This is a genomic window from Ferrovibrio sp. (genome assembly GCF_002796975.1).
Classification (GTDB): Bacteria; Pseudomonadota; Alphaproteobacteria; order Ferrovibrionales; family Ferrovibrionaceae; genus Ferrovibrio.
In genome coordinates, this window is sequence record NZ_PEKV01000003.1 from 79,685 (window position 1) to 135,682 (window position 55,998).

A 55,998-nucleotide genomic window follows, 5' to 3' on the forward strand; every position below is an offset into this window, starting at 1 on the left:
GAGCGCGATGTCACGCCCGATACCATGCGCGCCCGCCTGTTGGCGCAGGCGACGTCGGAATCGGCCGCCACCTCGCAGTCGAGCGTCAATGCCGCGATGAGCCGCGCGCTCAACCGCGTGAAGGCGCTGGGGCTGGAGGTCGAGACCGGCGGCTACAACACCTATCAGGAAAGCCCGCAACGGCCGCAGAACCTGCCGGCCGGCGCCAAGCCGCCGGCGCCGCTGTGGCGCGCGCAACAGAGCCTGATCATCACGTCCAAGGACGACGCCAAGCTGCTCGAAGCGGTCGGCGCGCTGCAGACCGAAGGCCTGGCGTTGCAGGAACTCGGCTACATGTTGTCGCGCGAGCAGCAGCGCGGCCAGCAGGACGAAATGTTCAATGAGGCGCTGCAGCGTCTGGCGGCGCGCGCCGAGAAGGCGGCAGCTGCACTCGGCATGCGCTTCGAGGGCTGGGCCCGCGTCGGTCTGAATGGCGGCATGGTGGCGCGCCCGGTGATGATGAAGACGATGGCGATGTCGGCCCGTGCCGAAGCCGCGCCGCCGGTGGCCGCTGCCGGCGAACAGACCGTCACCGTCACGGTCGACGGCGAGGCGATTCTCCGTCGTCGTTAAGTCTGCACCGCTAGGTCAGTTCCTTCAGGCCATTCGCTGTCTCGATCAGTGCGCGATAGCGCAGCCGTGAACCGGATGTGACCACCGGTGGGTCGGCAATGCCGAGGTCGCGATACAGCGCGATGACGCGTTCGGGTTCTGGATGCTCCAGGATCACCCGTTGCAGCCGTGCACGGGCATCCGCCATTGCAGCAATCGACGGCGGCTTGCCGAGCCGGTCGATCACCGAGGGCGCCGCGCCGTCGAGCGGCAAAGATCCGTCCTCGGGAATCGCGAAGCAGAAGTCACCATTGGCGCTGGTGAATGCGACCTTCTTGCCAAGTATATCTGCATACCGCGCCAGCACGGCGTCGAGATCGTTGGTACGCGCGACCCAGCCGCGCAGGCGCCGGCCGCTGTCCCAGTCGGCGCGCACGACTGCTGCATTGTCGAGTCCGAACCAGCGCGGACGGCTCGGCTGCGGTGCCGCCGGGTTCACCGCGATGATCTCCAGGTAGACGCTCTCGCCCAGCCTGAGCAGATGATTATGTGTGCCCATATCTGGATGCCGGCGGCCGAACGGCACATCAATATCGAGACAGGCCTGCACATGCGCCACGCCCTCGGCAAGGGTGGGTGAGATGACCGTGATGTGGTCGAGTTCCAGCATCTGGCCTGTCATAACGCCCGGGTCCGCCGCCGGTCCAGAGCCCGGCGGGGCTATAAAGCGGGCGCGGGCCCGCATTTCTATTTCCGGTCTACGCAGCGGAGCGGCTAATCGCCGCAGCGCGGTTAACCATAAGGATCCGGGCACCTGGATGCATCGCCGCGCCGAACAATGCTTGCGATGCTCCGGCCCCGCCCCTAAATAGAGGCGCTTCAAAGCGAGACTGGACTTTGCCCGCCGCACCTCTTCCCGCAAACGAAGCTGCCCGTCTCGCCGACCTGCGCAGCTTCGGCATCCTCGACACGCCGTACGATCCGCGCTTCGATCGTCTGGCGCGGCTGGCGGCGCGCGTCTTCGGCACATCGGGTGCGGCGATCACGCTGCTCGATGCCGACCGCCTGTGGTTCAAGGCACATGTGGGTGTCGACCTGCGCGAACTGCCGCGCGAAACCGGCTTCTGCGCCTGGACGATTCTCAGCGACGAACTCTGTGTGGCCGAAGACATGCAAGCCGATGCACGCTTCGCCGACAATCCGCTGGTCATGGCGGCAGACGGCGGCCTGCGTTTCTATGCCGGTGCGCCGCTGATCAGCCGTGACGGCCACTGCATCGGCGCGCTGGGTATTTTCGATCCGGCCACCCGCAAGTTCGACGATGTACAGCGCGGCCATCTCAGGGAATTTGCCGCCCTGGTGCTCGATGCACTGGAACTGCACCGTTCGCTGGCCGAGACCGAGGCCGCCCGCGAAGAGGCGATGCTGGCCTCGCGTTCGAAGGGCGAGTTCCTCGCCTTCATGAGCCACGAGCTGCGCACGCCGCTGAATGCCGTGATCGGTTTCGCCGAGATGTTGCAAAGCGAGGCCTATGGCCCGCTCGGCGACGACCATTATAAGGATTATGCCGGACTGATCCGCCAGGCCGGCCAGCATCTGCTGGAAGTGATCAACTCGATCCTCGATCTCAGCCGCATCGAAGCCGGCAAGATGACGCTGACGCTCGACCGGCTGAAGGTGGTGGACGAGGCCGATGCGGTGATCTCGCTGCTGCTGACCCAGGCACGGCAGAAGGAACTGTCACTGGTGATGGATGCCAGCCTGCACGGCCTGCCGGCACTGCATGCCGATCGCAGCGCTTTCCGCCAGGTGCTGCTCAATCTGATTTCCAATGCCATCAAGTTCACGCCGGCCGAAGGCCGCATCGTTGTGAGCGGTGCGACCGAGAAAGACACCGTGCGCATCAGCATCAGCGACGACGGGCCGGGCATCGCGGCGGCCGATCTGGTGCGGCTGGGCGAGGCCTTCTACCAGGCCGGCCCGAAGAACCAGCGCCGCCAGGGCTCCGGCCTCGGCCTGGCGATCTCGCATCGCCTGATGGCGCTGCATGGCGGCAGGCTGAAGATCGCCAGCGAACTCGGCCGCGGTACGACGGCGACGATGATCTTTCCCTGCAAGCAGGGGTAATTAGAAGTCGTCGCTCCCGCGCGGCGGGAGCCCAGTATCTCCACAGCCTGAGCGCTTCAGTCTGGATTCCCGCTTTCGCGGAAATGACGATAGACTTGGAGTATTTCCGGAGGACACCCCCATGCTGCGCTCACTCTTCGCTGTCGCTCTTCTCGCCCTCAGCATCACCGCCTCCGCCCAGGCTGCCGATCTGGCGCAGCCGAAGGGCCCGGTGGTGCTGACCATCCATGGCAAGATCGCGAACACGAATCGCGGCGCGCTCAACGACTTCGAAGACGCCTTCTTCAAATTCGGCAGCGTGAGTTTCGACAAGGCGGCGCAGTTCGATCTTGCCATGCTGGAAAAGCTCGGCATGACGTCGCTCAGCGTGAAATACGACACCTGGCCCAAGGCCTATAAGTTCGAGGGCCCGCTGCTGGCCGATGTGCTCAAAGCGGCGGGAGCGACCGGGAAAACGATCAAGGTCTATGCGCTGGACGGCTATGGCGCGGAAATCCCGCTGGCCGAACTGCAGCAGTATCCGGTGCTGCTGGCGCTGAAGGCCGATGGCAGATATCTCGGCCTGGGCGGTCGCGGCCCGACCTGGGTGGTCTATCCGCGCGACGACAAGCATCCGGGGCTGAAAAGCCATGACGACGCCAAATGGGTCTGGTCGGCGCTGCGGATCGAGGTCGAGTGAGTGGCCCAGCTATAAGATGTTGATTTTATAAAGGAAAATCCGCCCGACGATGCCGGGATCGCATTCCCGGCCGCAATACCGGCCGAATCGAGCCATGCGCCTGACACTGCTTGATTTTCCGGGCCGTCGCGCGCATGTTCTCGCCCGCGCTTGCGAAGCGCAGTGAACCCGCGCCGCCCCGGCGCGCGATGACCGTATTTCAGAGGCTGAATGGCGAAGGAAGAATTGCTGGAATTCCCCGGCGTGGTGGACGAATTGCTGCCCAATGCCATGTTCCGGGTGAAGCTCGATAACGGCCACGAAGTGCTGGCCCATACCTCGGGCAAGATGCGCAAGAACCGCATCCGCGTGCTGGCGGGCGACAAGGTCATGGTGGAAATGACTCCCTACGACCTGACCAAGGGCCGCATCACCTTCCGCTTCAAGTAAGCCTGGCCAGTGACCGGAACTGGGGCCGGAACCGTGGCCAAGCTGCCTCTTGTTCTGGCCTCCGCATCGCCGCGCCGCCGCGACCTGCTCAGGCAGATCGGGATTGTGCCGGCCGAGATCCTTGCCGCCGATCTCGACGAAACCCCGCAAAAAACCGAATTGCCGCGCATGCTCGCGCTGCGGCTTTGCCAGGCCAAGGCCGCGGCGGTGGCGCAACTGCGCCCGGATGCCCTGGTGCTGGCCGCCGACACCGTGGTCGGCCTGGGCCGCCGCATCCTGCCCAAGGCGGAAACATCCGATGAAGTCGCCGGCTGTCTCAATCTGCTGTCGGGTCGTCGCCATACCGTCACCACCGGACTCTGCCTGATCCATCCCGACGGGCGGATGGTTGCCCGCGCGGTCGAAACCAAAGTGCGGCTGCGCCGGCTCGAAGCCGCCGAGATCGCCGCCTATGTCGCGGGTGGGGAAGGGCTGGGCAAGGCGGGGGGCTATGCCATCCAGGGCCGGGCCGAGGCCTTCATTCCCTGGATCGGCGGCTCGTATTCCAATGTGGTCGGCCTGCCGCTGGCCGAAACCGCCGGGCTCCTGCGGGGTCTGGGTTACGTGCCCTAGGGCTATCCGATTCTTTAACGAATTCAGCTATAAACAGGTCCGATGGCCAACGAACTGCTGATCGATGTCGGACTGATCGAAACGCGTGTCGCCCTGGTCGAGGACGACCGCCTGGTCCACCTCGATCTGGAGCGGCCCGAGCGCGATTCCGCGCTGGGCGCAATCTTCCTCGGCCGCGTGCGCCGGATCGAGAAGGGGCTGCAGGCCGCCTATGTCGATATCGGGCTGAGCCGCGACGGCTTCCTCGGCCGCGACGACCTGGTCGACAGCGGTGAAAAACCGATCGAGCAATGCATCCATGAAGGCGAGACCGTGCTGGTGCAGGTCACCCGCGACCCGGTCGGCGAGAAGGGCGTCAAGCTCAGCTGCCATATCGCGCTGCCCGGCCGCTTCCTGTCGCTGACGCCGTTCGATCCCGCCGTGCGCGTCACCAAGCGGATTAGCCAGGATGCCGAACGCATGCGGCTGGCCGCCGTGCTGCAGAGCCTGATGGCGCTGGCCGACCAGACACCGCTGGAAGTCACCGCGCGGCTTCAGCGTGAAGTCAACGTCCGCCTGCAGCACCGGACCGGCGATCGCCGCATTACCAAGTCGACGAAACACGATCCCGAACGCCGCAACGGCGACGAGCGTCGCCGCCGTATGGGCTGCATCGTCAACGCCAATGCCGATGGCGTGTCGAAGGAAGAATTGCTGGCCGACTTGCAGCGCCTGCGCTCGCGCTGGATCGCGGTCGAACAGCAGCGTGCCAAAGCTGTGGAAAGCAGCAACGTGCCGGCCGAATTGTGGCGCGAGATGGGCCCGGTGGGCCGCGCGCTGCGCGATTACGTCGGCGCCAAGCTGGATCGCATCCGCGTCAATGCCGCAGCAGGCTTCGCCGAGGCGCGCGCCTGGCTGTTCGAGCATGCGCCGAATTATGTCTCGAAGCTGGAACGGTTCGACGATCCAGCCGGGCTGTTTGAACTCTTCGAGATCGAGGCCGATATTGCGGCGGCGCTCGGCCGCCATGTCGCGCTGCCGTCCGGCGGGATGATCGTGTTCGGCGAAACCGAGGCGCTCACCGCCATCGATGTCGATTCCGGCCGCGCCTCTGCGCGCGGCCATGCCTTCGAGGAACAGGCGCTCAAGATCAACCTGGAAGCTGCCACTGCGATCGGGCGCCAGCTGCGTCTGCGCGGCATCGGCGGCATCGTGGTGATCGACTTCCTGCATATGGAAAACGCCGCCTATCGCGCCCAGACGGTGAATGCGCTGCGCGAGGCGCTCAAGCGCGACCCGGCGCCCACGAAAGTGCTCGGCATGTCGGCGCTCGGCCTGGTCGAGATGACCAGGAAAAGAGTGGGCGAGCCGCTGGCCGCCCGCCTGTTCGAGGATTGCCCGACCTGCGACGGCGATGGCCGGCTGCCCTCGCTGCCCTCGGTGCTGGCCGAACTGCTGCGCCGGACCTGGCGCGAAGCCCATGGCAGCCCGGGCGGCAAGCTGGAAATCGCCTGTGCGCCCGACGTGGCCGCCCTGTTCGACGATGGCGACCTGAAGGCCAAGTTGGAACGCCAGATCGGCGCCGTGGTGCTGGTGAAGCCGGAAGCGAATCGGCGCCGCGACTCCTTCTCGGTCGGCCGACTCGGCCGCTGATTCCGGCTGCTGACCTCGCCCCCTGAGGGCCTATAATCAGGCTATGACAGTTTCCGATGATAAATCTTCCCGGGCCTGCCCGATCTGCGGCAAGCCGTCCGACCCCGGCCGGCCGCCCTTCTGCTCGCCCCGCTGCGCCGATGTCGACCTGAATCGCTGGCTGAAAGGCGCCTATGCCATCCCGGCTGTCGAAATCGACGAGGAGGACGAGTCGGGGCAACCGGGGGATGCAGCCGGCGGCGACGACGGCACCCGTCACTGATCCCGGCTATCCCGGGGGACAGTCCCGGATAACCCTTCGGATAGCATCCGGCCGGGTTTCGGACAGCCTGTTGCAGAACTGCATCACCGGGCGAAAATCCGTTGTAACTCCCCCGGTTGCGAGTGCCGGCCGTCACGGTCGCCGGGATTGCACTTGCGCCGGAAAGGCGGATAACCGATAAGATAAGCCTCAGAATAATAAAGAAGGCTCCAGCACCATGTCCGTTGCCCCGCGCGAGTTTGGTCAGCGCATGCCCCAGTGGAAGACCCTCGCGGCAGTTGCACTCCTCTCCACCGGCCTGCTCACCGCTTGTGCCACACCGCCCTCCGATCCGCAGGCGCGTGCCGACTTCGACGCGGTGAACGATCCGCTTGAGCCGGTGAACCGCGCGCTGTTCGAATTCCATCAGGTGGTCGACCACTTCCTGCTGAAGCCGGTCGCTTTCCTTTATGCGAATTTAATCCCGCAGCCGATGCAGACCGGCATCCGCAGCGCGCTGATCAACCTGAAGTCGCCGGTGATCCTGGCGAACGACCTGCTGCAGGGTGAGACCGGTCGCGCTGGCGAAACACTGGAGCGTTTCGCCATCAACAGCACCGTCGGTGTGCTGGGCTTCTACGATGCCGCCGACAAGTGGTTCGGCATCGCGCCGCATACCGAAGACTTCGGCCAGACCCTGGCCGTCTGGGGCAATGGCGAAGGTCCGTATCTCTTCATCCCGATTCTCGGCCCGTCCAATCCGCGCGACCTGACCGGCGTGGTGGTCGATTCAGTCGCCGATCCGGTGAACTGGTATCTGAACAACACCGACCGCGAAGGCTGGATCTACGCCCGCACCGCGGCCACCGGCATCGATGCGCGCGCCCAGCTGCTTGAGACGCTCGACAATCTCGAGAAGACCTCGCTCGACTATTACGTCACGCTGCGCACGGTCTATCGCCAGCGTCGCGCCGACGAGATCGCCAACCGCGCCTCGAAGCAGCCGAATGTGTCGCCGACCTCGATCAGCCGTGCCGCCGATGCTGGCAGCGAGATCGAAACGCTGCCCATCAAGCAGTAAGCGATCGTACAGACTCAACGAACAACGGCGCGTCGCAAGACGCGCCGTTTTTGTTTGTGGCGATGGTGTGCAGCAAAGCCCCTCACCCTCCCGTCACCTTCGGTGTCGGGCCCCTCCCTCTCCCATTGCATGGGAGAGGGTAAAGCCAGTGTCTCCCTCTCCCGCTTGCGGGAGAGGGTTGGGGTGAGGGTCTTGCTTTGCTGGCGCTTAAGCCTGCGCCGGTTTCAGCACGCAGTTCGGCGGGAAGCTGACGGTGACGCGGGTGCCCTGCTGCGGCGCCGACGCAACGCCGATGCTGCCGCCATGCAGATCGATCAGCTTGCGGCAGATATTCAGGCCCAGCCCGCTGCCCTCGCTGCGCCGGATGCCGGCATCGGCCTGCCAGAAGGGTTCGAACACGCGCTCCAGATTCTCTTCCGCAATGCCGATGCCGGTATCGACCACGGTCAGCGTGACGCCACCGTCCTCGGTCAATTCGGCTTCCACCATCACACTGCCGCCGGCCGGCGTGAATTTCACCGCATTGCTCAGCAGGTTGATCAGGATCTGCTTCACCGCGCGGGCATCCACCAGCATCGGCGGCAGATCGTCGGGCAGCGCGTTCGCCAGCTGCAGCCTGGCTTCGCGCGCACGGCCGCGCACCAGGCGCAGGCTGTCGTCGACCAGATCCCGCGGATCGTGTTCCTGCAGCTCCAGTTCGAAACGGCCGCTTTCGATCTTTGACACATCGAGGATGTCGTTGATCACGCCCAGCAGGTGATGCGCACTGCCGCTGATATCCTCGGCGTATTCGAAATACTTGACCGATTGCGGTCCCAGCATGCGGCCGGCGATCATATCGGCAAAACCGATGATGGCATTCAGCGGCGTGCGCAGCTCGTGGCTCATATGCGCGAGGAATTCGCTTTTCGCCCGGTTGGCGGTTTCGGCCACTTCGCGCTGGCGCGCATAATTCTCAGCCAGCTTCTCGCGCATCTCGGCCTGTTCGCGCAAGGCCGCCTCCAGCCGTTTGCGCTCGGTGATCTCGGTGGCGATGCTGCCGACCGCCAGCAGCCTGCCATCCTGGTCGTAGATCGGAAAGCGCACCAGCATGTAGTCGCGCAGCTCGTCGTTGATGTCGGGGATGCGCATGTCGTACGTCTGCGGCCGGCCTGCGCGTACGGTTTCCTCGACCTGCTGGGTCAGCCGCGCCGCCAGCGGCGGCGGAAAGATTTCATTCGAGAAGCGACCGATGAGGTCGTCCTCGGTGCGCCGGAACTGTTTGGCGAAATGCTGGTTCACCATCAGATAGCGGCCCCGTGGATCCTGCAGCGTCATCACCAGCGGCGGATTGTCCATCAGGCCGCGCAGCAGCGATTCGGTGGCGATACGCCGTTTGAGCTGGCGCCAGGTGCCCCAGACGGCAGCGATGGCGCCCAGCATCACGATGCCGAACAGGATGCCGAAACCGATGGCGGCGCGGCGCCACGCAGTGTCGGAAGGCAGCGGTTCGAGCTGCAGCAGCAGGCTGACCGGCAATTCGTTCAGTTTGGCCCAGTAGAGCGGTTCGGCTTCGGTGGCGCTGTAGCCCTGGTTGCCGTTGGTAAAATCGAGCAGCCCGGCCAGCTGCACGGCGCGCTGCTGCGGCCAGCCGGTGATCAGCCGGCCGTCTTCATGCATCAGCGCCAGTGTCGACACCGGCAGCGGGAAATAAGCGGGATCGAGCAGTTCGCGCAGATCGATGTGCAGGGTGGCAATCAGCACGCCGGCAAAGGCGCCGTCGGCGCCGTCAATGCGCCGGCTGAGCCAGATGCGCGGGTCTCCCGGAATCTGCGCGGCAGAAATCTGCTGCACCACGCCGTCGCGATGCAGCTGGAAACCGGGATGCCAGCCGATGTCGAGCGGCATCGAACCTTTGCCGACGGCAAACCAGTACTGGCCGCGCGCATCGAAGGCGTGTACGGAATCGACCTGCGGCATGATCGAGATGCGGTCTGTCAGCAGCGCGACCACGGCATCGCTCGGCGTCAGGCCGCGGCTGATGCGGTCGCTGGCTTCGGCGGCGGCGAATTGCAGCAGCAGGTCGGCGACATCGATCTGGCGCTGCGCGGCATCGGCCAGCGTGCGCGCCAGCCCGGTGCCCTGCAGCACGATGCGATCCTGTTCGCTGTTGCGCAGGTTGAGCACCAGAGAGAGCGCAAGGCCGCCGGTGGCGAGCAGCAGCAGCACGACGGCGAGGATCAGGGCGACGAAGCCGCGCGGCAAGCTGCCACGCCAGCGTCGCGTGATCACGGTCTCTGTCGCAGCTTCGCGCTTCGTCATGCCGGGTCGTTTTTCTCCCCGGGCTCTGTGCCCGGAGATCAGTCTGTCACACTCCGGCGAAGAACGACAAAAGCTTTCCTTCGCGCTGAGGTTATTATCCGATTACCGCGCGCGTTAAGGTCGCAGGTTATGGTCTTTGGGGAAACCAGGCCCGGTCGGCCTGTTCGCCCAGGCGGGCGAGGTCGGGCTGCGTCATGCGATAGGGCAGCCACTCGGTTTTATGGTTGATGCCGAGACGATGATAGAACTCGCGCGTCGGATTCCAGTCCAGCACATTGAGATCGAGCCGCTTGCAGCCGCGCGCATCGGCAATCGCGGCCAGCGCGGTGATCAGCTGCCGGCCCAGGCCATGGCCGCGCGCACTTTCCAGCACGAACAGGTCTTCGACGAAGAGCCCGACGCGGCCTTCCCAGGTCGAGTAGTTGTGGAAATAGAGCGCGAAGCCGACCGGCTGGCCATCGAGTTCGGCAATCAAAACTTCAAAGCGTTTTTCCGCGCCGAAGCCGTCGCGACGGAAATCCTCCGCCGTCGCCTTCACGCTGCTCAGCGGCTCCTTCTCGTAGATCGCCAGCGCCTGCACCAGCGACAGGATCGTTTCGGCATCCGCAATCGTGGCAGGGCGGATCAGGGTCTTGGACATGCGTTACGCTTTCTGCTTCGTGGATTGTGAGGATGTCGACGAACTGCCGGGCTGCTTCAATGCCGCCACCAGCGCTTCGCCGAATAGGGAAAATTCCTTGGCGCGCTGCGTGCCGCGCCGCCAGGCGAGACCGATATGGCGCGCCGCATCGCCATCCTGCAGCGGGCGCGTCGTCACATCGGTACCGCGCAGGATGCCGGCATCCAGTGCCAGCCGCGGCAGCAGCGTGACGCCGAGTCCGCTATCGACCATCTGAACGAGGGTGTGCAGCGAGGTGGCGGCGAAACCGTCTCGGCGCGGCGAGGGCGGCAGGCGACAGGCCGCCAATGCATGGTCGCGCAGGCAGTGGCCGTCTTCGAGCAGCAGCAGCGGCGCCTCGCTCAGGTCGTCGAGTTTCACGCTGTTGCGCCGCGCCAGCTGATGATCCTCGCGGCAGGCGACCAGGAAGTCGTCGTCGAACAGCGTCATCGTATCCAGCGCCCCACCGTCATAGGGCAGGGCAATCAGCAGCAGATCCAGCTTGCCGGCCTGCAACTGCTCGACCAGCCGTGCAGTCAGGTCCTCGCGCAGGAACAGCCGCAGGTCGGGGAAGCGCTTGCGCAAACTCGGCAGCACACGCGGCAGCAGGAAGGGCGAGATGGTCGGGATCACGCCGAGCCGCAGCGGTCCGCTCAGCGGCACGGAGGCGGCGCGTGCCGCCAGCACCATATCCTCGGCCCGGGCGAGCAGTTCACGCGCCCGCCCGGCCAGATCCTCGCCGAGCGGCGTCAGCACGACTTTTCTTTTCGTGCGGTCGACCAAAGCGGCACCCAGCTGTGTTTCCAGTTCCTGGATGCCGGCCGACAGCGTCGACTGGGTGACGAAACAGGCTTCTGCAGCGCGGCCGAAATGGCGGTTTTCCGCGAGGGAAACCAGATATTGCCACTGCCGCAGCGAGGGTGAACTGAGCATGTTTGTTATATAATCGATAAAATCGATTATTTCTATCGGAATTATCTGTTTGAACGATATTTAGAAAGCATCTAATTATCAATCCTAGCGGGACATCAGGCCCAGGCGCCGTTGAAAAGCGGTCCCGGACGACCAGCCCGCCGCCCCCGGATCGGCCGCGCCAGATGACTTGGCAGGCCCGTAACCAAGACAAAGTTAGAGGAGCGATTACCTATGCTGACCATCGGCGACAAGTTTCCCGCTTTCAACCTGAAGGCCGTCGTTTCGACCGACCCGAAGAAGGCCTTCACCGACATCTCCAGCGCGTCCGACAAGGGCAAGTGGAAGGTCGTGTTCTTCTGGCCGAAGGACTTCACCTTCGTCTGCCCGACCGAGATCGCGGCCTTCGGCAAGCTGAACGGCGACTTCAACGATCGCGACACCGTCGTCTACGGCGTGTCGACCGACTCCGAGTTCGTCCACCTGGCCTGGCGCAACAACCATGGCGATCTGAAGGATCTGCCCTTCGCCATGCTGGCCGATATCAAGCGCGAGCTGAGCCAGGATCTCGGCATCCTCGACAAGGCCGAAGGCGTCTGCCTGCGCGCCACCTTCATCGTCGACCCGGAAGGCATCATCCGCTTCGTGTCGGTGAACGACCTCAGCGTCGGCCGCAACCCGGCTGAAGTGCTGCGCGTACTCGATGCGCTGCAGACCGACGAACTCTGCCCCTGCAACTGGCAGAAGGGCGAAGAGGTTCTGAAGCCGGCCGCCTAAGCCGCCTCCGGTAAAGGCATCGCCGCGCGCCCCGCTTCATCCCACGAAGATCAGCGGGCGCGCGGCGAAAGCCTCCCCAGATTTACAAGGATAAGAAAAGGAGCCCGCCATGAGCCTCGACAGCCTGAAGACCCGCCTGCCCGAATATGCCCGCGACCTCAAGCTCAACCTGGGTTCGCTGGCCACCGAACCTGGCCTGACCGAACAGCAGCGCGCCGGCACCTTCATCGCCACGGCGCTCGCTGCGCGCGAAGCCAGCGTGATCCAGGCCATCGTCGCCGAATTCGCGCCCAAGCTGTCGCCGGAAGCGCTGGAAGCCGCCAAGGCCGCTGCCGCGATCATGGGCATGAACAACATCTACTATCGCTTTGTCCATATGATGGCGCATGAACCGGGCGCCAACTACAAGTCGATGCCGGCCAAACTGCGCATGAACGTGATCGGCAAGCCTGGCGTCGACAAGGCCGATTTCGAACTCTGGTCGCTCGCCGTCTCTGCCGTGAACGGCTGCGGCATGTGTGTCGAAAGCCATGAGGCGCAGCTGCGCAAGCATGGCTTCAGCGAGGAACAGGTGCAGCAGGCGGTGCGCATCGCCGCCGTGGTGCATGCCGTCGCTGCCGTGATCGACGGTGAAAAGGCGCTGAGCAGCGATCTTGCCGCCGCGGCGGAGTAATCCGAACCAAATACCGTCCGGGCTCTTGCCCCTCCGTCCGGACGGCGTCCAGCGGCTGCCATCGCAAGATGGCAGCCGCTTTCTTTTGTGCCGTAATGGGTGGGACAAGGAGTTTTACGGGAAAGTTATGCGATGCGACGCGGGAGATTAAATCCCGGTAACTATCCACAATCTTCCTTGGTTGGGTGTGGCCGGCTGGGCATAAAGTCTTGCACAGGTTACCCGCCCCCCGATGTCAGGAGGACATCATGCGTATCCGTGCCAGTTTTCTGCTTTTCATCGGCCTCATGGCCGCCATCGTGCTCTTCGAATCCGGGCAGGTGATCTACGACGGTTATGGCGAACGCCAGAATGCCGTCACCGCACGCGGCCTTGCCGCCACGCAGGGCGAATTGCTGCGTATCGTCGAACTGCTCGGTATCGAGCGCGGCGCCTATAATGCCGCTTTGCGCGACGACAAGATCACCGATCCGAAGGGCGATTTCATCGCCAAGCCGCGCAAGGTGACCGACGACACCATCGCCGCCGCGCTCGCGGCAGCGCGCACCTCCGGCCATCCCGCCATCGAAATCCGCCGCATCGAAGCCATGAAGGCGACGTTGGACGACTGGCGCAGCCGTGCCGAGGCCGCCATCGCCAAACCGCTGGCCCAGCGCCCCGCCGATGTCATGAACGGCTATGTGCCGGCGATGACCAAGGTGGTGAGCGATATCCTGCCGATGCTCAACCACATCGGCGCGGCGATCAATCATGCCGACGGCGACATCTCTGCGCCGATGGAACTGGCAAGGCTGGCCGCCGACATGCGCGCTGAAGCCAGCGTGCGCGGCACCGCGACCGTGAATGTGGTCGCCTCGGGCAAGCCGATCCCGCCCAATACGGCGATCACGCTGGCCGAACAGAGCGGCAAGGTCGACGCAATCTGGGCCCGCATCGTGATGGGCATGCAGGCAATCGAGCCGTCGGCCGAGATGAAGGCGAAGGCGGAGGATACCCGCAAGGCCTTCTACGAGGTCCTGCCGCAGATCTATGCCTCGATCCGTGCCGCCAGCGACAAGGGCGAGGCCTATCCGTTCAGCATGGCCGATTTCCGTGCCAGGCAGAATCCCCAGCTCTATACAGCAGGTTATCTGCGCGACGTCGCCATCGCCGATACGATGAAGCTGGCCGACTCGATTATCGCCGAACGCACCCAGACGATGGTGATCGACATTATCATCGCCATCGTGTCCACCGTCCTGCTGCTGGCCGGCACGGTTTTCTTCCTGCGCCGCGTGATCTCACCGCTGGGTACAATGACGGTGACCATGACGCGGATCGCCGAAGGCCAGTCGGCCGAGATCGGCTATGCCGACCGCACGGACGAGGTCGGCGACATGGCCAAGGCGCTCACCGTCTTCCGCCGCAATGCGGACGAGAAGGCGCAGCTGGAAGCCGACGAGCGTAGTCGCGCCGATGTCGAGCGCGGCCGCTTGGCCGAACAGCGCGAAGCCGAAGCGGCGATCAGCCGCGAGATCGCGCAGTTCTGCATCGCGGTGGGCGACGGCGATTTCTCGCGCCGTATTGACATGGCCGGCAAGGACGGCGTGTTCCGCGACCTGTCGCAGCAGATGAACGGCCTGGCCGATACGCTGCAGAGCGTGCTGAACGATCTCGGCCGCGTGCTGCAGGGCCTCAGCCATGGCGACCTCACGGCCTCGGCCTCGGGGCAGTACAAGGGTGCCTTCGGCGATCTGGCCGGCGCGGCGCGCGAAACCGTGGCGCGCCTGCGCGACTTCGCCGGCAAGCTGGCGGAAAGCGCTGAGACGGTGCGTACGGCTTCGGCAGAAATCTCGAGCGGCAGCCAGGATCTGGCCAGCCGCACGGAATCGCAGGCCGCCTCCATCGAAGAAACCGCGGCGTCGATGCACGAGATCACGGCGACGGTGAAGCAGAATGCCGACAATGCCCAGGCAGCCAACCAGCTCGCCACGGTGGCGCGCGACACCGCCGAAAAGGGCGGCAGCGTGGTGGCGGAGGCGGTCACTGCCGTGACACAGATCGAGGCCAGCGCACAGAAGATCAGCGATATCGTCGGCCTGATCGACGAGATCGCCTTCCAGACCAACCTTCTTGCCCTCAACGCAAGCGTTGAGGCAGCGCGGGCAGGCGAGGCCGGCAAGGGCTTTGCCGTGGTGGCGCAGGAAGTGCGTGCGCTGGCGCAGCGTTCGGCCAATGCCTCGAAGGACATCAAGGCGCTGATCAACGAGTCCAATGCGCAGGTGAAGTCGGGTGCGGCGCTGGTGAACCAGACCGGCACCTCGCTGACCGATATCGTCGGCGCGATCAAGAAGGTGTCGGATATCGTCGCCGAGATCGCAGCCGCCAGCCGTGAGCAGGCCACCGGTCTCGAACAGGTCAATACCGCCGTCGGCAGCATGGACGAGATGACCCAGCGCAATGGCGCGCTGGTCGAGGAAACCTCGGCCTCGGCACAGTCGCTCGCCGATCAGGGCCGCCAGCTCGCCGAGTTGGTCGGCTTCTTCCGCACGGGTGGCGCAACTGGTGGCACCCCGGTGGCGCGGCCGGTGACCGCCGCGCCGGCTCCGGCTGCGAAGCCGGCGGCCCCGAGGCCGCTTGCCGCTGTGCCGAAGGCGGTGCCGGCAAAACCGGCGATGGCTGCCAGACCCGCGCCGCAGACCCAGTCTGCATCCCGGCCCGCGCCGGCCCCGCGTCCGGCTCCGGCCGCCAATGCTGACAACGACTGGCAGGAATTCTGATCCTCTTGCCTTTCGACCCGCCTTGCTTTTGAGCAGGTAGACGCCATATGGGAAAAAGCCGGGACGACCCGGCTTTTTCTTTGACCTATCGGGCGGGGACGACCCTGTCGTTGAGCGCCGCAGCGCGAAGGTGCTGAGCGCGTCTTAGAGCGAAAAGGAAATTCGCCATGGCATGGATCATTCTCGTCGTTGCCGGCCTCACCGAAATCGGCTGGGCGATCGGTCTGAAGTATACCGAAGGTTTCACCCGGCTGTGGCCGAGCGTCTTCACCGGCATCTCGATGGTGGTCAGCATACTGCTGCTCGGTCTGGCGCTGAAAACGCTGCCGATCGGCACGGCCTATGCGATCTGGACCGGCATCGGCACGGTCGGCACGGCGATCCTCGGCATCTATCTCTTCGGCGAAAGCGCCGCCGTGCTGAGGCTGGTCTGCATCGGGCTCATTGTCGCCGGCATCGTCGGGCTGAAAGTGGTGACGCCGGCATAATCAGCTCTGCTTCTGCATCACCGTCAAGATCACGCCGTCGCTGCCGGTGATGACGACTTCAGTGCCGGCTGGCAGGTCAGGACCACTGACTGGCCAGACGCTGTCGCCCAGTGCGATTTCGCCGCGACCGGCCTGCAGGGCGGTGGTGAGCAGTGCAGTGCGGCCGATGAAACGCGCGACGCCGGTATTTACTATCGGCACTGCAGCTGCTTTCCGGCGGCGCATGGTCAGGCTGACGGCCAGCGAAATCACGGCCAGCGCGCCATAGAGCCCGATCTGCATGGCCGGCGACAGATCGGGCTGCAGCAGCATGGCCGCGCCGACCAGCAAAGCGGGAATGCCGAGCCAGAGCAGGACATAACCCGACACCACCACTTCCAGCACGATCAGGACCAGACCGAGCGCGAGCCAATGCCAGGCGAGAAGGGTGAAAGACAGCATCTGTCAGCTCTTGACGCCGTCGCCCCATGGGCGCGGTGCTGTACCGGACTGGCTCCGCGTCTGTATTTCCTTCGCCAGTTCAGCGATACCGGCAAGGCTCGATACAACGCCAGTAGCCTCGAATGGCATCATGATCATCTTCTGGTTCGGGCTGTCGGCGAGTTTTCCAAAGGCCTCGATATATTTCTGTGCGACGAAGTAATTGATGGCGGCAATATTGCCGCCTGAGATAGCGTCGCTGACCACCTTCGTCGCCTTGGCCTCGGCATCCGCCAGACGCTCGCGTGCCTCTGCATCGCGCTGTGCGGCATCGCGGCGGCCCTCGGCTTCGAGTACAGCTGCCTGTTTCTGGCCTTCTGCACGCAGGATGGCAGCCTGCTTCTCGCCTTCCGCAGCCAGAATTTCAGCTCGCTTGCTGCGTTCCGCTGTCATCTGCTTTCCCATGGCATCCAGCAGATTCTGCGGCGGTTGGATATTGCGCAGTTCGATGCGAGTGACCTTGACACCCCAGGGTGACGTGGCCTGATCGATCACCGACAATAGCCGTCTGTTGATCTGGTCGCGCTGTGACAAAGCTTCGTCGAGGTCCATGGCACCGATCACCGCACGGACATTGGTCATGGCCAGCGTGCTGAGCGCGATGGTGAGATTCTGTACTTCATAGGCGGCCTTCATCGCCTCCAGAATCTGATAGAATACGATGCCGTCCGCCGTCACCGTGGCATTGTCCTTGGTGATGACCTCCTGCTCGGGGATATCGAGCACGGTTTCCATGACCGATAGCTTGTGGCCGATCTGTTCGATATACGGGATAATCAGATTGATGCCCGGCGACAGGGTTCGCGTGTAACGGCCGAACCGTTCTACTGTCCACTGCTGGCCCTGCGACACCGTCTTCACGCCGGCAAGTATTGTCACGACGACGAGAATAGCCAAGACGATCAGAATGACCGTCACCGGAGAGATGTTCATAGCCTGCCCCTTTTCTGAACCCCACCTTTAGTCTTATGTACGCGGCGGCAGTGGTGCAAGCCCATTTCACAAGCAGACCGTCAAACCTCCAGCCACTCCTTGCGGATGGCGGCGTTATCCTTGAGCTGCTGCGGCGTGCCCTCGAAGACCATGTGGCCGTGGCCCATCACATAGAGCCGCTGGCAGATCTTCAGCGCAATCGTCAGCTTCTGCTCGACCAGCAGGATGGCGATGCCGCGGCTGGCGATGCGCTCCAGAAGTTCGGCGACGCGCTCGACCATCATGGGGGAAAGGCCCTCGGTCGGCTCGTCGACCATGATCAGGTCGGGATCGCCCATCAGCGTGCGGCACATGGTGAGCATCTGCTGCTCGCCGCCCGACAGCACGCCGGCCTGGGTATCGGCGCGTTCCTCCAGGCGCGGGAAGATCTCGAACATATCCTGCATCGACCAGCGGCCGGTGACATTGGCCTTCTTCTGACCGAGATAGAGATTTTCGCGCACCGTTAATGCTGGGAAGATGTCGCGGTTCTCGGGCACGTAGCCCAAGCCCAGCCGGGCGATCTCATGCGGCTTCTTGCCGGCGATCTCGCCGCCCTTGAACAGGATCGACCCCTGTGGCGGCACATCGCCCATGATCGCCTTGATCGTGGTCGAGCGGCCGACACCGTTGCGGCCGAGCAGCGAGACGATCTCGCCGGCCTTCACCTCGAAACTCACGCCATGCAGGATATGGCTCTTGCCGTAATAGGCATGCAGGTCGCGGACTTGCAGCATCGACTCAGACATCAGTGTTCGGCCTCCCCATGAGACTCTAGGGCCTGGCCGAGATAGGCTTCCTGCACGGCCTTGCTGTTGCGGATGTTGGCCGGCGTGTCGGAGGCGATGATCTGGCCGTAGACCAGAACGGAAATGCGGTCGGCCAGATCGAACACCACGCCCATGTCGTGCTCCACCATCACCAGGGTGCGGCCCTCGGTCACCTTGCGGATCAGGCTGACGAAATGCGCGGTCTCCGAACGGCTCATGCCGGCGGTCGGCTCGTCCAGCATCACCACTTCGGCGCCGCCGGCAATGGTGATGCCGATTTCCAGCGCGCGCTGTTCAGCATAGGTGAGGAAGCTCGCCGGCAGCTGCGCGCGGTCGGCCAGGCCGATCTGCTGCAGGATCGCCATGGCGCGGTCGTTGGCATCCTTCAGCTTGCGGGTGTTGTGCCAGAAGGAATAGCGATAGCCGAGATGCCACAGCACGCCGCAGCGCACATTCTCGAACACCGTCATCTTCGGGAAGATATTGGTGACCTGGAAGGAGCGCGACAGGCCGCGGCGGTTGATCTGATACGGCTTCAGCCCGGTGATGTCCTCGCCATTCAGGCGGATGCTGCCCTCGGTAAGCGGGAAGCGGCCTGAGATCAGGTGGAACAGGGTCGACTTGCCGGCCCCATTCGGTCCGATGATGGCATGGCGTTCGCCCTTGCCGACTTCGAGCGAGACGCCGCGGATGATTGGCGTAATGCCGAAGCTTTTGTGAACGTCATGGAGACCCAGCGCAGTCATTTGCCGGCCTCCCGCTTATTGCTGTCCTGGCCATGGGCAGCGTCGGAATAAGCATCCGCCATCCGCGGCCCCCAGAGTTTGCCGAGATACAGCCCGCCGCCCATCAGCGCCAGCGCCACGATCCAGGGCAACAGGGAGTTGGAATTATAGGCGATGCCGAACAGCTTCATCGCCGGACCGTCGGTGGCCGCCTTCACCAGCTGGTGATGCGACGTCTCGATCAGCGTCACCAGTCCGGCCAGACCCATCAGCACCGGCACCAGCATCACGGCGTAGGACGGTACGATCTGCAGCAGCGTGCCGCGCCGCCACAGCGGCAGATGCAGCATGATCAGCCCGGCCATACCGCCCGGCGCGAACATCACCATGGTGATGAAGATCAGGCCGAAATACAGCATCCAGGCGCCGGTCAGATCGCTGAGGAAGACCTGCAGCAACACGACCAGCACGGCACCCAGGATCGGGCCGACGAAATGGCCGATGCCGCCGATATAGGCCATCAGCAGCACCACGCCAGACTGCGCGCCGGAAATGTTCACGGCATTCATCAGCTCGAAATTGATCGCGGCCAGGCCACCGGCCACGCCGGCGAAGAATCCCGAAATGCAGAAGGTGATGAAACGCACCATCTGCGTCGAATAGCCGACGAATTCGGCGCGCTCCGGATTGTCGCGCACCGCGTTGCACATGCGGCCGAGCGGCGTGCAGGTGAAGGCATACATCGCGATCATGCAGGCGAAGCACCAAGCGGCGATCAGGTAGTAGACCTCGATCTGCGGCCCGAAGCGCACCCCCCACAGCGTCAGCATCTTGGTGCGGTTGGCCGTGATGCCTTCCTCGCCGCCGAAGAAGCCGCGCAGGATCAGCGACAGCGATGCGATCAGTTCGCCCAGCCCCAGCGAGATCATGGCAAACACCGTGCCGGCGCGCCGCGTGCTGACCGCGCCGAAAATGAAGCCGAAAATCAGTCCCATCGCACCGCCGGCCAGCGGCACGACCGGCAGCGGGATCGCCAGCTTGCCGGCAGCGATGGTGTTCATCGCATGCACGGCGAGGAAGCCGCCCAGGCCGTAATACACCGCATGGCCGAAGCTGAGCATGCCGGTCTGGCCCAGCAGCATGTTATAGGCCAGTGAGAATACGATCATGATGCCCATCAGGCACATGGTGGTCAGCGCGGCACCCGAGGTGAAAATCTTCGGCAGCACGATCATCACGGCGGCCGCAATCACCCAGATGCCGTAGCGCCGCAGCAGGTCGAGCGCCGGATTGCCGCGCGCGGCGGTCATGGTTGCGTCGCTCATCTCAGTTCTCCCGCGTGCCCATCAGGCCCGTGGGCCGGAAGATCAGAATCAGCACCAGCATCAGATACGGCACCACCGGGCCGACCTGCGCCACCGTCACCTGCCACAGGTCGCTCAGCACGCCCTGCATCGGCCGCGCCATGCCGATGGCCGACAGCGCATCGCCGAGCGAGTAGTTGATCGCAATCGCAAAGGTCTGGATCAGGCCGATCAGCAGCGAGGCGATGAAGGCGCCGGGCAGCGAGCCGAGCCCGCCGAACACGACCACGACAAACAGAATGGGGCCCAGCACATGCGCCATGCTTGGCTGCGTCACCAGCGCCGGGCCGGCGATCACGCCGGCGAGACCGGCAAGGCCGGAGCCGAAGCCGAAGACCATCATGAAGACCTTGGGCACGTTATGGCCCAGCATTGCCACCATGTTCGGATGGGTCAGCGCGGCCTGGATGATCAGACCGATGCGCGAGCGCGTCAGGATCATCAGCAGCACCAGGAAGATCGCCACCGAGATCAGCAGCATGAACATGCGGAAGGCGGGATAGGTGGTGCCGAAGAGTTCAAAGGCGTGGAAGTCCAGCAGCGCCGGCACGCGGTAGTCCACCGGCAGCTTGCCCCAGACCATCTGCACCAGTTCCTCGACCACGAAGGCGAGGCCGAAGGTGAACAGCAGCTCGGGGACATGGCCCCATTTATGGACGGTGCGCAGGCCCCAGCGCTCGACCGCGGCGCCGACCAGGCCGACGCAGACGGGCGCGACGAACAGCGCAACCCAGAAATCCAGCCACTGGCTGAGCTGGAAACCGAAATAGGCGCCCAGCATGTAGAAGCTGGCATGGGCGAAATTCAGCACGCCCATCATCGAGAAGATCAGGGTCAGGCCGCTGGCCAGCAGGAACAGCAGCATACCGTACAGCACGCCGTTCAGCGTGGAAAAGATCACCAGTTCAAGCAATCGAAGCCCCCGTACGACACATGCAAGCCTGTTATATTTCTTTTCATCGTTCCCGCCAAAGCGGGAACCCAGTCTTTCTATGCGCTGGATCCCTGCTTTCGCGGGGATGACGATTGGGAGAAACGGCGGCGCCGGTCACCCGGCGCCGCCGCATCGTCACGCCGTCAGCTCGGCTTCGCCATCTTGCAGGTGGTGGGTACGTCGGTTTCGCTCATCGGCACGGTGGCCGTCAGCTTCCAGCCCCAGCCGGTGTTTTCCTCGTCGAACTTCATGTCGCCGGTCATCGGCGTGAGCGCGGAGATATACATGTCCTGGAAGAACTGGTGATCTTCCGCACGCATGTAGGTGTCCTTGCCGTAGATGTTCTTGTACTTCATGCCGCGCAGCTTCTCGGCGAACACCTTGGGGTCGTTCGACTTGGCCTCGTTCATCGCCCGGGCCAGCATTTCCATCTCGTTGCGCACGCGCGGATACCACCAGCCCTGGCCGGCCGACTTCTTGCGGAAGTCCGTCTCCCAGGCGTAGTTCTCCTTGGTGTTGATGTTGGCCAGGCCTTCCGTGATCTGGAAGACGCGGTCCTTCAGGCCGGTCTGCTTGATCGAGGTCGGGCCGCCGGCGCCGCCGGCATAGTAGGTGTACCAGTCAACCTGCAGGTTGGCGTCGGCCGCGGCCTTCAGCAGCAGCGAGATGTCGCTGCCCCAGTTGCCGGTGATGACGCTGTCTGCACCGCTGGCCTTGATCTTGGCCACATAGGGTGCGAAGTCGGTGATCTTGGCGAGCGGGTGCAGCTCGTCGCCGACGATCTGGATATCCGGCCGTTTGGCTTTCAGCATCGTGACCGCCGATTTGCGCACCGCCTGACCGAAGGAATAATCCTGATTGATCAGGTAGACCTTCTTGATCTTCGGATTGCTCTTCATATAGCCGGTGATCGCCGCCATCTTGATGTCAGCATGGGCATCCCAGCGGAAATGCCAGTAGCTGCACTTGTCGTTGGTGAAGGCCGGATCCACCGCGGCGTAGTTCAGGTAGATCACTTCCTTGCCGGGATTGCGGTCGTTGTGCTTGTTGACGAAGTCGATCATCGCCGCCGCAGCGCCCGAGCCGTTGCCCAGCGTGAGGATGCGCGCACCGGCATCGATCGCCTTCTGCGCCGCAATCACGGTTTCCTGCGGGCTCAGCTTGTTGTCATAGGTCAGAAGTTCCATCTTCTGGCCGTTGACGCCGCCCTTGGCGTTGATCTTGTCGATCATATACTGGAAATGCTTCACGCCGTGTTCGCCGATCGGCGCCATGGAACCCGACAGCGGATCCACGAACGCGATCTTCACCTGCGCCATGGCGGGTATTGCCAGGGCTGTGAGTCCGAGGCTGAGCGCGAGCGCGGTCAAGCCTGTCCGGTAACCATTGGACATCATTTCCTCCATCCTGTTTGTTGCGGCGGCTTCTGCTCCGCCGATCCGCCGTCGTTGCGGCGAATACCGTTGTCCTGCTGAGCCCTGCCGATGCGGCGGCTCAAGCGCGGCGATCCCGATGCGGGCGGGCAGCCATGACGGCGACCCAGCCCAGATTGCGCCGCAGTTCGGAAGCCGGCGTGCGGCCCGGATAGCGGCGATTATAGCTGCTGATGGGAATATGTGCGGCGCTGCGCATGGCTGGCGCCTGCGCCAGGGTCTGTGCCCAGGCAGATTCCAGCCATGCAAGCAGTCTCGCGAGAATACGGCGCATCATGCCTGTTTCGTCCCGCATCTACCTGGTCATGGCGGCATAGACCATGTCGCGCATCAGGGCGCGATAGGTCAGGCGCTGCTTGGGCGACTGCATCATGAAGACGGCGAACATCTTTTCTTTCGGATCGACCCAGAAGTAAGTCCCGCCGGCGCCGCCCCAGTAATAGTCGCCGGCACTGCCCGGATCGGCCGAGATGCCGTTGGCCAGCCGCACGCCGAAGCCNNTCGGGCTGAGGTACCGCTTGCCGTTCTGCGTGCCGCCATCCAGCAGCATCTGCAGGAAGCGCGCATAATCCATCGCCGTGCCGGTCAGACCGCCGCCGCCGCTCTCGAACTTGCCGGCCTTGCGCGGATCGAAGAATTCCACGCCGCCGCCCAGGCTGCGGTCATTGGCATAGGGTTCGGCGACGCGGCCCTGCTTCGCCGCATCGGTGACATAGAAGGCGGTGTCTTTCATGCCGAGCGGCTTGAGCAGGCGGTCGCTCAGCACATTATACAGCGACTTCTTGTCGACGATCTCAATCACGCGGCCGAGAATGTCGGTGGAATGGCTGTAATCCCACACGGTGCCGGGCTGGTAAGCCAGCGGCAGCCTGGCGACACGCTCGGCGAATTCCGCATTGTCCGGATCGCCATCCAGCACACCGGCATACATGCCTTTGACGACGCCGACGCCGAAGAAGCCGTAAGTGATACCGGAGCTGTGGCGCATCAGATCCTGGATGCTCATCGCGCGGCGTGGCGCCACCAGTTCCAGCGTCGGCTTGCCGCCGGGCTCGGCGGCCGGCTTCTCGACGCCGACCTGCACCTTGGCAAACGAGGGAATGAATTTCGCCACCGGATCGCCGATGTGATAGCGGCCTTCCTCGACCTGCATCATCGCAGCCGCCGTGACGATCGGCTTGGTCATCGAATAGATGCGGAAGATGCTGTCGCGCGACATCTTCGCCTTGGTCTGCGGGTCCTGCACACCGAAGGCGTCGAAATAGGCGATCTTGCCATGACGGGCGACCAGCACCACGGCGCCGGGAATCACGCCGGCCTCTGAATCGGCCTTCAGGCGGGTACCGATGCGGGCGAGCCGCTCCGCCGAAAAGCCGACGCTGGCCGGATCGGCCTTGGGCAGCAGCTCTGCTGCCAGCGACGGAAGGGGGGCCTGAAGCGCAAGGATGGTAATGCCGGCCGTCGCGGCCAGCCTCAGGGTCGTTCTCATCAGCGCGGCCTCCCTTGGCCATTTTTATTTGCTTGTGGACTATGATTGTCGGACAATCCGACCTAAGTCAAACATTGTTCGATCCTGTGAGCCGGGCTGGGCCGCTGGACCGGCGTATGGGTCGCCGGTAGAAATGCGGTCGCCGGAATACACGGCGTCTTTCAAGCGATTTGCCTCAGCCTGTGGCTCGGATTTTGAGGACGAACGTTCGTCGGGGGACTAAATGTCTGGGGTTGCCGAGAAATTTGCGCGGCTTACGCCGGTGCCGGCCTACCAGATGGTGGCCGAGGCCATCGAGCGCGAGATTCTGTCCGGCCGGCTGCGGCCGGGCGATCCGATCGGCACCGAGGCCCAGTTGGTGCGCCAGTTCGGCGTCAACCGGTCAACCGTGCGCGAAGGTATCCGCCTGCTGGAACAGGGCGGCATGGTGCAGCGCGATTCCAGCCGCCGCCTGGCCGTCGGCCTGCCGCATTACGACCAGCTCGCCACCCGCGCCAGCCGCGCGCTGATCCTGCACCAGGTCACCTTCCGCGAATTGTGGGAAGCGACCATGGCCTTGAGTCTGGCCACCATCGACTTCGCGGTCGAACGCGCCACCGAGGAAGAGATCGCCACGCTGGAAGCCAATATCGATGCAACCGAAGCGCGGATCGACGATCCGGCTGCGGTGGCGGCCTATGACAGCGAATTCCATCTGCTGCTGGAAAAGACCGCGCGCAACCGCGTGCTCGAACTGGCACGCGAGCCCTCCAACATGCTGATCTATCCGACCACGCATGTGGCAGTGCAGGGCACCGAACAGGGCGCGCGCCGTCTGGTCGAGGCGCATCGCATGCTGGTGCAGGCGCTGAAGCTGCGCGACAAGGAGCTTGGCCGGCTGTGGACCAAGCGCCATCTGATCGACTGGCGCAAGGGCTTCGAGCGCGGCGGCAACGACCTCGACCAGGCGGTCGACCTCGTCACCGCACCGGCGGCACTGGCGTAATAATCTCGAAAACTGAACTTGTCATGGCCGGGCTTGTCCCGGCCATCCACGCCTTGATTCTGTGGCATGCAAAGACGTGGATGCCCGGCACAAGGCCGGGCATGACAATTGAGAGGTACTGCGAGGGCTCTTAAAACGCCGCCATCTTGCACGTCGTCGGCAGTGCGGTGTCGGCTGCCTTGACCACGCCGGCCGTCTTCCAGCCCCAGCCGGTCTTCTCTTCGTCGAACTTCATGCCGCTTTCCAGCGGCCCGAAGGAAACGACATACAAATCCTGCAGCACCTGATGGTCGCTCGCACGCATGGTCGCCGTACTGCCATACATCGTGGCGCGTGTCGCACCGCTCAGCGCCGCCGCCAGCGCCTTCGGCTCGGCACTTTTGGTCTTCACCACGGCATCATGCAGCATGTCCATCAGCAGGCGGGCGCGCGGCACGTTGAAGCTGCCGCCGAAACGCGCGCGATAGTCGGCATCCAGGCTGTCACGCATCTGCATGTTGGAATGCCCTTCGATCACCGCAAACACTTTATGGGCAAGCCCGGTCTGGCGCACCGCCGTCGGACTGCCGATGCCGCTGGCGTAATAGGTATACCAGCCGGCCTGCAGGTTGGCGTCGGCCGCTGATCTGAGCAGCAGCGCGAGGTCATTGCCCCAGTTTCCCGTGATGACACTATCTGCTCCGCTGGCCTTGATCTTCGCCACGTATGGCGAAAAATCGTTGACCTTGGCGAGCGGATGCAGCTCGTCGCCGACGATCTCGATATCGGGGCGATGCTGCTTCAGCATGCCCAGCGCTGCGGCACGCACCGCCTGGCCGAAGGAGTAATCCTGGTTGATCAGGTAGACGCGCTTGATCTGCGGCTGCGTGGCGATGAATTTCACCAGCGCCAGCATCTTCATGTCGGCATGGGCATCGAAGCGGAAATGCGCCGGGCTGCATTTGTCGTTGGTCAGNNGAATTCGTTCAGCGCGCCGGCGGCAGCGGACGAATTTCCGGCAATGAAAATGCGAATGCCGGCATCGATCGCCTTCTGTGCCTGGATGATGGCCTCCTGCGCATTCAGCTTGTTGTCGAAGCCGGTGATCTCGTAGTGCGCCTCCCTGCCGTTCAGGCGCTCGCCCATGACACGCAGATGGTTCAGCGCATTCTCGGTGACGGCGGCGGCCGGGCCTGACAGCGGATCGATGAAGGCGATACGCACGGGGACTTGCGCCAAAGCCGGAGAAAGATGAGCAGCGGCAGCGGCGAAAAGCACAGCGGCAAAAGCGAGAATACGCATCATGCACTCCAGTGAAAGCGAGGCTGGGCGCAAGGTAAGAAAAACCTGTCGTGTTACAAGATGCAGCGCGGAAGAATACCGTCAGTACACGCTCAACCCAGAGCGGCGATTTCTCACATTGTCATGGCCGGAACAAGTCCGGCCATGACGCCGTGGGGTGGGGCAACTTAAGCCCCGCGCGGATCGAACCGGAACCACGACATCAGGTAAGGGCGACCTTCGGAGCAGAGCAGCCACCGCTCGTTGTCGTTGATGATCTTCAGCTCGGCGAAGGGCGACAGGTCGCGGGCACCGGTGACGAAGCGCAGCGCGGTATGTGTCGGCGCCGCCTGCTGCAGCAGGCGTTCGATCTTCTGCTGGATATCGGGATACCATTCATGGATCTCGATGATCACGGTGGATTTCGCAAAAGCCTGGAAAGTCTCAGCAGTGACGATATCGAATTCGGCGCCCTCGATATCAATCAGCAGCAGCGCATCTTCCAGATCCGCCGCGGCAATCTCCCGGAAGAAATCCGGCTTCGCCTCGCCCAGGACGGTGACGCGGTCCTGCAGGCCGTTTAGCGCCGTGTTGCGTGCAATCACCTCGCGGCCCTTCTCGGTGATCTCGAAACAGTAGGATTTCTCGAACAGCTCGCCGACCAGCACGCCGAGGCCGTAATAGCCGTCGGCCGCGCCGAGATCGATGAAGGTGCGGCGCTTGCGGTCCAGCCCGGTCAGCTGACTGAGGATTTCCTGCTCGTAGAGTCCGAGGATCATGCCGCCAAGATCGGCCGAACCCCAATGGGCGTCCTCGACCAGCTTAAGTCCTTTGAAGGGTCCATGGCCGATGGTGTTGCCATACTGCAGCCGGATCCGTTCCGACAGGTTGCGCCGGGCATGTGCAATGGCGATGCCGAGCAGCTCGGGATGCTGCTGCGCCATGTGGTTGAAGGTGACGCGCAGCGTATCGGCGTGGGTCGGAGCGGTGCTCATGGGGTCCTTCTGTATCACGGAATGGCGTATGACTAATCCTAAACTGTCATGGCCGGGCTTGTCCCGGCCATCCACGCCTTGCTTTTATGGGGATTGCCGGAGAAAAAGCGGCCGACCACTTCAAGGGTCGACCGCTTGCGGAATTTAAGACGTGGATGGCCGGGACAAGCCCGGCCATGACACATGGTCGTTGATCAGCGGGCGTTGTAAGCAGCCAAGGCCGCCAGATTGACGATGTCGCTGACGCTGGCGCCCATCTGTGCGATCTGCACCGGCTTTTCCAGGCCGATCAGCAGCGGACCGATCACGGTGCCGCCGCCGAGATCCTGCATCAGCTGCGTCGACAGCAGTGCCGAGTGAAGCCCCGGCATGATCAGCACATTGGCCGGACCCGACAGGCGGCAGAAGGGATAGAGCTTCATCAGCTCGGCATCCAGCGCGACGCGGGCATTCAGCTCGCCGTCATATTCGAAATCGACCTTGTGGCCGCCGGACTCGAGTGCATCGAGTTCCATCACCGCCTGGCGCACGGTTTCCACCACACCGCCCGGCGCGTTGCCGAAATTGGAATGCGACAGCAGCGCCACGCGCGGTTCGGCGCCGAGCTGACGCGCGGCGCGCGCGGCATGGATGGCGATCTGGCAGAGATCGTTCGCCGTCGGCGTTTCGGTCACCGAGGTATCGGCGACAAAAACAGTCCGTCCCTTGGCGACGATGATGCTGAGGCCCATCACGCGCTGGCCGCGCTGGGCATCGATCGCCATGCGGATGCCGTCGTAGGAGACCGAGTAGGTGCGGGTTACCCCGGTGATCATCGCGTCGGCATGGCCGCGCGCCACCATGCAGGCACCGAAGACATTGCGGTCGAGATTGACATAGCGCTGCGCATCGCGATGCAGCAGGCCGCGGCGCTGGTGCCGCCGGTAGACGAAGTCGGTATATTCCGCGTTATGCTCGCTGATGCGGGCATTGTGGATCTCGCAGCCGTCCAGGCTGGCCAGGCCAATCGCCTTCATGGTGGCTTCGATCCGCTCGCTGCGGCCGATCAGGATCGGCGTGCCGTAACCCGCCGCCCTGAACTCCAATGCAGCGCGAATGACGGTTTCTTCCTCGCCCTCGGCGAAGACGACGCGCCGCGGATTCTGCACCACCTGGTCGAAGAAGATCTGCAGCGAACCGACGGTGGGGTTGAGCCGCGCCCGCAGCCTGGCGGCATAGGCCGCCCAGTCGGTGATCGGCTTGCGTGCCACGCCGGATTTCACCGCGGCCTTGGCAACGGCCAGCGGCACGTCGACGATCAGGCGCGGATCGAAGGGCGAGGGGATGATATAGCCCGGACCGTATTTCGGCCGGTCGCCTTTATAGGCGGCCGCCACTTCATCGGGCACGTCCTGGCGCGCCAGCATGGCAATCGCCTCGGCGGCGGCGATCTTCATCTCGTCGTTGATCGTGCTGGCGCGGACGTCCAGCGCGCCGCGGAAGATGTAGGGGAAGCCCAGCACGTTGTTGACCTGGTTCGGGTAATCCGAACGGCCGGTGGCCATGATCACGTCGCCGCGTGTGGCCAGCGCGTCTTCCGGGGTGATTTCCGGATCCGGATTGGCCATCGCGAAGACGATCGGGTTGGCTGCCATCGAGCGCAGCATGTCCGGCGTCACCGCGCCCTTGGCCGACAGGCCGAAGAACACATCGGCGCCCCTCATGGCGTCTTCCAGCGTGCGCGCATCGGTTTTCACGGCATGCGCCGACTTCCACTGGTTCATGCCATCGGTGCGGCCCTGATAGACCACGCCCTTGGTGTCGCAGAGGATGACATTGTCATGCCGCATCCCCATCGCCTTCATCAGTTCGGTGCAGGCGATGCCGGCGGCGCCCGCGCCGTTCACCACCATTCTGGCATCCTTGATGTCGCGGCCGGTCAGCTGCAGCGCATTGATCATGCCGGCGGCGGCGATGATGGCCGTGCCATGCTGGTCGTCATGGAAGATCGGAATGTCCATCAGTTCGCGCAGGCGCTGCTCGATCACGAAGCATTCCGGCGCCTTGATGTCTTCCAGGTTGATGCCGCCGAACGTGGGCCCGAGATAACGCACGCAATTGACGAATTCGTCGACATTCTCGGTATCGACCTCAAGATCGACGCAGTCCACATCGGCGAAGCGCTTGAACAGCACCGCCTTGCCTTCCATCACCGGCTTGCCGGCGAGCGCGCCGAGATTCCCTAGGCCGAGCACCGCCGTGCCGTTCGAGATCACCGCCACCATGTTGCCGCGCGAGGTATAGTCGTAAGCGGTGTCGGGATTCTTCTGGATTTCCAGGCAGGGCGCGGCGACACCGGGGCTGTAGGCCAGGCTGAGGTCGCGGGTGGTCGCCATCGGTTTGGTCGGCACCACTTCCAGCTTGCCGGGCTGGCCCATCTTGTGGAATTCGAGGGCGTCGTCGTAGAGGGACGGGCTTTTCGAGTCGCTCATTTTTCTCTGCGGTTTTCCGGTTTTGATGCGCGAGGAATTTCGCTCCCGTCCGCATCATAAGGCCAAGGCCGGAGGGGTTAAAAGGGCCGTCGCCTGTGGTATGTCTGCGGCCTTCCCGATTTCACATCCGAGTCGCGCCTTAATCCTCGCCGGCATGAACAAACCCGAACTCAATTTACCGCCCGGTACCTCCCCCCTGATGGCTCAGTATCTGGGCATCAAGGCGGCTTATCCCGACTGCCTGCTGTTCTTCCGGATGGGCGATTTCTACGAGCTTTTCTTCGAGGACGCGGTCAAGGCGGCCCGGGCGCTGGATATCGCGCTGACCAAGCGCGGCGAGTATGACGGCCAGCCGGTTCCGCTCTGCGGCGTACCGTTCCACGCCGCCGACGCCTATCTCTCCCGCCTGATCCGCCAGGGTTTCAAGGTGGGCGTCTGCGAACAGGTCGAAGATCCCGCAGAAGCGAAGAAGCGCGGCTCCAAGACGGTGGTGAAGCGGGATGTCGTCCGTGTGGTGACGCCCGGCACCATCACCGAAGACAGCCTGCTCGATGCGCGCCGCAACAATTACCTTGCTGCACTTGCACAAAGCGGAGGCAGCGACGGCCAGCTCGCACTCGCCTGGCTTGATCTTTCCACCGGCGAATTCGGCCTGACCGAGACGACACAGGCCGGTCTCGGCGCCGATCTGGCGCGGGTCAGTCCGCGCGAACTGGTGCTGCCCGAAGGCATGCTGGCCAAGCCGGAGCTGCGCGTGATCTTCGAACAGCTCGACGTGGCGCTCTCGCCGCTGCCCTCCGCGCGCTTCGACAGCCAGGCCGGCGAACGGCGGCTGAAGGCCGCGCTGGGCGTGTCGGCGCTGGATGCTTTCGGCGCCTTCAGTCGCGCCGAATTCTGCGCCGCCGGGGCGCTGCTCGATTATGTCGACCTGACGCAATGCGGCAAGCTGCCCCGGCTCGATCCGCCGGTGAAGCAGCCGCCGCTCAGCGTCATGGCGATCGATCCGGCCACGCGGCGCAACCTCGAACTGGTGGAAACCACCGCGGGCCAGCGCGCCGGCGCGCTGCTCGACTGTATCGATGCGACACTGACCGGTGCCGGCGCACGCCTGCTTGCCCAGAGACTGCAGGCACCGCTGACCGACCCGCGGGCCATCGCCGCGCGGCATGATGCGGTCGCCGTGCTGGTCGATACCACGCGGCTGCGCGCGGATATCCGTGCAGCGCTGGCGAAAGTGCCGGATCTGTCGCGTGCGCTGTCGCGCGTCTCATTGGGCCGCGGCGGTCCGCGCGATCTCTCGTCCTTACGCGATGGCCTGACCCAGGCCGGCGAACTGCGCCGGCGGCTTGCCGGCGAAAGCGGCTTGCCGGCGGAACTCGCCGGTCTTCGCGATGCGCTCGGCGATCATGCCGTGCTGGTGCAGGCGCTGGCCGAAGCGCTGGCCGACGAACTGCCGCTGCTGCAGCGCGACGGCAACTTCGTGCGCGGCGGCTATCATGCGCCGCTGGACGAGCTGCGCGTGCTGCGCGACGAAAGCCGCCGCCATATCGCACAGCTTCAGGAGCGCTACGCGCAGGACACGGGCATCAGCGGTCTGAAAATCCGGCACAACAACGTGCTGGGCTATTATATCGAAGTCACGCCGACGCATATGTCGAAGATGGACACGGCGATCTACATCCATCGCCAGACCATGGCGAATGCCGTGCGCTATGCCACGCCGGAACTCGGCGAACTGGAAAGCAAGATCAGCCAGGCGGCCGACCGCGCGCTCGCCATGGAGCTGGAAATCTTCGACCGGCTGTGCAGCGAAGTGCTGGGCTGTGCGCAGGCCGTCACGCGCGCCGCCAATGCGCTGGCCGCGCTGGACGTGGCATCTGCTCTGGCCGAACTCGCCGTGCAGCGCCGCTGGGTGCGGCCGCAGATCGACGACAGTCTGCGGTTCTGCATCACCGGTGGCCGCCATCCGGTGGTGGAAACCGCGCTGGAGCGTGCCGGCCAGGGCGAGCGGTTTGTCGCGAATGACTGCGATCTGTCGGAAGGCCAGAAGCTCTGGCTGCTCACCGGTCCGAACATGGCCGGTAAATCCACCTTCCTGCGCCAGAATGCGCTGATCGCCGTGCTGGCCCAGATGGGCAGCTTTGTGCCGGCGATGAAGGCCGAACTCGGCGTGGTCGACAGATTATTCTCGCGCGTCGGCGCGGCCGACGATCTGGCGCGCGGTCGCTCGACTTTCATGGTCGAGATGGTGGAGACTGCCGCCATCCTGCATCAGTCAGGCTCACGCGCGCTCGTCATCCTCGACGAGATCGGTCGCGGCACGGCGACGTTTGACGGCCTGTCGATTGCCTGGGCGGTGGTGGAATACCTGCATGAAAAGAACCGCTGCCGCGGTCTGTTCGCCACGCATTACCACGAACTCACGGCTTTGGCGGAAAAGCTGCCGCAGCTCAGCAACCATACGCTGAAGGTGAAGGAGTGGGAGGGCGAACTGGTCTTCCTGCACGAGGTCGGACCCGGCGCGGCGGATCGCAGTTACGGCATCCAGGTGGCGAAGCTTGCCGGGTTGCCGCCTGATGTGCTCTCGCGTGCCTCGGACGTTCTGCATGCGCTGGAGCAGTCGGATCAGACCGGCAAGTCGGCCAAGATCGTCGACGACCTGCCGCTGTTCTCGCTGGCGGCACCGAAGGCCGCCGCTGTTGTGCAGGCACCGTCTGAAGTGGAAGGCGCGCTGAAGAAAGCCGATATCGACGCGCTGTCGCCGAAACAGGCGCTCGACCTGCTGTATCAGCTCAAGGCGCTGATCAAGACTTAAGACGTGGATGGCCGGAACAAGTCCGGCCATGACAAATATATGTGTGTCATGCCCGGGCTTGTCCCGGGCATCTACGCCTCCCTCATTCCCCATTCCTATCCATCTTGCCGTGGCTGTGCAGGAACTGCAGCACCTGCACGCCCTGCGGCAGTTCGACCAGGAATTCCGCGTCGCGCTCCAGATGATGGATCCTGCGCGGATCGGGTCCGGCGAAGCGCGACATCGCTTCCACCGATTCCCAATATGAGATGGTGATGAATTCGGTCTCGGTCTCGCGATCCTCGCGCAGCAGCTGCACGCCCTGCGCCTTCTGCTCCAGCGGCCTGATGCCGTGTTCATAGAGGTAGCTGGCGTATTCCTCGGCGCGCTCGCGTTTCACCCGGCCGCGCCAGATGCGCGCCACGGTGGGGAACAGGGCAGGACGTCCTTCGGCCATGGCTTTTCTCCCTTTTCGGTAAGAAATGCCGCAGCGCCAGTTTGGTTCACCAGTTTGGCTGAATTGCCTATGGTTTCAGATGTGTGGCGAAAAACGCCAGCATGCGCTTTGGGGCATCCGCGGCAGCCTCGGGGCTGTAGCCCATGGAATACCCGCGGCTCGCTTTGAGGCAGGACTGCAGCTCAGCGATGCTGAATGGGCGCTCGCGGCCATCGGGATCGATGAAGCGGAGGCGGCTGCCGAAATCCGTCACCGGGCATTGGCGCGCATTAACGTGATGGGGGTGGAAGGCCGGTCGCACCGCCGGATTCTCCCAGGCGTGATAGGCGTCCGCGTACCAGTGCGACTGCCAGCGCAAGCCGGGTTCGCCGGCGCGTGCGATGGCATCGATCCGCTCGCATTTCTCGCGCGGGGTGGTTTCGTCCTTGCCGCCATAAAGCTTCAGCATCGGTGCGCCGGTGGTCACGGGCCCGCCATCATTGGAAAACACATTGGCGCAGGGCGCATAGAATGGCACATGGGCCGCGAATTTCAGATCGCTGTTGCCCAGCACCTTGCGGCGCACGAATTCGTAAGCCGAGTGTTCCGAGGTGATGCCGCCCATAGAAAGTCCCATGATGCCGATCCGGGCCGGATCGATCGCCGGATGTGTCGCAGCCAGCTTGAGCGCCAGCAATGCATCGGAAACCGGCGTGATCGGGCTGATCGCGCCAGGCACGTCGGCGGCGCGCTTGATGCCGCGCGGCCCGAAATGATCGAGCCCCAGCACGGCATAGCCGGCCTTCAGCAGTGGCTTGACGTAGACGCCTTCCGAGCCGTCTTTCCAGCCGCCGATGGAATGTCCGATCATCACGGCGGCCACGCGGCCATCGCGCGCCGTGGGCGACGGCATCGACGGCAGCCATATGGTCACCGACGCCTGGCCCGATTGCGCCTCGCCGCTGCGGAACGCGCCGTAATGCTCATAGGTCGGGGCGTCGAAGGTGAACGTGCCCGTACTGGCGGCGCTGAAGGGCTGTGCGGCAGCCGGTCCGGCCGCGCAGAATATGATCAGACCTGCCGCAACGCTGCTCCGCATGATGGCCCTCCGTGCAGTTCGGTGCAGTTTAACATCGCCCGATGGAGGCGCGATCAGGATTTGTCGAACAGGCTTTTCAGCGCCAACCACGGTGCGATATCCCAGTAGCGCACGCCGCTGCCCGAGGTCGACGGCAACACGAACAGCCGGGTCGGCCCGATGCGCTGCGGCTGCAGGCCATAGGCCGGCGGGCCTTTCAGGCCGAAGCTTTCGTTCAAAAACACCTGCGCCGGGCGCTTGGCGGTAAAGGCGAGGATCGCCGGGCGGTAGTGCTCGATCTTGGCGGCCAGTCCGGCGACATCGTCATGCGCGGCCGACAGCACGTCGTCATTGCCGGACTGCGTCTTGTTGAGGTCGGTCAGCCCGATGCCGAGGTCGAGCAGCGCAGGATATTCCGTCGGCGCGAAGCGGCGCGGCGTCAGGCCGACGTCATGCAGCACCGGCCAGAATTTGTTGCCCGGTTTGGCGTAATAGGCTTTCGCCTGCGCAGACGCCACGCCCAGCGCCGAGCCGCAGAACACCAGCTTCAGGCCGGCCTGCAGCAGATCTGGAATGATGTAGGTATGGTCGGCCATGCAATGCTCAAACGCTGTTTATGGCGGTGAATCCCCGGAAACATCCTGCATAGTCTGCTGAAAAACATTCGCCTTGTATTGGCCGCATTAAAAGTCTAGGGTCCGCGCATCGACATTTTTTGGCCGGACCTTCTGGCTGTCCGCCTCGGCTTTGCCAGGCGCATATTCTGACTTTCTCTCCAAAAAAATCGAAAACCGGGTGCGGGTCGCGGCCATGCTGCGACGCGCATCCTTTTGTGCATCAAAACCAAAGGATATTCCCATGCAAACGGGTATCGTCAAATTCTACAATTCCACAAAGGGCTTCGGTTTCATTCAGCCGGATGACGGCGGCAAGGACGTGTTCGTGCATGCCAGCGCGCTGGAACGCGCCGGCATGAGCGGCCTGTCGGAAGGCCAGAAGGTGTCGTTCGACACCGAGAACGACGCCCGCTCGGGCAAGGTTGCCGTGCGCACCGTGCAGGCCGCCTGATCGACTGACCAGGTTCAGTCCAGGGCGCGGTCATCTTCGCCTACCGGAACGCGGGGGCTGTTGCGCCGCAACGCGCGACAGGCCCGCTTCGGGGTCGAAGACAATGCCGCGCCCGCGCGCTCCGGCCTGCCGCGTCCTGTGGCGCGGCGGCCGGATGCGCTGCGGCCGCCGGCTGGAACGTCAGCCGGTGAGCCCAGCTTGGCCGCGTGCAGTCACGCCGTGGCCACGGGCCGATGCGGGCGGCAGGCCTATCCTTGCGCCATCCGTAACCGAGCCATCCCCAGTAGGCTATCCCCAGTGAGGCCATCCCCAATAGGTCATCCGCAGTGAGGGGAGCGCAGCAATGCAGAACTCCACGCTTGCGATTGCCCGCAACCATACGGGCACGCCACCGCCATCGGTCTGGTCCGCCGGCTGGCGCCGCCTGCGCCGCTGGGCACTGGCGCAATTGCCGCCCGCGCTGCAGGACCTCAAGTTCACCCGCTATTACCTGAAATACGGCGAGCCGGAATTACGGCTGGTGCCGCTGCTCTGCCATCCCCTGCGCGACGCCATCGATATCGGCGCCAACGAAGGCATGTACACGCATCTGATGCGGCGNNACCGGCACGCTCTATACGCCGCTCTATGGCGACACGGCCGTGTATGGCCTGTCCAGCCTGCAGGCCGACATGCCGCAGCTGCATCCGGCCTGCACCACGCAGCCGGTGCGCCTGGTGCGGCTGGACGATGTCTATGCCGGCAACGTCGGCTGCATCAAGATCGACGTCGAAGGTCATGAACTGGCCGTGCTGCGCGGTGCGCAGCAGACCATCGCGCGCTACAAGCCGAATCTGCTGATCGAGACAGAGGAGAATATTGCGCCTGGCGCACTGGCCGGGATCGACGCGATGCTTCGGCCGCTCGGCTATGCCGGCTATTACCTCTATCACGACCAGTTGCGCGACCTGACCGCCTTCAACGCCTTCGCGCTGCAGGATCCGCGCAACATTGCCGGTTTCCGCCCCGGCCTGCGACGCAGCGATTTTCCCGATTTCGTCAGCAACTTCATCTTCATCGCCGCCAGCGACCTCAAACTGCAGCGTGCGCTGGCGAAGGCAGCGGCAAGGCGCTGACCCGCTTGTCTCCAGACTGGCCGCGGCCTAGGGTTCCGCATCATGGAGACCAGCGCACTATTCGACTGCCAGAGCTGCGGTGCCTGCTGCGCCTATTCGCGCTTCTGGCCGCGCTTCTCGCTGGAATCCGAGGAAGAGATCGCGCGCATTCCCGCAGACTTCGTCGACGATGAGAATGGCTGCATGCGCAGTGTCGACGACCGCTGCACGGCGCTCGACGGCAGGCTCGGCGCGCATGTCGCCTGTCGTGTCTATGAGGTGCGGCCGATCGTGTGCCGCGACTGCCAGCCCGGCGACGCGGAATGCCTGACGGCAAGGAAGCGGTTCGGGTTTCCGGTTTAACCTTAATCGTCGTCCCCGGGCTTGACCCGAGGACCTGCGCCACCTGCATGAGACCCTCGGGACAGGCCCGAGGGGGGTGATTTGTGTGTGGGTGGCATTCGATAATAAAACCTCGTCGTTCCCGCGAAAGCGGGAACCCAGGCTTGTAAAAAAACTGGATCCCCGCTTTCGCGGGGATGACGGCTTCTGTTTTGCATCGGCAAGACGCGCACGAAAAATAAAGACCGTCATCCGCGGGCTTGTCCCGAGGATGACGGTCATGGCATGCGGGATGGGGCAGATGGATGCCCGGCACAAGGCCGGGCATGACGGTTTTTCTTGAAACGCCCGCCCCGCCTACAAGCTCTTGCCGTCGAATTTCACCGGCGTGACGGCATCCACATCGAAACCGTCCAGGCAGCGCACGTTGATCGCCACCATGCGGTCGCCGGTCGGCGCGGTGCCGGTACCGAAGGAGTGGATGCCGCAGGTCTTGCAGAACAGGTGATGGATGTTGTGCGTGTTGAACTGGTAATCGCTCACCGCATCCTTGCCGGCCTGCAGCTTGAAATCGTCAGCCGGCACGAAGCAGAGCAGCGAGCCCTTCCTGGAGCAGATCGAGCAGTTGCAGGAGATCACCGGCGGATTGAGGTCGGTCACCACCGAATAGCGCACCGCGCCGCAATGGCAGCCGCCCTGATAGGTCCGCTTCTCGCTCATGATCTCTCTCCCGCTGGATAAGCTGATTAACCTAAAGGTTATATACGGCCTTGCCGGTCAGGTGGCAACCATCGGCTTGCTATTTCCATCAATATGTACTATATATGTTCCTATATTGCAAGATCAAAAGCCGTTTGAACACTATTGTATTCGATATGCCGCGTTAAGCCGGCTTATGCTCCAGCGAACACCCACGACGCCGAACGAAGCGAAACGAGCATCAAACGAACCGAAACGAACGCCAACGAACACCAACGAAGCGCGACGAACCAAAACGAACCTCCACGAAGCGCGACGATCACCCTCCCGCCCGGCCCGCCGCCTGGTCTAGGCTGGGGTGTCCGTCCGTCCCGCCCGTCAGCATGAGAGTCCGTCCCGCATGAGCGCCCAGCAGTCGATCCCGGAAACGATCCCCGAGACCCCCACTTTCGTCACCCATCTCGAATGCGGCATGACCGGCGAACGGCTGCCGGCCGACCGGCTGCACAATCTTTCGCCCAAGGGCTTTCCCATTCTGGTGCGCTACGACCTTGAGGGCGTGAAGAAGACGCTGACGAAAGACAAGATCGCGGCGCGGGCGCCGAACTGGTGGCGCTATCGCGAGCTGCTGCCGGTGCGCAAGACCGAGAACGTCGTCTCGCTCGGTGAGGTGATGACGCCGCTGATCACGCTGCCGCGTCTGGCGAAGCAGCATGGTGCGACCGGTGAGATCATCGTCAAGGACGAGGGCCGGCTGCCGACCGGGTCGTTCAAGGCGCGCGGGCTGGCGCTGGCCGTCTGCATGGCCAAGGAACTCGGCGTGACGAAGATGGCGATGCCGACCAACGGCAATGCCGGTGCCGCACTGGCGGCTTACGCGAGCCGCGCCGGCATCGAGACGGTGGTGTTCTGCCCCGACGACACGCCGCAGGTGAACATGAACGAGATCGCGCTGCAGGGCGCGCGGCTCTACAAGGTCAACGGCCTGATCAACGACTGCGGCAAACTCGTCGGCGCCGGCAAGGAAGCCGCCGGCTGGTTCGATACCTCCACCCTGAAGGAGCCGTATCGTATCGAAGGCAAGAAGACGATGGGTCTGGAACTGGCCGAACAGCTCGGCTGGGAACTGCCCGATGCGATTTTTTATCCCACCGGCGGCGGCACGGGTCTCATTGGCATGTGGAAGGCCTTCGAGGAACTGGAGGCCATCGGCTTCATCGGCAAAAAGCGCCCGAAGATGATCGCGGTGCAGGCCGCCGGCTGCGCCCCCATTGTGCGCGCCTTCGAGGGCAACGAGCGCCATGCCAAGCTGTGGGAGAACGCGCATACGGTGGCCGCCGGCATCCGCGTGCCGGCTGCGATCGGCGACTTCCTCATCCTGGATGCCGTGCGCAATTCCAGCGGTTTCGCCATGGCTGTGGAGGACTCAGCTATTACCGCGGCATTAGATGAAGTGGCCCGGGAAGAAGGCTTCCTGATGTGCCCCGAGGGTGCTGCCACCTATGCGGCCTGGAAACAGTCGCTGGCTGATGGTCGCGTGAAGAAGAGCGACCGCGTGGTGCTGTGGAACTGCGCGGCGGGACTGAAATATCCGATGGCCGATGGCGGCGCGCCGCTCGACCGCCACGGCGCGATCGACTACGCGAAACTCTGATCATGGCGGACTGACCATGGCAGCACCGGCCGACGGAATCAGAAATGTGCGCTACGCGCAGCTCGATTCCGTCGACCGGCTTTCGCATCCGCTGCTGCGCCGCCTGCATGACGAATGGCTGGCCGCCATCCCGGCCGGCCTGCCCGGATATGATTTCATCGACCCGCACAGGCTGCGCTACCTGCTCGGCTATCTGCTGGTGATCGGCGTCGTGCGCGGCGTGCAGGATTCGATGCGGTTCCATTACCGGCTGATCGGCAGCGATCTGGTGGCGCGGGTCGGCCGCGACGTCACCGGCCTGTGGATGGACGAGCATCCCGATCCGGAAGTGGCGCGGGACGGTCCGCCCGCCTGCCGCCTGGCAGCCGAAACCGGCCAGCCGGTGCATATCACCGCGCAGCGCGTGATCTTCGACAAGCGCTATCCGCTCGAATATCTGCTGCTGCCGCTGGCCAATGCCGGCGGCAGCATCGACCGGCTGCTGATCGCGCAGCTTTATCCACCCGATGCGCCGCGCCTGCCCTATGGCGGCGGCAGCCCGCAGGAGGTGGCATGAGCTTCACCAGCAGCGGCAGCAACTTCACGCTCCTGTCCGGCGACGAGGAATTGCAGACCTTACGGCTGAACCGGCTGTATCGCGACTGGCGCCAAGCCACGCATGGCAGCCTGCTGCCGGGCCGCGAATTCCTCGACCCCGCGCGTTTCGGCTATCTCGATGGCATGCTGCTGGTGGTCGATGTCGAGGACTGCGAGGGCGATCATTGCCGCTACCGCTATCGGAGCGCCGGCCGGCATTTCGTCGAGGCGCTCAAGGTCGATCCCTCCGGCACCTATATGGACCAGCATCCGGAAGCCGAGTTCGCCGTGCAGGCGATGCGGGCCTGCGATCTGGTGGTGAAATCGCGGCGGCCGATCCATGCCCGCGCCGACCGCGTCATCGAGGGCCATCCGTTCCGCATCGAATTCCTGCTGCTGCCGCTGGCCGAACATACCGATGCGGTCAGCACGATCCTGATCGCGCAGCTGTTCACGCCGGCTGGCGCATGAAATAGATCAGGTCGAGTTCCGGCGGGCTGACGCCGGCATGGGACAAAAGGCCATGCACCTGGCCGCGGTGATGCGTCTGGTGGTTGAAAAAATGCATCAGCGGCGGAAACAGCGGATCGGTGAAGCACTGGCCCGCCATGTTGGCGTAAGAGAACGTGTCGTTCAGCTTCGCGTCGTCGAGCTGATCGCAGAAGGCGACGATCTCCTCGTCCTTGGCGGCGCGGGCGACGCGCAGGCTGGAAAGATCTGCGTGCAGGATCATGTCGAGCCGGGTCAGATGCGCCGGCACGTTGCCGGTGAAGCGGCCGAGCCAGATGCTGTCGCCGACCAGCAGGTGGTTCAGCGTGGCATGGATCGAGCCGAAGAAGCTCGGGCGCTGCGCATGATAATCGGCGGGCGCCAGCTGCGCGCAGGCGTCGTAGATGCGTTGGTTGGCCCAGCGGTTATAGCGGCCGAAGCGGCGAACATGGTCGGTGAGTATGGTTTGGGGCATGGCCGCAGTCTAGGCGCACCCGCATAGTGGATGAAGCGCGGAATTGTCCCGCTGCAATGGAGGGGTTTTCAAGACCCTCACCCCGCACGGGCTGCGAAAGTTCCACTGGAGCTTTCGCAGCCCGTGCGCCTCTCCCGCAAGCGGGAGAGGGAGCAAAGAAAATCCCTCGCCCACGAGAGTGGGAGAGGGAGGGGCCCGCGTAGCGGGAGGGTGAGGGCATGCATGAAAAGCAAACGGCCCGCCGGGTGAGGGCGGGCCGTCGGTATCTAGGAGGTGATGAGAGCGATTACCACTCCGTCAGCACCGGCTCCATCTTGGCCTTGGTCAGCGCATCGGCGCGGGCCTTCTGCCAGGCCTTCATGAAGGCGGCATCGTCGGCATGGCTGCCCTTCTTATGCCCAGCCCAGGCATCGGCCAGCACCTTCTGGCGCGCGACCAGGGCTTCGTTCGCCTTGTCGTATTCCGGCTTCCAGACCTTGATCTCCTTGAAATACTTGATGGCGCCCTCATGCACCGGCACGACCCAGTCGAAGACTTGGCGCTTGATGTCCCAGCCGCCATTGCCCGGCGCGGCCGCCTTGTATTCCGGGAAGAGTTCGACCATCGCCTTGGTCATGGCATAGACCATGCCCGCATCGGCATTCGAATAGGTCATCAGCACCGGATAGGGATAGGTCGCGGCCTCCACCGTCTTGGTGGCGCTCAGCTCCGGACCTTCCGCGCCCATGAAGGGCACAAAGAACGGCGCCTTCGACTTCAGGCGTGCCCAGCCGGCCTTGTCGCTGTGCGGCACGGTCGGATACTGGATGCCGCGCGGGCTGGAGGCCAGCTGATAGGCCGGGCCCGAGATCGACGAGCCGAAGGCGGCATCCACCTGGCCCGAGATCATGCCCTGCATGGCTTGGCCGAAGCCGCCGAATTCCACCTTCTGCACATCGTTCCAGGTCAGGTTGGCGAAATGCATCAGCGCGGTGATGTTCTGGTTCAGCGACGGCGCACCGATCACCCAGGCGACCCGCTTGCCCTTCAGGTCGGCCATGGTTTTGATATTGGCGTCTTTCGCCGTCATGATGGTGAGCAGCGCATCGGAATTGTTCAGCAGCAGCGACCGCACCGGCTGCGGACCCCAGTCCTTGGCGCCGAATTCGTAGACCGCTTCCTGCGCCATGTAGGTGCCGCCGACACCGTTGGCGGAGAAGGGCACCTTGCCGTCGCGCAGCGGCACGGTGCGCGACACGTCATTCTTGCCGGGCAGCACGCGCAGCGTGATGTTCATCTTGTTCTTCAGCGCATTGCCGATCGCGACGGCCTGGTTGTAGCCGCCGGAGCCGACGTCATAGGCCGTCCAGGTCAGCTGGTCGGGCAGCTTCTGCGCGAAAGCCGATGTTGCAAGCGCGAGCCCGGCAACGGCGCCGAGCAGGCCGTAAGTGTAATGACGCATTGTAGGTTTCCTCCTGTTTTATGCTTTGTTTATGCGGTGAGTGTCTCTTGCTTTGCCAGTTTCAGCAACAGGAAAGCGCCGAGGGCCAGGCCTGCGCCGATCACCGCGAGCGTTGTGTTGCTGACGGGAATGAGATTGCCGCCGGGTGCGGCCAGCGCGAAGCCGCCGATGGCGAGCATAATGCGCGCGAGCAGGCGCAGCGGCGAACCGTCCAGCCGGCCGGCACCGATCAGCCAGCCCTGGATCGCGGCTGCGATCAACCCCACGCCGATGAAGGCCGTGACGATCACCGAGATCACGTCGAGCGGCTCGCCCTTCAGGATCAGTGCCGGATTGAGTGCAAAGAAGAACGGCACGATGTAGATCACCGCACCGAGCCGCACCGCCTGGAAGCCGATCTTGAACGGCGAGGTGCGCGCCAATGGCGCCGCGGCGAAAGTGGCGAGCGCCACCGGCGGCGTAATGAAGGAGATCATGCCCCAGTACATGATGAAGAGATGCACGGCGAGCGGATCGAGCCCGGCCTTGACCAGCGGCGGCGCCAGCACGATGGCGAGGAAGATGTAGCAGGCTGTCACCGTCATCCCCATGCCGAAGATGAAGCTGGTGATGGCGCCCATCAGCAGCAGCACGATCGGCTTGTCGCCGGCGATGTAGACCAGGTCGTTGGCCAGTGTGCCGGCGAGGCCCGTCACCGAGAAAGCGCCAATGATGAAGCCGACGCCGGCCAGGATCGCCACCAGTTCGGCCAGCGCGCGGCCGGTGGCCAGCAGCAGGTCGACGAAGGCGGTCCAGGTCAGGCGGCTTTTCGGCAGGATCTGGTTGATCACCAGCAGCAGCCCGGTGGCGATGAAGGGCGCCATGGCTTCCTGCTGTTCGTTGATCATCAGATAGACCAGCACGCCGAAAACGAAGATATAGAGCCAGCCGTCTTTCAGCGTTTGTTTCAGCGAGGGCAGTTCTTCCTGCTTCATGCCGCGCAAGCCGAGGCGCGCGGCATAGGCATCGATCTGCATGGCAAGGCCGAAATAGAACAGCAGCGCCGGCACGGCGGCGGCCAGCGCGATCTCGCCATAGGAGATGCCGAGGAAGCTCGCCATCACGAAAGCGGTCGAGCCCATCACCGGCGGCATCAGCACGGCGCCGGTCGAGGCCACCGCTTCGACACCGCCGGCATAGTCGGCGCGGAAGCCGGTGCGCTTCATCGCCGGAATGGTGACGACGCCGGACGAGATCACGTTGGAGATCACGCTGCCCGAGATCGAGCCCTGCAAAGCCGAGGAGATCACGCCGACCTGTGCCGCGCCGCCGCGCCAGCGGCCGACCAGCGCAAAAGCCACGTCGTTGAAAAACTTGCCGCCGCCGGTGTGGTTCAGCGCCACGCCGAAGACGATGAAGCCGATCACGATCTCGCCGAACGCCCGCATCGGGATGCCGAAGGCGCTCTCGGCCGACACGATGTGATAGGCCAGCGTGTCGGTCAGCGGCTGGTCGATGCCGTTCAGCGGGCTGGGCAGCTTGCCGGCCACCACGGGATAGAGCGAGACGATGGTGACGATGATGAAGATCGCCGTGCCGCCGGTGCGGCGCAGCGCTTCCAGGATCAGCACCCAGAGCACGGCGCCGAGGATTTTTGCCGTCGGCGGCGCGGAGAATTCCCAGCCTTCGCCGAGGATGGTTTCCGCCTTCCAGCTGAACCAGAACAACGCGGCCATTGTGGCGAGGCACAAAGCCACGTCGATGCCGAGCCAGACAGTCGAGCGCGCCGCTTTCGGGTGCCAGGGATAGGCGAGGAAGACCAGCGGCAGGGTGGCGACCGCCAGCAGGAAGAGATAGCGGTTCTCGACCAGGGTAATGCCGAACAGATGCAGGTTGAACTGCTGGTTCAGCACCAGCACCATGGTCAGCAGGGTGAGGATGCCAAAGGCGGCCTGCAGCCAGACCGGCAGGATGCGGTAGGCCAGTTCCTCGACCATGCGGTCGGCGGGTGACAGGTCGCCGGCAGTCAGGGCGGACTCGGTCTCGGCGCGAACGCCGGTGTCGGCACCATCAGTGCCGGCAGCCTTCTGCATACTCTCGGTCCTCCCTACGCCGGCTTATGCTGCCGGTCGGATTGTCGGACCGGCAGTCTAGGGGAGAGCGCGGGAGGGGATCAACCTGTACCACGCCGGACCACCGAGACAGCGGCGCGCGGCACAGGTGCGTCTCGATACTCTGCCTTCAGACGGCGGGTTTGTCGTCCGGATAATCGCGCAGCGAGATCGACGGCTGCCAGAAGGGCTGCGCGGCTTCGAAGGCGGCAGCGCCGGGCGAGATACCGGCATCGCGCAACGACCGCGGATCCACCGACATCAGTTCCAGCCGCTGGCGGCTGCGCTGCCGCCAGGTGGCGAAAGCTGTCGCCATCGCGGGCACCACAAGCCGCCACCACGGCTGGTCGAGGCCATCGAAGACGGCCGGATTACTGACACCGTCGAGCCAGCCGAGTTCGGCCTTGCTCGGGGCGGCGGGCGCCTTGCTACCGAGCCAGGCCGGCCGCTCGCCGGTCGGCTGCAGCCGCCGGGCGTGCTGCATTGCATCAGAACGGTCGTGCTTTTTTAGCAGGATCTGGTGGGCGAAGGGGACCGGGATGGTGGTGGTCATGGGAGGCTCTTTTTGTTGGGGTCTGGGAGACTGACTGAAACCTAACGCGGACTGATGTCAAAAACCGTCAGTGCTACCTGCTCAGTGCAGGGCCGCAGCGCGTTCGATCAGGCTGCGGAAACTCGCTTCGGCGCGTTGGACCGCGGCGCCATCGCGCAGCAGCCGGCGGTAATAGTTCATCGCCAGGAAGATGCCCTGCAGATCATAGGCGAACTGGCGCGGGTCGAGATCGGCGCGGAAATGGCCTTCCTGGATGGCGATCTGCGCGCTGCGCATCATCATCGCCTGCCACTGGGTCTGCAGCTCGGCGAGGTGGTCGCGCACCGGGCCTGGCTTGTCATCGACTTCGCTGGCCAGCGCCACGAACAGGCAACCGCCGGGCAGGTCTTCGTGATTGATGCTCCAGGCGAGCCAGGAGCTGAACAGGATTTCGATGCGCGGACGGCCGCGCGGGGCTTTCATGGCGGGTTGCCAGACCGCCTCCATGAAGCGGCGGGCGGCCTCGTCCAGCAGGGTCTTTTCCAGCTCTTCCTTCGAGCCGAAATGCGCAAAAAGGCCGGATTTCGACATCTTCAGCCGGTCGGCCAGCATGCCGATGGAAATCCCCTGGAAGCCTTCGACGCTGGCGGCGCGGAGGGCCTCGGTGAGGATGATGGCGCGAGTCTGCTGTCCCTTGCTCATAGGGATACTTTACGAACGGTCGTTCGGAAGGGCAAGCGAAAACCCGTCGCCGGGTGTGACGGGTGCTACAAACCGCGCCGGAAAGGCCCAATCCAGCCCGATCCCCGGCTTGTGAACGCAGGGATCGGCCGGTCCGGGCGTAGACTCTGGCAGTTCAAAATTGGGGAGCCCTGATGAAAACCCGCCGCGCCATGCTGTTCGCCGCCCTGCCGCTCACGCTGGCCGGGGCCGCCGTCGCCCAGTCTTCGCGCCGTGACCCGACACCGGCCGGCGGCGACCACCCTGCCGGCCCGACGCCGGCTCAGACCGAAGGCCCGTATTTCACCCCGAACTCGCCGTTGCGCGCGGGCCTCTATGAGCCCGGTATGGATGGCACGCGCCTGCGGGTGGGGGGCCTCGTGCTCGATCCGTCCTGCCGGCCGTTGGGCAATGTGCTGGTCGATCTGTGGCAGGCCGATGCACAGGGCCGCTACGACAATGCCGGCTATCGCCTGCGCGGGCATCAGTTCACCGACGCGCAGGGCCGCTGGCAGTTCGAGACCATCGTGCCGGCGATCTATCCCGGCCGCACGCGGCATCTGCATGTGAAGCTGCAGGCGCCATACGGCAAGCTTCTCACCACGCAGCTCTATTTCCCCGGCGATACCGCCGGCAATGCACGCGACCGCATCTTCGACAAACGCCTGCTGATGAACACGGCCGGCGATGCCGAGCAGATGATCGCGCGGTACGATTTCGTGCTGGCGGGGTGAATAAGGCGCCATCCACTCCATGCCGTCATTCCCGCGAAAGCGGGAATCCAGAACTGCAGTTGGACTGGGCCTCTTCGCGTCGTGCTTCGCGCGATAGCATATGTATGGCGGCAAAGCCGTCGAATGCGGGGGCGACGATTTCATTCAATCGTCACCCTCGGGACAAGGCCGAGGATGACGGTTTGTGTGTAGGCTAAGTCCTCGCGGAATTGCCACGCTGACAATGCCGTGCTTGATTCCGCAGTGAGCGGCGCGCACCATGTCGCCATGATGGACCTCGCCACTTTGCTCACCTTCACCGCCGCTGCATTCGCGCTGGCGGCGACGCCCGGGCCTGACATGCTGCTGGTGATGTCGCGCAGCGTGGCGCAGGGGCGTGCCGCCGGTTTCGTCACGCTCGCCGGCATCTGCCTCGGCTGCTATTTCCACGCAGTCGTTGCCGGGCTTAGCTTAAGCGGCGTGCTGCTGCTGGCGCCGGTGATGTTCGAGATCATCCGCTGGGCCGGTGCCGCCTATCTGCTGTATCTCGCCGTGCAGGCGTTGCGCGGCGCCGGCGGATTCCAGCCGACAGCAAAAGACGGCGCCGCACCGCGCATTGCGCTGATGGCGCTGTTCCGCCAGGGCCTGCTCACCAACATGCTCAATCCGAAAGTGGCGCTGTTTTTCCTGGCGCTGTTTCCGCAATTCATGCGGCCCGATCCCGACACCGTGCTGGCGCAGGCGCTGATCCTCGCCAGCGTGCTGAATGTCGCCGGCGGTCTGGTCAATGGTGGAATCATCATGGCAGCCGGGCGCCTCGGCGAGTTGCTCTCGTCGCGCCCGGCTTTCGTACGCTGGCAGAACCGCCTGCTCGGCGGCGTGTTTGCCGCGCTGGCGCTTCGTTTGGCGTTTGACCGGCGCTGAAGCCAGCCCGCTGATATTTGGCGTCTGATTACATCTGCGCGACCTTCACGCCCGCCACTTCAGCGGTGCCTTCCAGGATGGCCGTCTTGATGGTCTCCAGGCCGCGCTCGAATTCTTCGATGCGTTCGCGGAGGCCGCGCAGTTCGTCGAGCGCAACGGTGCCGATCGGGCGTTCCGTCTGCGCATATTCCAGCACCAGCGTCGCATAGCGGCCGCGCATCTTGGCGAGTGACCGCAGCATGGTGTCGATTTCATTCGGTTCGATGCGACCGAGCGCCCAGACCATCTGCGCGCGGGTCATCTCCTGATCCTTGGCGGCGATCTGCTGCACATACTGGCGGGCGTTCAGCGCGGCGGCGACGGCTTCGGCCGGGCCCTCGCGGAGCGCCAGGCGTTCGCGGGCGGAAAGGCCGGCTTCGGCCAGCGTCTTGGGCTTGCCGGTGGCAGCCATGGCCGCCTGGGTGCGGGCCAGCGCGGCCTGGGCCAGGGCCGACTGAGCCTGGGGCACCGACTTGATCGCGGCCTTGAGCTGGGGTTCGACCTTCTCGGCCTGGCGCAGCGACAGCAGAGCAATACCCATGACGACGTCCCTCTCCGACAGTGTTTCTGCCCAGAGAGGAGCAAGCTCCGTGCCATGGTTAAAATGGCGGTTTTCCAGTACTAAATTTCCGACTGGTTAACCATTCCGGCCGGGCCAGGCAGGTTTTGCCCAGGTAGTTACGGCCGGCGCCCGGTTTTTAGGGGAGGGGCGGCGCCGGCAGGCTGTCGACCCGGCTGCCGAAATTGAGTTCCAGCTGCCAGCTGCCGGGCCGCGCGCGGTAGTCGCGCAGCAGAGCCGGGTCGAGGGCGAATTCCACCTGGGTCGCGCGGCCGGCCGCGCCGGCCCGGCCGCCGCCACTGCCACCAAGCGGGAAGCTGAGCCCGATGCCGGTGCCAAAGCCGCCGCTCGATCCGGCCGAGCCGCCGACGCCGACACTCGGCCGCCCGGCCCAGCTTTCGCCGCTCGTAGGCGCGGGTTCGGAAAGGCTCACGCGTTGTGCCAGAATCTTGCGGCCTTCAGGCGTGGTCAGCCGGGCATCCTGCAACGGATCGGTCGCGATCACGCGCATGAACAGCAGGCCGCTGGTCTCGCCCTGCCAGACGGCGACACGTGGTGGTGGCGGTGCCGAGGGCGAACAGGCCGCTGCCGCTACGGCAAGCATCAGAGAGAGCAGAAGGCGTTTCATCGACATCTATATAGGTGACGTGCGCGTTAGTTCCCAGAGAACAGTTTCTGGCCGGGTAAAGCCGGCTTAAGCTGGCGGCGACATCACAAGAAATGCAGGAAACGCCAAAATGTCCGCCACTCTTTTCGATCTCTCCGGCAAAGTCGCCATCGTCACCGGCTCGAGCCGCGGCATCGGCCGTTCCATTGCCATCCGCATGGCGCAGCATGGCGCGAAAGTCGTGATCAGCAGCCGCAAGGCCGAGGCCTGCGAGAAGGTGGCGGAAGAGATCAAGGCCGCAGGCGGAGAAGCCATTGTCGTGCCCTGCAACGTCTCGGATAAGGCGCAGCTGCAGGCGCTGGTGGATGCCACCGTGAAGCAATGGGGCCGCGTCGACGTGCTGGTCTGCAACGCCGCCGTCAATCCCTTCTTCGGTCCGGCGAAGGATATCCCCGACGATGCCTTCGACAAGATCATGGCCGTCAACATCAAGTCGAACCACTGGCTCGCCAACATGGTGGCGCCGGGCATGGCCGAACGCGGCGGCGGCGCCATCGTTATCATCTCCTCAGTGGGCGGCCTGTTCGGCTCGAATACGCTGGGCGCCTATGGCATCTCCAAGGCGGCCGACATGCAGCTGGCGCGCAACCTGGCCGTCGAATGGGGACCGCAGAATATCCGCGCCAACTGCATCGCGCCCGGCCTGGTCAAGACCGACTTCGCCCGCGCCCTGTGGGAGAATCCCGAGATCGCCAAGAAGGCGACCAAGGGCTATGCGCTGCGCCGCATCGGCGAGCCGGACGAGATCGCCGGCGCCGCGGTGTTCCTGGCCTCTGCCGCCGGCCAGTTCATGACCGGCCAGACCATGGTGATCGATGGCGGCGGCATGGTGAATTTCCAGGCAGTCTGAGCAGCCAAGTCTTCCGACGCGGCTTTCGGCCGGGGTTTCAGGCCGTGACGGCGGCGGGCTCAACACTATATATAAAGGGCATGTATGCCCGCCCGCAGATCGCCGACCCGCGCGCCATTATCGACCGCCGCGCCCTGACCCTGCAGCTCGATGCCCTGGGCGGCGAGGGCAGGCATGGCAGCGCCGAGCAGCGCAAGCAGGCGCTGGTGCTGCTCAAGGCCGCGCTCGGCCAGGGCCGGCAGGTGATCCAGCAGCGCTTCCAGTCCGGCACGCCGGCGCTGCCCAGCCGGGAGTCCTTTGCCTATCTGGTCGATCAGATCATCCGCCTGGTGCATGACTTCACGGTCAACCGGGTCTATCGCCTGCCCAATCCCACGGCCGCCGAGAAACTCTCCATCGTGGCCGTCGGCGGCTATGGCCGCGGCGAGATGGCACCATTTTCCGATGTCGACCTGCTGTTCCTGTTCCCCTACAAGCAGACCCCCTGGGGCGAGCAGGTGGTGGAATACATGCTTTACCTGCTGTGGGATCTCGGCCTGAAGGTCGGCCATGCCACGCGGTCGGTGGATGAATGTATCCGGCTGTCCTTGAGCGACGTCACCATCCGCACGGCGATTCTCGAGCAGCGCTGGATCTGGGGCGACCAGGATCTCGCCGCGCAGCTGAAGACCAAGTTCCAGTCCGACGTGGTGGCCAAGACCGGCGCCGATTTCATCGAGAAGAAACTGGCCGAGCGCGATGAACGCCATCGCCGCATGGGTGACTCGCGTTACGTCGTCGAGCCGAATGTGAAGGAAGGCAAGGGCGGGTTGCGCGACCTGCATACGCTGGTCTGGATCAACAAGTATCTCTACGGCATCGAGGACAGTTCCGATCTGGTGGCGCGCGGGCTGCTGCTGCCCGAGGAACAGCGCAGCTTCACCCAGGCGATGGAATTCCTCTGGACCGTGCGCATCCACCTGCACTATCTGGCCAACCGCGCGGAAGAGCGCCTGACCTTCGACATGCAGGTCGAGATCGCCAAGGCGATGGGCTATGCCGACCGCCCGGGCCGCAGCGACGTCGAACGCTTCATGAAGAAATACTATCTGGTCGCCAAGGAAGTCGGCGACCTGACGCGCATCTTCGCGGCAGCGCTGGAAGAGCGCCACAAGAAGCAGAAGCCGCTCGCCGCCATCCGGGCGAAGATGAAGCGGGCGAAAAAGATCGACGGGTTCGACATCGCCGGCGGTCGCGTCAATGTCGGCAGTGACGACATGTTCGAGACGCAGCCGATCAAGATGCTGCGGCTGTTCCATCTGGCGCAGGAACAGGGCCTCGACATCCATCCCGAGGCCTTGCGTCTGGTGCGGCGCAATCTCAAGCTGATCGATGGCAGTATCCGCAATGATCCGGAAGCCAACCGGCTGTTCATGGATATGCTGTGTTCGGTGCAGGATCCGGAAACCACGCTGCGGCGGCTGAACGAGGCCGGCGTGTTCGGGCGGTTCGTACCCGATTTCGGCCGCGTGGTGGCGCAGACCCAGCACGATATGTACCACACGTATACGGTGGACGAGCACACCATCCGCGCCATCGGTATCCTGTCGCGTATCGAAAGCGGTGCGCTGAAGGAAGATCACCCCTTATCTGTGAATGTGATCAAGGAAGTGCTGTCGCGCCGCGTGCTCTATGTCGCCGTGCTGCTGCATGACATCGCCAAGGGCCGCGGTGGCGATCACTCCATCCTCGGCGAGAAGGTGGCCGACAAGCTGGGGCCGCGCTTTGGCCTGACGGCGGCGGAAACCGAAACTGTCGGCTGGCTGGTGCGCTGGCATCTCGCCATGTCGGCGACCGCTTTCAAGCGCGACATCGCCGATCCGAAAACCGTGGTCGACTTCGCCCAGCTGGTGCAGAGCCCCGAACGCCTGCGCTTGTTGCTCTGCCTCACCGTGGCCGATATCCGCGCTGTGGGTCCGACGATCTGGAACGGCTGGAAGGGCCAGCTGCTGCGCGAGATCTATTACCGCGCCGAGGAATATCTCTCGGGGGGTTTCAGCGGTCGTCGCCGCGAGGAACGCATCGCCGAAACAAAAGAAAAGGTGCGTGCCGCCCTGACCGACTGGCCGAAAGCCGAGATCGACCGGCTGCTCAAGCGGCATTACGAGAATTACTGGTACTCAAACGATGTCGAGATGATCCTGCGCCATGCGCGGCTGATGCGCGAGGCCGATGCGGCGAAGCGGACGCTGACCACGGCGATGCGGTCCGACACTTTCCGCTCGGTCACCGAATTCACGCTCTATGCGCCCGACCATCCGGGGCTGTTTGCCCGCGTCGCCGGTGCGATGGCGGCGGCCGGTGCCAATATCGTCGATGCCAAGATCTTCACCACCAATGACGGCATGGCACTCGACAGCTTCTATATCCAGGACATGGAAGGCGGCGTCTTCGACAAGCCCGACCGGATCAAGAAGCTGAACAGCGCGATCGAACGTGCGCTGTCGGGCGACCTCAAGCTGCGCTCGGCGATTGCCACGGAGAAGCCGGGCCTGCCCAGCCGCACCCGCGTCTTCAAGGTGGCGCCACGCGTGCTGATCGATAACCACGCCTCCAACCGCTACACCGTGGTGGAAGTGAACGGCCGCGACCGGCCGGGCTTCCTCTACGATGTCACCCGCGGGCTTTACGATCTCAACCTCACCATCGGTTCGGCGCATATTGCCACCTATGGCGAACGTGCCGTCGACGTCTTCTACCTGCAGGATCTGACCGGCATGAAGCTGACCGACAAGCGCCGGCTGCAGCAGATCGAAAAGCATCTGATGAAGCAGATCGCGCCGGGTGAGGACAAGCCGGCTGCCAAGGCCGCGAAGGCTGCATAGCGGCTGACCTGGCACCCGAGGCGGCGGCGCATGGCCTGCCACGCGTCGCTCGTCTATGATCGGCTGCCTCGCTCGTATATAAGTTTTCCAGATGTCGCTGTTTCGGGCCATAGCCACTGTCGGCGGACTGACGATGGTCAGCCGTGTTGCCGGTTTCGTGCGTGATCTGCTGATCGCGCGTTATCTCGGCGCCGGGCCGATTGCCGATGCCTTCTTCGTCAGCCTGCGCTTGCCGAATTTCTTCCGCTCGCTGTTTGCCGAAGGCGCGTTCACCGCGGGCTTCCTGCCGCTGTTCAGCCGTACCGAAGCCAGGGAAGGCCGCGCAGCCGCGCAGCATTTCGCCGAACGCGCCCTGTCGCTGCTGCTGGTCAGCACTTTCGCCTTCACGCTGCTGGCGCAGATCGCCATGCCGCTGGTGATCCTGTTCCTGGCGCCGGGCTTTGCCGGCGACCCGCTGCGTTTCCCGCTCTCGGTCACGCTCACCACCATCACCTTCCCCTATCTGCTGTTCATCAGCCTGGCGGCGCTCTATGGCGCGGTGCTGAACTGCCTCGGCCGTTTCTTCTCGATGGCGGCGACGCCGATCCTGCTCAATCTGGTGATGATCGCCGGCATGCTCTGGCTCACACCGCATATGCCCAATGCCGGCTATGCGCTGGCCTGGTCGACACTGGTCGGCGGCATCCTGCAATTCCTCTGGCTGGCCTGGGACGTGCACCGTGCGGGCCTGAGCCTGCGGCTGCGCCGGCCGGTGATCAATGACAAGGTGCGCCGACTGTTCCGCCTGATCCTGCCGGCCGCCATCGGCGCCGGCGCCACTCAGGTCAATCTTGTGGTCGGCCTGATCCTCGCCTCGCTACTGCCGGCCGGCGCGGTGTCGTATCTGTTCTATGCCGACCGGATCAACCAGCTCACCGTCGGCGTGGTCGGCACCGCTATTGCCACCGCATTGCTGCCGACGCTGTCAACCCAGCTCGCCCATGGCAACGACAAGGCGGCGATGTATACGCAGAATCGCGCGATGGAATTCGGACTGCTGCTGTCGCTGCCCGCCAGCATCGCCCTGCTGGTGATTCCCTTCCCGATCATTTCCATCCTGTTCCAGCGCGGCGAATTCGATCTCGCCACCGCGCACGCCACATCCGATGCGCTGTTCGCCTATGCGCTCGGGCTGCCGGGTTTCGTGCTGTCACGCACGCTGACGCCCAGCTTCCATGCCCGGCAGGATACCAGGACGCCAGTGCAGATCGCCGCCGTCAGCATCGTGGTCAATATCGGTATCAGCGTGGCCCTGCTGAATGTTCTGGAACATGTCGGGCTGGCGCTGGCCACGGCCATGGCGGCCAATATGAATACGCTGCTGCTGATGCTGGTGCTGTATCGCCGCGGGTTGTGGCAGGCCGACGAGCGGCTCAAGCGGCGCAGCCTGCTGATCCTGCTGGCCAGCATCGGCATGGCGATCATGCTGTTCCTGCTCGACCGCTTTGCGTTGCCCGGCTGGTATGCTGGCGGCTTCTGGCAGCGCTCGGCGGCGCTGGCCGTGCTGATTGGCGCCGGCATGGCGGTCTTCCTGGCCTGCGCCATGCTGCTGGGCGCCACCCGGCCGAGCGAGTGGAAGGCCATCCTGCGCCGCAGCTAGCCGGCCATTGACGGCGCCGGTCGCTCCGGCGATAACCGGCCGCCTTTATATTTCCCACTCCGGGGCCTTCCACCGCCCCATCACCCAAGGGACAGTTCATGGCCTTCCAACGGCGCATCTTCTCGGGCATCCAGCCCACCGGCAACCTCCATCTCGGCAATTATCTCGGCGCAGTGCGCAACTGGGTCGCGCTGCAGAACGAGTATGAGTGCATCTTCTGCATGGTCGACATGCATGCGATCACCGCATCGCTGCTGAATGCCGACGAGCTGCGCAACAGCACGCGTGAACTGGCCGCGGCGATGATCGCTTCGGGCATCGATCCGAAGAAAAACATCCTGTTCAACCAGTCGCAGAATCCCGATCACGCCACGCTGGCCTGGATCTTCAACTGCATCGCCCGGCTTGGCTGGATGAACCGCATGACGCAGTTCAAGGAAAAGGCCGGCAAGGACCGCGAGAATGCCTCGCTCGGCCTCTATGCCTATCCGGCGCTGATGGCTGCCGACATTCTGGTCTACAAGGCGACCCATGTGCCGGTCGGCGAGGACCAGAAGCAGCATATCGAACTGACCCGCGACATCGCGCAGAAATTCAACCACGATTATGCGACGGAAACCTTCCCGCTCACCGAGCCGCTGATCTTCGGCACGGCGACGCGCGTGATGAGTCTGCGCGATGGCAGCAAGAAGATGTCGAAGTCGGATGCCTCAGACCAGTCGCGCATCAACCTGACCGATACGGCCGACATGATCGCCGACAAGATCAAGCGCGCCAAGACTGACCCTGAACTGCTGCCCGATACGGCAGCAGGCCTGGAAGGCCGGCCGGAAGCGCAGAACCTGATGGGCATCTTTGCGGCGCTGTCCGGCCAGACGCTGGATCAGGCGGTGGCGGTCACGGCCGGCAAGGGCTGGGGCGATTTCAAGAAGCTGCTGACCGAGACGGCGGTTTCGGTGCTGGGTCCGATCACGTCGGAGATGCGCCGCCTGATGGCCGATCCGGGCTATGTGGACGGTATCCTGCGCGACGGCGGCGAGAAGGCGCGTGCGCTGTCGGCGCCGGTGGTGAAGGAAGTTTACGACACCGTTGGCTTCTTGCGCCCATGAGGGCGCGGGTCGGATTCCTGCGGCCGTAAGCCGATGTCTGTGCCGCTCACCTGCGATGTGCTGATCGCCGGCGGCGGTCCCTGCGGCCTGATGCTGGCCAACGAACTCGGCCGTCGCGGTATTTCCGTGCTGCTGGTGGATGAAAAGCCCGGCACGGCCTTCAATCCACAGGCCAATGCCACGCAGGCGCGCACGATGGAGCATTTCCGTCGTCTCGGTTTTGCTGACGAGATCCGCGCGCTCGGCCTGCCACTGGATTATCCCACCGACATTGCCTATTTCACCCGCTACGCGGAACACGAGCTGGCCCGCTTCCGTCTGCCGCCGGCACAGGAAGCCAGTCGCAAAGCGCGCGAATCCGGCTCGTCCTGGAGTACACCGGAACTGCCGCATCGCGTGTCGCAGAAATATGTCGAGGCCGTTCTGCGTCGCAAGGCCGAAGCGCTCTCCAGTGTGGTGCTGCACTACGGCCATCGGCTGAAGGATTTCACCGATCACGGTGACCGCATCGCTGCCACGATGGAGAACGTTGCCAATAGCACCACGCAGGACGTAACGGCGCAGTATCTCGTGGGTGCCGACGGCGCACGCAGCTTGGTGCGCGGGCAACTCGGCATCCGTTACGGCGGCGAGACCGGCGTGCAGCGCGATTTCATGGGTGGGCGCATGTATGCGATCTACCTGCGCGCGCCGGATTTCTATACAGCGGCTGACAAGGCGCCGGCCTGGATGAATGTGACCTTCAATCCGCAGCGCCGCGCCTTCATGGCCGCGGTGGACGGCAAGGGTGAATTCGCCTTCCACACCCAGCTGCGGCCGGGCGAGGACGAAGCCTCGGTCAGCGAGGCTGATGCGCGCGCCATGTTCCATGCCGCCTGCGGCAAGGAGATCGACATCGAGATCCTGTCGCGCGGCAGCTGGACGGCCGGCCATGCGCTGGTGGCGGACAGTTTCGGCCGCGGTCGCGTGCTGCTCGGTGGCGATGCCGTGCATCTGTTCACGCCGACCGGCGGCCTTGGCTACAACACCGCCATCGAAGATGCCGTCAATCTCGGCTGGAAACTCGCCGCCGTCTTGCAAGGTGTTGCCGCGCCGGCTTTGCTCACCAGCTACGAGGCCGAGCGCCGCCCGTTGGCCTTACGCAACACCGGCTATGCACGCGGCTTTGCCGATTCGCTGGGCTTGTTCCTGGTCGATCCGGAGATCGAGGCTGACTCTGCGGCGGGCGCGTCAGCGAGACAAAAGGCCGGCGACTATCTCGAGGGCCATGCCCGACGTGAGTTCAATATTCCGGGTGTCACATTCGGC

Annotated in this window: 54 protein-coding genes and 1 pseudogene (1 of these 55 running past the window's edge); 27 read left to right on the top strand and 28 right to left on the bottom strand. The window is 64.1% G+C overall.

Annotated elements, in window-relative coordinates:
- Positions 1–12: 12 nt before the first annotated feature.
- Positions 13–612, top strand: a pseudogene (locus CTR53_RS02080) (SIMPL domain-containing protein); the annotation flags it as partial.
- Positions 613–622: 10 nt separating this feature from the next.
- Here the strand turns inward: CTR53_RS02080 and CTR53_RS02085 are convergent.
- A complete protein-coding gene (locus CTR53_RS02085) occupies positions 623–1,273 on the bottom strand; it encodes a VOC family protein (protein ID WP_290809004.1) in 651 nt (216 codons plus the stop codon).
- Between the two features lie 215 nt (positions 1,274–1,488).
- Here CTR53_RS02085 and CTR53_RS02090 point away from each other — a divergent pair, with 215 nt between their 5' ends.
- From CTR53_RS02090 to CTR53_RS02120, 7 genes are all read left to right on the top strand, one after another.
- Positions 1,489–2,718 carry a GAF domain-containing sensor histidine kinase gene (locus CTR53_RS02090; protein ID WP_290809006.1) on the top strand — a complete coding sequence of 410 codons (1,230 nt, stop codon included), beginning with the start codon at positions 1,489–1,491 and terminating at the stop codon, positions 2,716–2,718.
- 121 nt (positions 2,719–2,839) lie between these two features.
- Complete coding sequence (locus CTR53_RS02095) at positions 2,840–3,397, top strand: molybdopterin-dependent oxidoreductase (RefSeq protein WP_290809008.1); 558 nt, start codon at positions 2,840–2,842, stop codon at positions 3,395–3,397.
- Positions 3,398–3,607: 210 nt separating this feature from the next.
- On the top strand, positions 3,608–3,826 hold the full coding sequence (infA, locus tag CTR53_RS02100) for a translation initiation factor IF-1 (RefSeq protein WP_144067704.1): 219 nt from the start codon (positions 3,608–3,610) through the stop codon (positions 3,824–3,826).
- A 33-nt stretch (positions 3,827–3,859) separates the two neighbouring features.
- Positions 3,860–4,438, top strand: coding sequence for a nucleoside triphosphate pyrophosphatase (locus tag CTR53_RS02105; protein ID WP_290809012.1), 579 nt, complete (start codon positions 3,860–3,862; stop codon positions 4,436–4,438).
- Positions 4,439–4,480: 42 nt separating this feature from the next.
- Positions 4,481–6,070 (top strand): ribonuclease E/G, encoded by a 1,590-nt coding sequence (locus CTR53_RS02110; protein WP_290809014.1) that lies wholly within the window; start codon positions 4,481–4,483, stop codon positions 6,068–6,070.
- 43 nt (positions 6,071–6,113) lie between these two features.
- The gene (yacG, locus tag CTR53_RS02115; protein WP_290809016.1) at positions 6,114–6,332 is read left to right on the top strand and encodes a DNA gyrase inhibitor YacG; all 219 of its coding nucleotides are present in this window, start codon (positions 6,114–6,116) and stop codon (positions 6,330–6,332) included.
- Positions 6,333–6,549: 217 nt separating this feature from the next.
- Positions 6,550–7,392: a VacJ family lipoprotein gene (locus CTR53_RS02120; protein WP_290809018.1), complete on the top strand. Its 843-nt coding sequence runs from the start codon at positions 6,550–6,552 to the stop codon at positions 7,390–7,392.
- Between the two features lie 207 nt (positions 7,393–7,599).
- Here the strand turns inward: CTR53_RS02120 and CTR53_RS02125 are convergent, their stop codons facing one another.
- The 3 genes from CTR53_RS02125 to CTR53_RS02135 form a co-directional block, all read right to left on the bottom strand.
- Complete coding sequence (locus tag CTR53_RS02125; protein ID WP_290809020.1) at positions 7,600–9,693, bottom strand: ATP-binding protein; 2,094 nt, start codon at positions 9,691–9,693, stop codon at positions 7,600–7,602.
- A gap of 127 nt (positions 9,694–9,820) precedes the next feature.
- On the bottom strand, positions 9,821–10,333 hold the full coding sequence (locus CTR53_RS02130; protein WP_290809023.1) for a GNAT family N-acetyltransferase: 513 nt from the start codon (positions 10,331–10,333) through the stop codon (positions 9,821–9,823).
- Between the two features lie 3 nt (positions 10,334–10,336).
- Positions 10,337–11,284, bottom strand: coding sequence for a hydrogen peroxide-inducible genes activator (locus CTR53_RS02135; RefSeq protein ID WP_290809025.1), 948 nt, complete (start codon positions 11,282–11,284; stop codon positions 10,337–10,339).
- A 213-nt stretch (positions 11,285–11,497) separates the two neighbouring features.
- Here CTR53_RS02135 and CTR53_RS02140 point away from each other — a divergent pair, with 213 nt between their 5' ends.
- The 4 genes from CTR53_RS02140 to sugE all read left to right on the top strand — a co-directional run bounded on the left by CTR53_RS02140 (position 11,498) and on the right by sugE (position 15,960).
- Complete coding sequence (locus tag CTR53_RS02140; RefSeq protein ID WP_290809027.1) at positions 11,498–12,040, top strand: peroxiredoxin; 543 nt, start codon at positions 11,498–11,500, stop codon at positions 12,038–12,040.
- A 109-nt stretch (positions 12,041–12,149) separates the two neighbouring features.
- On the top strand, positions 12,150–12,713 hold the full coding sequence (locus CTR53_RS02145; RefSeq protein ID WP_290809029.1) for a carboxymuconolactone decarboxylase family protein: 564 nt from the start codon (positions 12,150–12,152) through the stop codon (positions 12,711–12,713).
- A 248-nt stretch (positions 12,714–12,961) separates the two neighbouring features.
- On the top strand, positions 12,962–15,472 hold the full coding sequence (locus CTR53_RS02150; RefSeq protein WP_290809032.1) for a methyl-accepting chemotaxis protein: 2,511 nt from the start codon (positions 12,962–12,964) through the stop codon (positions 15,470–15,472).
- Positions 15,473–15,639: 167 nt separating this feature from the next.
- On the top strand, positions 15,640–15,960 hold the full coding sequence (gene sugE, locus CTR53_RS02155; protein WP_290809034.1) for a quaternary ammonium compound efflux SMR transporter SugE: 321 nt from the start codon (positions 15,640–15,642) through the stop codon (positions 15,958–15,960).
- Here sugE and CTR53_RS02160 read toward each other — a convergent pair whose 3' ends face one another.
- The 9 genes from CTR53_RS02160 to CTR53_RS02200 form a co-directional block, all read right to left on the bottom strand.
- Complete coding sequence (locus CTR53_RS02160; protein ID WP_290809036.1) at positions 15,961–16,401, bottom strand: NfeD family protein; 441 nt, start codon at positions 16,399–16,401, stop codon at positions 15,961–15,963.
- Between the two features lie 3 nt (positions 16,402–16,404).
- Complete coding sequence (locus CTR53_RS02165) at positions 16,405–17,373, bottom strand: SPFH domain-containing protein (RefSeq protein WP_290809038.1); 969 nt, start codon at positions 17,371–17,373, stop codon at positions 16,405–16,407.
- Between the two features lie 80 nt (positions 17,374–17,453).
- Positions 17,454–18,161 (bottom strand): ABC transporter ATP-binding protein, encoded by a 708-nt coding sequence (locus CTR53_RS02170; RefSeq protein WP_290809040.1) that lies wholly within the window; start codon positions 18,159–18,161, stop codon positions 17,454–17,456.
- On the bottom strand, positions 18,161–18,928 hold the full coding sequence (locus tag CTR53_RS02175) for an ABC transporter ATP-binding protein (RefSeq protein ID WP_290809042.1): 768 nt from the start codon (positions 18,926–18,928) through the stop codon (positions 18,161–18,163). The genes CTR53_RS02170 and CTR53_RS02175 overlap by 1 nt, the downstream gene beginning before the upstream one ends.
- Positions 18,925–20,232 carry a branched-chain amino acid ABC transporter permease gene (locus CTR53_RS02180; RefSeq protein WP_290809044.1) on the bottom strand — a complete coding sequence of 436 codons (1,308 nt, stop codon included), beginning with the start codon at positions 20,230–20,232 and terminating at the stop codon, positions 18,925–18,927. Before CTR53_RS02180 ends, CTR53_RS02175 begins: the two co-directional genes overlap by 4 nt.
- A 1-nt stretch (position 20,233) precedes the next feature.
- Entirely contained in the window at positions 20,234–21,184 is a 951-nt protein-coding gene (locus CTR53_RS02185; protein WP_290809046.1) for a branched-chain amino acid ABC transporter permease, read from the bottom strand.
- A 164-nt stretch (positions 21,185–21,348) separates the two neighbouring features.
- The gene (locus CTR53_RS02190; RefSeq protein WP_290809049.1) at positions 21,349–22,602 is read right to left on the bottom strand and encodes a branched-chain amino acid ABC transporter substrate-binding protein; all 1,254 of its coding nucleotides are present in this window, start codon (positions 22,600–22,602) and stop codon (positions 21,349–21,351) included.
- A gap of 97 nt (positions 22,603–22,699) precedes the next feature.
- The gene (locus CTR53_RS02195; RefSeq protein WP_290809051.1) at positions 22,700–22,915 is read right to left on the bottom strand and encodes a hypothetical protein; all 216 of its coding nucleotides are present in this window, start codon (positions 22,913–22,915) and stop codon (positions 22,700–22,702) included.
- Between the two features lie 18 nt (positions 22,916–22,933).
- Complete coding sequence (locus CTR53_RS02200) at positions 22,934–24,127, bottom strand: serine hydrolase (protein ID WP_290809053.1); 1,194 nt, start codon at positions 24,125–24,127, stop codon at positions 22,934–22,936.
- Between the two features lie 223 nt (positions 24,128–24,350).
- Here CTR53_RS02200 and CTR53_RS02205 point away from each other — a divergent pair, with 223 nt between their 5' ends.
- A complete protein-coding gene (locus CTR53_RS02205) occupies positions 24,351–25,112 on the top strand; it encodes a GntR family transcriptional regulator (RefSeq protein ID WP_290809055.1) in 762 nt (253 codons plus the stop codon).
- 130 nt (positions 25,113–25,242) lie between these two features.
- Here the strand turns inward: CTR53_RS02205 and CTR53_RS02210 are convergent, their stop codons facing one another.
- The 4 genes from CTR53_RS02210 to CTR53_RS02225 form a co-directional block, all read right to left on the bottom strand.
- Positions 25,243–26,013 (bottom strand): ABC transporter substrate-binding protein, encoded by a 771-nt coding sequence (locus CTR53_RS02210; RefSeq protein WP_367158930.1) that lies wholly within the window; start codon positions 26,011–26,013, stop codon positions 25,243–25,245.
- 50 nt (positions 26,014–26,063) lie between these two features.
- Positions 26,064–26,396, bottom strand: coding sequence for an ABC transporter substrate-binding protein (locus CTR53_RS02215; RefSeq protein WP_290809214.1), 333 nt, complete (start codon positions 26,394–26,396; stop codon positions 26,064–26,066).
- A 164-nt stretch (positions 26,397–26,560) separates the two neighbouring features.
- The gene (locus tag CTR53_RS02220) at positions 26,561–27,367 is read right to left on the bottom strand and encodes a hypothetical protein (protein ID WP_290809057.1); all 807 of its coding nucleotides are present in this window, start codon (positions 27,365–27,367) and stop codon (positions 26,561–26,563) included.
- A gap of 194 nt (positions 27,368–27,561) precedes the next feature.
- Positions 27,562–29,838 carry an NADP-dependent malic enzyme gene (locus CTR53_RS02225; RefSeq protein ID WP_290809059.1) on the bottom strand — a complete coding sequence of 759 codons (2,277 nt, stop codon included), beginning with the start codon at positions 29,836–29,838 and terminating at the stop codon, positions 27,562–27,564.
- A 199-nt stretch (positions 29,839–30,037) separates the two neighbouring features.
- Between CTR53_RS02225 and mutS the strand changes: the two genes are divergently transcribed.
- A complete protein-coding gene (mutS, locus tag CTR53_RS02230) occupies positions 30,038–32,653 on the top strand; it encodes a DNA mismatch repair protein MutS (protein WP_367158931.1) in 2,616 nt (871 codons plus the stop codon).
- An 82-nt stretch (positions 32,654–32,735) separates the two neighbouring features.
- On the opposite strand, the gene CTR53_RS02235 is transcribed toward mutS, so the two are convergent.
- The 3 genes from CTR53_RS02235 to CTR53_RS02245 form a co-directional block, all read right to left on the bottom strand.
- Positions 32,736–33,089, bottom strand: coding sequence for a hypothetical protein (locus tag CTR53_RS02235; protein WP_290809063.1), 354 nt, complete (start codon positions 33,087–33,089; stop codon positions 32,736–32,738).
- 67 nt (positions 33,090–33,156) lie between these two features.
- Positions 33,157–34,167: a dienelactone hydrolase family protein gene (locus tag CTR53_RS02240; protein WP_290809065.1), complete on the bottom strand. Its 1,011-nt coding sequence runs from the start codon at positions 34,165–34,167 to the stop codon at positions 33,157–33,159.
- A 53-nt stretch (positions 34,168–34,220) separates the two neighbouring features.
- Entirely contained in the window at positions 34,221–34,742 is a 522-nt protein-coding gene (locus tag CTR53_RS02245; RefSeq protein ID WP_290809067.1) for a mismatch-specific DNA-glycosylase, read from the bottom strand.
- Positions 34,743–35,004: 262 nt separating this feature from the next.
- Between CTR53_RS02245 and CTR53_RS02250 the strand changes: the two genes are divergently transcribed.
- The 3 genes from CTR53_RS02250 (at position 35,005) to CTR53_RS02260 (ending at position 36,671) form a co-directional block, all read left to right on the top strand.
- Complete coding sequence (locus CTR53_RS02250; protein WP_290809069.1) at positions 35,005–35,214, top strand: cold-shock protein; 210 nt, start codon at positions 35,005–35,007, stop codon at positions 35,212–35,214.
- A gap of 641 nt (positions 35,215–35,855) precedes the next feature.
- Positions 35,856–36,329: an FkbM family methyltransferase gene (locus tag CTR53_RS02255; RefSeq protein WP_290809071.1), complete on the top strand. Its 474-nt coding sequence runs from the start codon at positions 35,856–35,858 to the stop codon at positions 36,327–36,329.
- Between the two features lie 42 nt (positions 36,330–36,371).
- Positions 36,372–36,671 carry a YkgJ family cysteine cluster protein gene (locus CTR53_RS02260; protein WP_290809073.1) on the top strand — a complete coding sequence of 100 codons (300 nt, stop codon included), beginning with the start codon at positions 36,372–36,374 and terminating at the stop codon, positions 36,669–36,671.
- A 336-nt stretch (positions 36,672–37,007) separates the two neighbouring features.
- Here the strand turns inward: CTR53_RS02260 and CTR53_RS02265 are convergent, their stop codons facing one another.
- Positions 37,008–37,370, bottom strand: coding sequence for a GFA family protein (locus tag CTR53_RS02265; protein WP_290809075.1), 363 nt, complete (start codon positions 37,368–37,370; stop codon positions 37,008–37,010).
- Positions 37,371–37,749: 379 nt separating this feature from the next.
- Between CTR53_RS02265 and CTR53_RS02270 the strand changes: the two genes are divergently transcribed.
- The 3 genes from CTR53_RS02270 to CTR53_RS02280 are packed head-to-tail and all read left to right on the top strand — an operon-like array spanning position 37,750 to position 40,050.
- Positions 37,750–39,003 carry a threonine synthase gene (locus CTR53_RS02270; protein ID WP_290809077.1) on the top strand — a complete coding sequence of 418 codons (1,254 nt, stop codon included), beginning with the start codon at positions 37,750–37,752 and terminating at the stop codon, positions 39,001–39,003.
- A gap of 16 nt (positions 39,004–39,019) precedes the next feature.
- On the top strand, positions 39,020–39,559 hold the full coding sequence (locus tag CTR53_RS02275) for a PAS domain-containing protein (protein ID WP_290809079.1): 540 nt from the start codon (positions 39,020–39,022) through the stop codon (positions 39,557–39,559).
- Positions 39,556–40,050 (top strand): PAS domain-containing protein, encoded by a 495-nt coding sequence (locus CTR53_RS02280; RefSeq protein WP_290809082.1) that lies wholly within the window; start codon positions 39,556–39,558, stop codon positions 40,048–40,050. Before CTR53_RS02275 ends, CTR53_RS02280 begins: the two co-directional genes overlap by 4 nt.
- Here CTR53_RS02280 and CTR53_RS02285 read toward each other — a convergent pair.
- The 5 genes from CTR53_RS02285 to CTR53_RS02305 form a co-directional block, all read right to left on the bottom strand.
- Positions 40,031–40,543, bottom strand: a complete 513-nt coding sequence (locus CTR53_RS02285; protein ID WP_290809084.1) for a DinB family protein — start codon at positions 40,541–40,543, stop codon at positions 40,031–40,033. The two genes, CTR53_RS02280 and CTR53_RS02285, sit on opposite strands and share 20 nt — an antisense overlap.
- Positions 40,544–40,829: 286 nt before the next feature.
- Positions 40,830–41,984 carry a TAXI family TRAP transporter solute-binding subunit gene (locus tag CTR53_RS02290; protein ID WP_290809086.1) on the bottom strand — a complete coding sequence of 385 codons (1,155 nt, stop codon included), beginning with the start codon at positions 41,982–41,984 and terminating at the stop codon, positions 40,830–40,832.
- A 29-nt stretch (positions 41,985–42,013) separates the two neighbouring features.
- Positions 42,014–44,056: a TRAP transporter fused permease subunit gene (locus CTR53_RS02295; protein WP_290809088.1), complete on the bottom strand. Its 2,043-nt coding sequence runs from the start codon at positions 44,054–44,056 to the stop codon at positions 42,014–42,016.
- A 148-nt stretch (positions 44,057–44,204) separates the two neighbouring features.
- On the bottom strand, positions 44,205–44,627 hold the full coding sequence (locus tag CTR53_RS02300; protein WP_290809090.1) for a DUF1127 domain-containing protein: 423 nt from the start codon (positions 44,625–44,627) through the stop codon (positions 44,205–44,207).
- A gap of 81 nt (positions 44,628–44,708) precedes the next feature.
- Positions 44,709–45,308 carry a TetR/AcrR family transcriptional regulator gene (locus tag CTR53_RS02305; RefSeq protein ID WP_290809092.1) on the bottom strand — a complete coding sequence of 200 codons (600 nt, stop codon included), beginning with the start codon at positions 45,306–45,308 and terminating at the stop codon, positions 44,709–44,711.
- A gap of 173 nt (positions 45,309–45,481) precedes the next feature.
- Here CTR53_RS02305 and CTR53_RS02310 point away from each other — a divergent pair, with 173 nt between their 5' ends.
- Both CTR53_RS02310 and CTR53_RS02315 read left to right on the top strand, forming a co-directional pair.
- Positions 45,482–46,060: an intradiol ring-cleavage dioxygenase gene (locus CTR53_RS02310; RefSeq protein WP_290809094.1), complete on the top strand. Its 579-nt coding sequence runs from the start codon at positions 45,482–45,484 to the stop codon at positions 46,058–46,060.
- Between the two features lie 228 nt (positions 46,061–46,288).
- Positions 46,289–46,963: a LysE family translocator gene (locus tag CTR53_RS02315; RefSeq protein ID WP_290809096.1), complete on the top strand. Its 675-nt coding sequence runs from the start codon at positions 46,289–46,291 to the stop codon at positions 46,961–46,963.
- Between the two features lie 28 nt (positions 46,964–46,991).
- Here CTR53_RS02315 and CTR53_RS02320 read toward each other — a convergent pair whose 3' ends face one another.
- A complete protein-coding gene (locus CTR53_RS02320) occupies positions 46,992–47,543 on the bottom strand; it encodes a hypothetical protein (RefSeq protein WP_290809098.1) in 552 nt (183 codons plus the stop codon).
- 157 nt (positions 47,544–47,700) lie between these two features.
- A complete protein-coding gene (locus CTR53_RS02325) occupies positions 47,701–48,189 on the bottom strand; it encodes a hypothetical protein (protein ID WP_290809100.1) in 489 nt (162 codons plus the stop codon).
- A 109-nt stretch (positions 48,190–48,298) separates the two neighbouring features.
- On the opposite strand from CTR53_RS02325, the gene CTR53_RS02330 reads away from it, so the two are divergent.
- The 5 genes from CTR53_RS02330 to CTR53_RS02350 all read left to right on the top strand — a co-directional run.
- Entirely contained in the window at positions 48,299–49,078 is a 780-nt protein-coding gene (locus tag CTR53_RS02330) for an SDR family NAD(P)-dependent oxidoreductase (protein WP_290809102.1), read from the top strand.
- A gap of 80 nt (positions 49,079–49,158) precedes the next feature.
- Positions 49,159–51,942 (top strand): [protein-PII] uridylyltransferase, encoded by a 2,784-nt coding sequence (locus tag CTR53_RS02335; protein ID WP_290809104.1) that lies wholly within the window; start codon positions 49,159–49,161, stop codon positions 51,940–51,942.
- 91 nt (positions 51,943–52,033) lie between these two features.
- The gene (gene murJ, locus CTR53_RS02340) at positions 52,034–53,581 is read left to right on the top strand and encodes a murein biosynthesis integral membrane protein MurJ (protein ID WP_290809106.1); all 1,548 of its coding nucleotides are present in this window, start codon (positions 52,034–52,036) and stop codon (positions 53,579–53,581) included.
- Positions 53,582–53,679: 98 nt separating this feature from the next.
- A complete protein-coding gene (trpS, locus tag CTR53_RS02345; protein WP_290809108.1) occupies positions 53,680–54,690 on the top strand; it encodes a tryptophan--tRNA ligase in 1,011 nt (336 codons plus the stop codon).
- Between the two features lie 33 nt (positions 54,691–54,723).
- Positions 54,724–55,998, top strand: partial view of an FAD-dependent oxidoreductase gene (locus CTR53_RS02350; protein ID WP_290809110.1) — the 5' portion only. It continues 384 nt past the right edge of the window; the window shows 1,275 of its 1,659 coding nt (coding positions 1–1,275); the start codon lies at positions 54,724–54,726; its stop codon lies off the right edge, out of view.

Excerpts from the sequence above, each read along its gene's own strand:
- CTR53_RS02085 (WP_290809004.1), bottom strand. The coding sequence starts at position 1,273 with ATGACAGGCCAGATGCTGGAACTCGACCACATCACGGTCATCTCACCC.
- CTR53_RS02095 (WP_290809008.1), top strand. The coding sequence starts at position 2,840 with ATGCTGCGCTCACTCTTCGCTGTCGCTCTTCTCGCCCTCAGCATCACC.
- infA (WP_144067704.1), top strand. The coding sequence starts at position 3,608 with ATGGCGAAGGAAGAATTGCTGGAATTCCCCGGCGTGGTGGACGAATTG.
- CTR53_RS02110 (WP_290809014.1), top strand. The coding sequence starts at position 4,481 with ATGGCCAACGAACTGCTGATCGATGTCGGACTGATCGAAACGCGTGTC.
- yacG (WP_290809016.1), top strand. The coding sequence starts at position 6,114 with ATGACAGTTTCCGATGATAAATCTTCCCGGGCCTGCCCGATCTGCGGC.
- CTR53_RS02120 (WP_290809018.1), top strand. The coding sequence starts at position 6,550 with ATGTCCGTTGCCCCGCGCGAGTTTGGTCAGCGCATGCCCCAGTGGAAG.
- CTR53_RS02125 (WP_290809020.1), bottom strand. The coding sequence starts at position 9,693 with ATGACGAAGCGCGAAGCTGCGACAGAGACCGTGATCACGCGACGCTGG.
- CTR53_RS02130 (WP_290809023.1), bottom strand. The coding sequence starts at position 10,333 with ATGTCCAAGACCCTGATCCGCCCTGCCACGATTGCGGATGCCGAAACG.
- CTR53_RS02135 (WP_290809025.1), bottom strand. The coding sequence starts at position 11,284 with ATGCTCAGTTCACCCTCGCTGCGGCAGTGGCAATATCTGGTTTCCCTC.
- CTR53_RS02140 (WP_290809027.1), top strand. The coding sequence starts at position 11,498 with ATGCTGACCATCGGCGACAAGTTTCCCGCTTTCAACCTGAAGGCCGTC.
- CTR53_RS02145 (WP_290809029.1), top strand. The coding sequence starts at position 12,150 with ATGAGCCTCGACAGCCTGAAGACCCGCCTGCCCGAATATGCCCGCGAC.
- CTR53_RS02150 (WP_290809032.1), top strand. The coding sequence starts at position 12,962 with ATGCGTATCCGTGCCAGTTTTCTGCTTTTCATCGGCCTCATGGCCGCC.
- sugE (WP_290809034.1), top strand. The coding sequence starts at position 15,640 with ATGGCATGGATCATTCTCGTCGTTGCCGGCCTCACCGAAATCGGCTGG.
- CTR53_RS02160 (WP_290809036.1), bottom strand. The coding sequence starts at position 16,401 with ATGCTGTCTTTCACCCTTCTCGCCTGGCATTGGCTCGCGCTCGGTCTG.
- CTR53_RS02165 (WP_290809038.1), bottom strand. The coding sequence starts at position 17,373 with ATGAACATCTCTCCGGTGACGGTCATTCTGATCGTCTTGGCTATTCTC.
- CTR53_RS02170 (WP_290809040.1), bottom strand. The coding sequence starts at position 18,161 with ATGTCTGAGTCGATGCTGCAAGTCCGCGACCTGCATGCCTATTACGGC.
- CTR53_RS02175 (WP_290809042.1), bottom strand. The coding sequence starts at position 18,928 with ATGACTGCGCTGGGTCTCCATGACGTTCACAAAAGCTTCGGCATTACG.
- CTR53_RS02180 (WP_290809044.1), bottom strand. The coding sequence starts at position 20,232 with ATGAGCGACGCAACCATGACCGCCGCGCGCGGCAATCCGGCGCTCGAC.
- CTR53_RS02190 (WP_290809049.1), bottom strand. The coding sequence starts at position 22,602 with ATGATGTCCAATGGTTACCGGACAGGCTTGACCGCGCTCGCGCTCAGC.
- CTR53_RS02195 (WP_290809051.1), bottom strand. The coding sequence starts at position 22,915 with ATGATGCGCCGTATTCTCGCGAGACTGCTTGCATGGCTGGAATCTGCC.
- CTR53_RS02205 (WP_290809055.1), top strand. The coding sequence starts at position 24,351 with ATGTCTGGGGTTGCCGAGAAATTTGCGCGGCTTACGCCGGTGCCGGCC.
- CTR53_RS02210 (WP_367158930.1), bottom strand. The coding sequence starts at position 26,013 with ATGAAGATGCTGGCGCTGGTGAAATTCATCGCCACGCAGCCGCAGATC.
- CTR53_RS02220 (WP_290809057.1), bottom strand. The coding sequence starts at position 27,367 with ATGAGCACCGCTCCGACCCACGCCGATACGCTGCGCGTCACCTTCAAC.
- CTR53_RS02225 (WP_290809059.1), bottom strand. The coding sequence starts at position 29,838 with ATGAGCGACTCGAAAAGCCCGTCCCTCTACGACGACGCCCTCGAATTC.
- mutS (WP_367158931.1), top strand. The coding sequence starts at position 30,038 with ATGGCTCAGTATCTGGGCATCAAGGCGGCTTATCCCGACTGCCTGCTG.
- CTR53_RS02235 (WP_290809063.1), bottom strand. The coding sequence starts at position 33,089 with ATGGCCGAAGGACGTCCTGCCCTGTTCCCCACCGTGGCGCGCATCTGG.
- CTR53_RS02240 (WP_290809065.1), bottom strand. The coding sequence starts at position 34,167 with ATGCGGAGCAGCGTTGCGGCAGGTCTGATCATATTCTGCGCGGCCGGA.
- CTR53_RS02245 (WP_290809067.1), bottom strand. The coding sequence starts at position 34,742 with ATGGCCGACCATACCTACATCATTCCAGATCTGCTGCAGGCCGGCCTG.
- CTR53_RS02250 (WP_290809069.1), top strand. The coding sequence starts at position 35,005 with ATGCAAACGGGTATCGTCAAATTCTACAATTCCACAAAGGGCTTCGGT.
- CTR53_RS02260 (WP_290809073.1), top strand. The coding sequence starts at position 36,372 with ATGGAGACCAGCGCACTATTCGACTGCCAGAGCTGCGGTGCCTGCTGC.
- CTR53_RS02265 (WP_290809075.1), bottom strand. The coding sequence starts at position 37,370 with ATGAGCGAGAAGCGGACCTATCAGGGCGGCTGCCATTGCGGCGCGGTG.
- CTR53_RS02270 (WP_290809077.1), top strand. The coding sequence starts at position 37,750 with ATGAGCGCCCAGCAGTCGATCCCGGAAACGATCCCCGAGACCCCCACT.
- CTR53_RS02275 (WP_290809079.1), top strand. The coding sequence starts at position 39,020 with ATGGCAGCACCGGCCGACGGAATCAGAAATGTGCGCTACGCGCAGCTC.
- CTR53_RS02280 (WP_290809082.1), top strand. The coding sequence starts at position 39,556 with ATGAGCTTCACCAGCAGCGGCAGCAACTTCACGCTCCTGTCCGGCGAC.
- CTR53_RS02285 (WP_290809084.1), bottom strand. The coding sequence starts at position 40,543 with ATGCCCCAAACCATACTCACCGACCATGTTCGCCGCTTCGGCCGCTAT.
- CTR53_RS02290 (WP_290809086.1), bottom strand. The coding sequence starts at position 41,984 with ATGCGTCATTACACTTACGGCCTGCTCGGCGCCGTTGCCGGGCTCGCG.
- CTR53_RS02295 (WP_290809088.1), bottom strand. The coding sequence starts at position 44,056 with ATGCAGAAGGCTGCCGGCACTGATGGTGCCGACACCGGCGTTCGCGCC.
- CTR53_RS02300 (WP_290809090.1), bottom strand. The coding sequence starts at position 44,627 with ATGACCACCACCATCCCGGTCCCCTTCGCCCACCAGATCCTGCTAAAA.
- CTR53_RS02305 (WP_290809092.1), bottom strand. The coding sequence starts at position 45,308 with ATGAGCAAGGGACAGCAGACTCGCGCCATCATCCTCACCGAGGCCCTC.
- CTR53_RS02310 (WP_290809094.1), top strand. The coding sequence starts at position 45,482 with ATGAAAACCCGCCGCGCCATGCTGTTCGCCGCCCTGCCGCTCACGCTG.
- CTR53_RS02320 (WP_290809098.1), bottom strand. The coding sequence starts at position 47,543 with ATGGGTATTGCTCTGCTGTCGCTGCGCCAGGCCGAGAAGGTCGAACCC.
- CTR53_RS02325 (WP_290809100.1), bottom strand. The coding sequence starts at position 48,189 with ATGAAACGCCTTCTGCTCTCTCTGATGCTTGCCGTAGCGGCAGCGGCC.
- CTR53_RS02330 (WP_290809102.1), top strand. The coding sequence starts at position 48,299 with ATGTCCGCCACTCTTTTCGATCTCTCCGGCAAAGTCGCCATCGTCACC.
- CTR53_RS02335 (WP_290809104.1), top strand. The coding sequence starts at position 49,159 with ATGTATGCCCGCCCGCAGATCGCCGACCCGCGCGCCATTATCGACCGC.
- murJ (WP_290809106.1), top strand. The coding sequence starts at position 52,034 with ATGTCGCTGTTTCGGGCCATAGCCACTGTCGGCGGACTGACGATGGTC.
- trpS (WP_290809108.1), top strand. The coding sequence starts at position 53,680 with ATGGCCTTCCAACGGCGCATCTTCTCGGGCATCCAGCCCACCGGCAAC.